The organism is Amycolatopsis alkalitolerans (assembly GCF_006152065.1).
Classification (GTDB): Bacteria; Actinomycetota; Actinomycetes; order Mycobacteriales; family Pseudonocardiaceae; genus Amycolatopsis_E; species Amycolatopsis_E alkalitolerans.
The window spans coordinates 1-57,315 of sequence record NZ_VDFW01000035.1; the positions used below are offsets into that span (position 1 = coordinate 1).

The following is a 57,315-nucleotide window of genomic DNA, read 5'->3' on the forward strand; positions in this document are numbered from 1 at the left end:
GGGCGCGCATGGCGCCCCGGCTCGGCCACGGGCGCGGCCTGGCCCGCGGCGGGGACCGCGGCCGCGGCCGGCTGCGCCGCCGCCTGCTCCGGTTCGGCCTGCTCGACCTGCAGGTTGAACAGGAAGCCGACGGCCTCCTCCTTCAGCGAGTCCAGCATCGCGTTGAACATGTCGAAGCCCTCGCGCTGGTATTCGATCAGCGGATCGCGCTGGGCCATCGCGCGCAGCCCGATGCCCTCCTTGAGGTAGTCCATCTCGTAGAGGTGCTCGCGCCACTTGCGGTCCAGCACCGAGAGCAGCACCTGCCCCTCGAGCTGGCGCATCGCGCCTTCACCGATCCGCTCGTCGATATCGGCCTCGCGCTTGGCGTAGGCGTCCTGCGCGTCCTCGAGCAGCCTTTCGAGCAGGTAGTCCGAGCTGAGGTCCTCGTCGTCCTCGGTCAGCTCCTCCCAGGTGAGCGACACCGGGTACAGCTGCTTGAGCGCGGTCCACAGCTTCTCGTGGTCCCAGTCCTCGGCGTAACCGTCCGCGGTCGCGCCCTCGACGTAGGCCGTCACGACGTCGGACAGCATGTGATGCATCTGCTCGGAGAGGTCCTCGCCCTCCAGCACGCGGCGGCGCTCGGCGTAGATCACCTTGCGCTGCTCGTTCATCACCTCGTCGTACTTGAGGACGTTCTTGCGGATCTCCATGTTCTGCTGCTCGACCTGCGTCTGCGCGCTCTTGATCGCACGCGAGACCATCTTGTGGTCGATCGGCTGGTCATCAGGCAGGCGCATGGTCGTCATGACCCGCTCGACCATCGCCGCGTTGAACCGGCGCATCAGCTCGTCGCCCAGAGACAGGTAGAACCGCGACTCGCCCGCGTCGCCCTGGCGGCCGGAGCGGCCGCGAAGCTGGTTGTCGATCCGGCGGGACTCGTGGCGCTCGGTGCCCAGCACGTACAGGCCACCGGCCTCCTTGACCTCCTCGGCCTCGACCTTCACCTCGGCCTTGACCTCTTCGAGGACCTTCGGCCACGCCGTCTCGTAGGCGTCGGAGTCCTCGACCGGGTCGAGGCCGCGCTCACGCAACCGCTCGTCGGCGATGATGTCCGGGTTACCGCCGAGCACCACGTCGGTGCCGCGGCCCGCCATGTTGGTGGCCACCGTGACCTGGCCCTTGCGGCCCGCGCGCGCCACGATCAGCGCCTCACGTTCGTGGTGCTTCGCGTTCAGCACCTCATGCGGCACCCCGCGCTTGACCAGCAGTTTCGACAGGTACTCCGACTTCTCGACGCTCGTCGTGCCGACCAGGACCGGCTGGCCGGCTTCGTGCCGCTCCTGGATGTCGTCGGCCAGCGCCTCGAACTTCGCCGGCTCGGTCTTGTAGATGAGGTCCGTCTCGTCCGCCCGGATCATCGGCTTGTTCGTCGGGATCGGCACCACACCCAGCTTGTAGGTCTGGTGGAACTCCGCCGCCTCTGTCTCGGCGGTACCGGTCATGCCCGCGAGCTTGTCGTAGAGCCGGAAGTAGTTCTGCAGCGTGATCGTGGCGAGCGTCTGGTTCTCCGCCTTGATCTCGACGCCTTCCTTGGCCTCGATCGCCTGGTGCATGCCCTCGTTGTAGCGGCGGCCGTGCAGGATGCGGCCGGTGAACTCGTCGACGATGACCACTTCGCCGCCCCGGACGATGTAGTCCTTGTCGCGCTTGTAGAGCTCCTTCGCCTTCAGCGCGTTGTTGAGGTAGCCGACGAGCGGCGTGTTCGCGGCCTCGTACAGGTTCTCGATGCCGAGCTGGTCCTCGACGAGGGCGACGCCCTTCTCCGTGACGCCGACCGTGCGCTTGCGCTCGTCGACCTCATAGTGCACGTCCCGCTTCATCAGCGGCGACATGCGCGCGAACTCGACATACCAGCGCGCCGACTGCTCGGCCGGGCCGGAGATGATCAGCGGCGTCCGCGCCTCGTCGATGAGGATCGAGTCGACCTCGTCGACGATCGCGAAGTTGTGCCCGCGCTGGACGCAGTCGTCGAGCGTCCACGCCATGTTGTCGCGCAGGTAGTCGAAGCCGAACTCGTTGTTGGTGCCGTAGGTGATGTCGGCGTTGTAGGCCTCGCGGCGCTGGGCCGGGGGCAGCTCGGAGAGGATCGCGCCCACGGTGAGGCCGAGGAAGCGGTGTACGCGGCCCATCCACTCGGCGTCGCGTTTCGCGAGGTAGTCGTTCGTCGTGACCAGGTGCACGCCCTTGCCGGAGATCGCGTTGAGGTACGCGGGCAGCACGGAGGTCAGCGTCTTGCCCTCACCGGTCTTCATCTCGGCGACCTGCCCGAGGTGCAGCGCGGCGCCGCCCATCAGCTGCACCGGGTACGGGCGCTGGCCGAGCACCCGGAACGCCCCTTCGCGAGCGACGGCGAAGGCCTCCGGGAGCAGCTCGTCGAGCGACTCACCCTCTTCGTGCCGCTTGCGGAACTCGTCGGTCTTCGCTTGCAGCTCGGCGTCGGTGAGGTCCTTCACCTCGTCTTCGAGGGTTTCGATGTGGCCGGCGATGTTGCGCAGCCGCTTGAGCATCTTGCCCTCGCCCGCGCGCAGCAGGCGGTTGAGAACCATCCGGTCGACCTCACTAGCTGTCGTGGAAAATGCGCCCGGGTGTGTCCCGGGCGGACCGTGCGCCTCCTCCATCGTAGGGAAGGACGTCCCCGACGTGCACGCACGCCGCTACAAGAGTCGCGACCGGATGGCAGAACGGCCCGCACGCGTCGCTGCGTGCGGGCCGCTACGAGGTGTGCGGGCGGTCAGCCCAGCCGGATCACGCCGTAGTCGAAGCCCTTCCTCCGGTACACGACGCTCGGGGTCCCGGCGTCGGCGTCGTTGAAGAGGTAGAAGTCGTGGCCGACCAGCTCCATCTGGTAGAGGGCCTGGTCGACGGTCATGGGATCGGCGGAATGGTGCTTCTCGCGCACGACCCGGCCGGGCTGGTGCTCGTCGGCCATTTCGTCCCAGCGCTGCTGCACGGGCAGGTCGAGCTCCTCGGGGTCGAGCGCGATGGCTTCGACCGGCGCGGGAGCTTCGAGTACCGCGGTGCTCGTCGCGGGCTGGCGGCCGCCGGCTGGTGCGGCGGAGGGCATCGCGGAGGTCGCCTCTGCGACGGATTCGGGGCAACGGCGCCCGTAGTGGACCCGGCGGCGGTCGGCCATCCGGCGCAACCGGTTCTCGAGCTTGCTCACCGCGGCATCGAGCGCGCCGTAGAAGTCCCCGGCACAGGCCTCGGCGCGGACCGCGGGGCCCTTGCCCTTACCGGTGATCTCTACGCGCTGGCAGCTCTTGGACTGCCGGCGGTTCGGTTCGTGGAAGAGCTCCACGTCATAGCGGAAGACCTTCTTGTCGTAGCGCTCCAGGCGGGCGAGCTTCTCGCTCACGTGCGCCCGGTAGTGGTCCGGCACCTCCACGTTGCGACCTTTAACCACGATGTCCATACACGACCTCCCTGACTCCTGCTGGAATTCGAGCTCTTCGGACTTCGATCAAGGCGCCGACGCCGCCGATTTCCCGAGCGGGATGTGCGGGATGTGTTAGCCCTCCGTCGGCACCAAGGTCATCGGCTGTTCACCTCCCTGCCGCGGAATCGCTATAGCGGTGCACGTTAGCCCGGTAACGCGCATCACAAAACCCCCCGAGCCGGGGGATGCCGGTCGGTGGGAAACAGTCACGGTGCGCGTCCGTGCACCGGCGTGAGCGGGCGCCTCGCGACCCGAACGGAGCAGTGCGAGGGCGCGCTTTTCACCTTGACACACAAGGAGTTCCGAGCGTTCGAAGCCGATCGTGACCGCGGCCTCCCGCCGGCGCCCCACCCCGGTGGGCTCTTGCGCCGGCGGAGATCCTCCGCTGGACGACCTCATATTCCGACAACGGAGAGGGCCGGACGGGCGTTCCCGGGGATTGCACCTTTGTGGCCGAAAGTAGGCGGACACGGTCCGCGGCCGGCCTGCTCGCAGGCACCCTTTCCGCCGTCGCTGCCGTCGGCTTGGTAACGAACGGCGCAGTACACCTTTGTGGGTGAACCAAAAAGGATCTTCCGGGCCGGGAATTGTCGGTGGGGTCCGGCAGGGTGCGTGGCGTGGGAGTGCTCGAGTTGCTGTTGCCCGCGTCGTGCGCGGGCTGCGGGGCGCCCGGGGCGGCGTGCTGCCCGGACTGCGCGGCGACGTTCGGCAGGCCCGAGCGGGTGACGCGCGGACCGACGGCCGGCGGCGCCCCGGTCTACGCGCTGGCCCGGTACCGCGATGTCGCGCGCCGGCTGGTGCTGTCGTACAAGGAGCGCGGGCGGCGGGATCTCGCCGGGCCGCTGGGCGGGGTGCTCGCGGAGGCGTTGCCGTACCTGCCGGAAGCCGCGCCGGACGCCGCCGGCGTGTGGTGGCTCGTTCCGGCTCCTTCGCGCCGCGTGGCGTCCCGAGTCCGCGGCGGTCCACACCTGCGGCGGCTCGCCCGCTCGTGCGCCGGCGCGCTGTCTCGCACGGGCCGCGCGGCCGCCGTCGCCCCCGCCCTGCGGCTCGCGGCGGGCGCCCGGGACGCGGTTGGCCTGAGCCAGGCGCAGCGGGTGGCCAACCTCGCCGGCCGGCTGCACCTGGATCCGCGGGGCCTGCCCCCGCCGGGCACCCCGGTGGTCGTGCTGGACGACGTCGTCACGACCGGCGCCACGGCGGCGGCCTGCATGCGCGCCCTCACCGACGGCGGCTTCCCTGTGCGGCTGCTACTAGCCCTGACCTCCGCCGGCTAACCCCACCCCGCCCAGATCTACATCTCGCGGGTGGGGTGGGTCAGCCGGGGTAGAAGGGGGCCGCGTGTGCGCGCAGCGAGTGGGGGTGCGGGCGCCAGACCTCGCCGACATCCGAGGCCGTCCACAGCCCGCCATCGTCCGCGACGATGATCGGGCGGCCGGGCGCGGCCGTGATGGCGTACACCGGCGGAGTCAGGTTCGAGCTGTTGAACGTGTCCATCCGCAGCCCGTCGATCGGCACCTTCACCACCGGCTGTGACGGCAGCGTCGTGGCGGCGACCAGCGTGTCCTGGCTCAGCCAGTCCACGTCGACCACGCCGGACAGCGTCCCCTGCTGCAGGATCCTCGGGCTGCGCAGAGTCACCGAGTCCTGCGTGCGGACCACGGACGCCACCATCAGCTGCCCGTTCACCACCATCGCCGCCCTGGTGCCGTCCCGCGAAAGGCGCAGCACGCTGATCTGCCCGACGCTCAGCACCTCCTCGGCGTTGACCGCCTGCCCGGCCCATCCGCCGTCCGGGGTCCGCAGCACGCGCACCACCGACGAACCGTCGACGACGGTCCACACCTCGCCGGCCGTCCCGTCCGCCGTCGCGGTGGGTCGCCACGTCGGTCTCGTCAGCGTGCCGCCGAACAGGTCCACCTGCTGCGCCGCCGCGCCGTACGCGCCGATCCGCAACTGCTCCCGCCCGTTCGCCTTGTCCACGACGGCCAGTTGCCGCCCGTCGATCGACTGCGCGGCGCTCGTCACGTCGTACGCGCCCTGCCCCACCGGTCCCGGGATCGCCGAGCCGTCCGCGAGCGAGCGGATCCTCCCGTTGACCACCATCAGCCCCGGCTGGTCCGCGCTCGGCGAGGCCAGTGACGTATACGACGGGACATCGCTCGGCAACCAGTCCTCGTGCCCGGGGACCAGGGCGTTCCCGTCCGACAGCAACCGCACCCGGCTCGTCGTCACCGCCTGCAGCGACAGCACGATCTGCGCCGCGATCAGCTTCTTGACCTCCGGGGTCTGATCACCGACCCCGGTCAGCGGCACCATCAGCGCCCCGTCCGGGGTCATGGTCACGTTGCCCTCGATACCCGCGTCGTCGGGCAGCAGGCTGTGCACCGCGCCGACCATCTGGTCCGAGGGCCCGGACAGCACCATCGACACCACCCGCGCGGGCAGCCCGAGCTGCGGTTTCCCGGCCACGTACCGCAGGTCGGGCACGATCGTGTTCGAGTCCTGGGCGAAGAAGTAGATCGGCACTCGCACGTAGTTCGCGGTGAACTCGCTGTAGGGCATCACGATGTTCGCCGGCGGGTTCGTGACCCGCCACTGCCCGTCGGCCTGCTTCCGCACCAGCAACCGCAGCTCGTAGGGATTCTTGGACGGGATGAACGAGCTGTCCGCCGCGAGCCGGCCCAGCGCCGTGCCCCGCACCACGACGACCACTTCGGACGGGTTCGCCGGCAGGTCCGAACCCGCCGCGTACACCGTGTTGAACTGGTCGTCGATGACGTTCATCAGCTTGCCCGGCTGCCACGCCTTCGCCGCGGCGTCGTCGAGGTACGTGCGGGCCGCGGCGTTGTTGCTCACCGGCTGCGCGCTCGCCTCGACGAAATCGCGCACCACGGTCAGCGGATCGATGTCGCGGGGCGGCTGCTGCACGTCGGGGTTGGCGATCTGGCCGAGTTCCTGATGCTGCACCGCGACCGGCTGCGATTCGTCGGGCACGGTCGCGCAACCGGCGAGCAGCAGGCCGGCTGCCAGGGCCGCGACGATCCGCGCTCGCCTCATCCGACATCCTCCTTGCGCAGCCGTAGGCCGGTCACGCCGTAGTCGGCGCCGGAACCGATGTTCGCCCGCCCGTTGGGCGGCATGCTGTCCGGGGGCACGAGCGGCAGCGGCGACTCCTCGAACGGCTCGCCCTGCCGGCGCGGCAGCGTGAGCCGGAAGCAGGACCCGTGCCCCGGCGCGCCCCAGGCCTCGAGCACCCCGCCGTGCAACCGGGTGTCCTCGTGGCTGATCGCGAGCCCGAGCCCGGTGCCGCCGGTGCGGCGGTTGCGTGACGGGTCCGCGCGCCAGAACCGGTTGAACACCAGATCCGCCTCGCCCGGCCGCAGCCCCACGCCGAAGTCCCGCACCGTGATGGCCACGGCCTGCTCGTTCGCCGCGAGCGTCAGGCACACCGGTTTGCCCTCGCTGTGGTCGACCGCGTTGGCCAGCAGGTTCCGCAGGATCCGCTCGACCCGGCGGGCGTCGATCTCGGCGACGGTCTCCTCCTCGGGCAGGTCCAGCTCGACGGAACTCCCCGCGTTGCCGGCGAGCACGCGCACCTGCTCGACCGCCCTTCGCGCGGTCGGCCGCACGTCGATCGGCTCGGCCGCCAGCTCCTCGACCCCCGCGTCCAGCCTCGAGATCTCCAGCAGATCCCCGAGCAGCGCTTCGAACCGGTCGAGCTCGTCGACCAGCAGTTCGGTGGACCGGGCGAGCCCGGCCGGGAACTGCTCGCGGGAGGCGTGCAGGACGTCGGCCGCCATGCGCACCGTGGTCAGCGGCGTGCGCAGCTCGTGCGAGACGTCGGAGGTGAACCGCCGCTGCAGCGTGCCGAACTCCTCCAGTTGGCGGATCTGCCGCTGGATGCTGGCCGCCATCTCGTTGTACGACACGGCGAGCCGGGACAGGTCGTCCTCACCGGTCACCGGCAGGCGCTCGTCGAGTTCGCCACCGGCGAACCGGGCGGCGGCCGCGGCGGCCGAGCGGACCGGCCGCACGACCTGCCTGGTGACGATGTTGCTGATGCCCGCGAGCAGCATCAGCAGTACGAGACCGCCCACAAGCAGGGTGTTCTGCACCGTCGAGGCAGTGTTCTGCTCGGCCGTCATCGGGAACAGCAGGTACAGCTGGATCGGGCGGCCGGTGCTGGCCACCGGGGCGCCGACGATCAGGTACGTCGTGCGGGCACCGCCGTCGTCCACGGTGTGGGTCTGGTACGCGACCTGGTTGGCCTCGGCGAACCGCTGCAGCCCGTCCGGCACCTTCCAGATCGGGCCCGCCGAGTCCGGCGAACCGGCCCCGCCCGAGGTGAGCACGGGCTCGAACGCCCCGGCCGCCGACGACGAACCCGACCGCTGGTCGTCCGACGACGTGCTGGTGATCTTCTTCAGCACGTTCTGCAGCCGGTCGGGCAGCGCGTCCTGGTCGCTCAGGCCCACCAGCTGGCTCTCCGCGGTCGCGACGACCTGCAGGGTCTGCGCGATCGCGGCCTGGCGTTTGGTGTCGGTGAGCCGGGTGACGATCTGGTTCTGCAGCACCATGCCCAGCACGAAGACCACCGCGGAAGACAGCGCGAGCGTGGAGGCGGTCACCCGGAACTGCAGGGACCGCCGCCACAGCACGCCGAAGGCCACCAGGCGCCCGCGGCCGTACGCGCCGACGCGCCGGGCGAGCCGCGGCACCCTGAGGGCGAAGGCGAGAATCTTCTGCTTCATGTCCGGTTTACGGGGGACCTGCCTTGTAGCCGACGCCGCGGACCGTCAGCACGACCTCCGGGTGCTCCGGGTCCTTCTCGACCTTCGACCGCAGCCGCTGGACGTGCACGTTGACCAGCCGGGTGTCGGCGGCGTGCCGGTAGCCCCAGACCTGCTCGAGCAGCACCTCGCGGGTGAACACCTGGCGCGGTTTGCGGGCCAGCGCGACCAGCAGGTCGAACTCGAGCGGGGTCAGCGGGATGGCCTTGCCCTCGCGCGTGACCTCGTGGCCGGGCACGTCGATCGCCAGGTCACCGATCGTGAGCGATTCGGCGGGCTCGGCCTCGGTGCGGCGCAGGCGCGCGCGGACGCGCGCGACCAGCTCCTTGGGCTTGAACGGTTTCACGACGTAGTCGTCGGCGCCGGACTCGAGGCCGAGGACTATGTCGACGGTGTCGCTCTTGGCCGTGAGCATGACGATCGGGACGCCGGACTCGGCGCGGATCGCCTTGCACACGTCGATCCCGTTCATCCCGGGCAGCATCAGGTCGAGCAGCACCAGATCCGGTTTGAGCTCCCTGAGCGCGGGCAGCGCACGGGAGCCGTCGGCGACGACGGCGGTGTCGAACCCCTCGCCCCGGAGCACGATGGTGAGCATCTCTGCGAGTGCAGGGTCGTCGTCGACCACCAGGACACGTGCCTTCATGACCACATATTCGCACTCCGGACACCGTTCACGACTCCCGACCCGGCATCCGGCCGCGAGACGGGCTCCAGCTTAGCCCGGATGGACCAGTAACCGGGCCAGCTCGTCGGCGTCGGAACCGGCCGTACCGTCGACCACGTGCCACGGCGAGAGCCATCCCTCGGCGGCGAGCCGGTCGTACACACTCGCGCAGCGGACCTGGAGATCGTCGTCGGACTCGAAGGCGTCCTTCGCGCGATCCACTTCGGACCGTGCGCGCCGCTCGGCCCGTTCCGCGGCGATCTCGGGGCTGACTCGCAGCAGGATCTGCGCGTCCGGCACCGGTAGCCCGAATCGGGTGATCTCCAGCTCCCGCAGCCACCGGACGAACTCGCCGCCCGCGTCCTGGTGGAGGCGGGCGGCGCCGTACGCGGCGTTCGAGGCGATGTACCGGTCGAGGAGGACGACGTCGTGGAGCTTGAGGTCGTCGGTGATCGCCGCGATCGCGCCGCGCCGGTCGAGCGCGTACAGCACGGCCATGCCGTAGACGGAACCGGCGAGGTCACCGTGCTCATGGTGGAGGGCTTCGCGGACCAGGTCGGCGTGCACGCTCCGCCCGTAACGCGGGAAGGCGAGCGTGGTGACACTCTTACCCAGGTTGTGCAGGGCTTTCGTGAGCGCCTCTGTGAGGGTGCGCTTGCCCGCACCGTCGAGGCCTTCGATGACTACCAGTCGTCCCACGCCCGAAGACTATCCGTCAGCGAGTTTCGATTCCGTGCGCCTTGGCCGCCTCGGCCTGCCGCTGGTCCCGGGTGACCAGTACGACCGGCGCACCGCCGACGAGGCTAACCGCGTCGTTCATCGCGACGGCGAGATGGATCGCGTCGAGCGTGCGAACCGGCTGATCGCCGAGGACTACGCGTCGGGCGCGGGGCATGATCCGATGGGGCGCCAACGGGATCAGGTTGAGCATGCCCTCCTCGGTGTCCTCGTCGAACTGGGCGAGAAATTCAGCGGCGTCGGGTATCCGGCCTTGCCGCTTCGCCGCTTTGATCGCGCTGGCGAACTCGACCCGGGTGAGTTCGCTGGTCAATACGATGTGCTCGCCCTCGAACAGGAGTGCACGCAGCTCATGATGATCGACCTCGTCCGCAAGGTAGGCACTGACAACGGCGCTCGTGTCGACGTAAAGGGCAGTCACCAGTCGCCTCGGGTCCAGTCCAGTGCCTCACTGACCGCCGTACCCCAGCCGCGCGACATCTTCTCCAGCTCATCGCGTCCCGGTGCAGGGTTCTCCGGCTCGAAGACGATGACCTTACCCGCGGCGAGCATGCGCTTACGCCACTCCTCGCGGGTCTCTTCCTTGTCGACGGCGGCCTTAAGCGTCTCGACGACGAACTCGTTCATACTGCGCCCCTCGGCTTCGGCTTTCGCCTTGACGCGCGCATGCAGGTCGTCGTCGAGCCGGGCGATCATCTGCCTCATGACGTCGATGATATCATAAGGCATCTAGATGATAGCGCGGCTCGACGCGGCATGCCGTGACAGTCAGTAGCGGTAGTGCTCCGACTTGAACGGGCCCTCGACGTCGACGTCGATGTACTCGGCCTGCTCCTTGGTCAGCTTGGTGAGCTCACCGCCGAGGGCCTTCAGGTGGATCCGCGCGACCTTCTCGTCCAGTTTCTTGGGCAGCCGGTAAACCTCGTTGTCGTATTCCTCGTGTTTGGTGAACAGTTCGACCTGCGCGATGACCTGATTGGAGAAGCTGTTGGACATCACGAACGACGGGTGCCCGGTCGCGTTGCCCAGGTTGAGCAGGCGGCCCTCCGACAGCACGAGAATGCTGTGACCGTCCGGGAACACCCACTCGTCGACCTGCGGTTTGATGTTGATCCGCCGGATGCCCGGGTAGCGCGTCAGGCCCGCGATATCGATCTCGTTGTCGAAGTGGCCGATATTGCCCACGATGGTCTGATGCTTCATCCGCGCCATGTGCTCGGCCAGCACCACATCCTTGTTCCCGGTCGTGGTGATCACGATGTCTGCCTCGGGCAGCGCGCTGTCCAGGGTCTTGACCTGGTAACCGTCCATCGTCGCCTGCAGCGCGCAGATCGGGTCGATCTCGGTGACGACCACCCGCGCGCCCTGGCCGGACAGCGACTCCGCGGCGCCCTTGCCCACGTCGCCGTACCCGCACACCACGGCGACCTTCCCGCCGATCAGCACGTCGGTGCCGCGGTTGATGCCGTCGATGAGCGAATGCCGGATGCCGTAGCGGTTGTCGAACTTCGACTTGGTCACCGAGTCGTTCACGTTCATCGCCGGGAACAGCAACTTCCCCTGCGCCGCCAGCTGGTACAGGCGCAGCACACCGGTCGTGGTCTCCTCGGTCACCCCACGGATGCCCTGCCCGATCCGAGTCCACTTGCCCGCGTCCGCCTTCAGCGACTCGCGCAGGAGGTTCAGGAAGACCTTCCATTCGTCCGGGTCGCCCTCGTCCGCCGGCGGCACCACCGCGGCGGCCTCGTACTCGGTGCCGCGGTGCACCAGCATCGTCGCGTCGCCGCCGTCGTCGAGGATCATGTTCGGGCCCTCGCCGTCCCAGGTCAGCGCACGCTCGGTGCACCACCAGTACTCCTCGAGCGACTCGCCCTTCCACGCGAACACCGGAACCCCCTTGGGCTCCTCCATGCTCCCGTGCGGGCCCACCACCACCGCGGCCGCCGCGTGATCCTGCGTGGAGAAGATGTTGCAGGAGGCCCACCGCACCTCCGCGCCCAGTGCCACCAGGGTCTCGATCAGCACCGCGGTCTGGACCGTCATGTGCAGCGATCCCGAGACGCGCGCGCCGCGCAGCGGGAACACCTCCGAGTACTCCTCGCGAAGCGCCATCAACCCCGGCATCTCATGCTCCGCCAAGCGGATTTCCTTGCGGCCGAACTCGGCCAGCTCCAGATCCGCCACCGCGAACTCCACCCCATTGCGGGTGTCGTGCCACTTGGCAACGCTTTCGGGGGTCATAGGGCATTTCCTCCAAGGATCGGCGACACCTGAACAGTACCGTTGTCGGTTCATCGGCGAACACCCTCGAAGAAGGAGGCATCTAGTGGCGATTCCCGGCCCCGAAACCCGGGTCGTCGAGCTGCGGGTGCCCGGCGTCACCGGTACCACCGGCGAATCGCTGCTGGACGCGGTGAGCACGGTCGAAGTCGCGGGTGACGGGGTGGGCCGGCTGATCCGGCCGTCCGACCGGCTGCGCCGCCCGGCACCGGGCCCGGTGCTGCAGGCGCTGGGCCGTTCGGTCCCGCGGACGCTCGAAGGCTACCTGTGGGGCGCGATGACCTCCGGCGGCGCCGCGAAGGCGACCTGGGCCCTGCTGTTCCCCTTCTCACTTTCGAACGTGGCGCACTGGATGCTCCCGCCGGTTCCGGACGGCAGCCGCACGGCCGCCGCGCTGGGTGCGGTGTGCCGGAGCCTGCTGCGGGTCGCGGGGCTGCTGCTGACGATGCTGCTTATCGGGCAGCTCGCGGTGATCGCGCTCGACCTGTTCGCCACCCAGTGTCTCGCGCCCGGATCGACCTGCCTGCCGGTGGTTCCGGACTGGCTGCGCGCGCGGAGCGTCCTGCGCACGGTCGCCGGGCTGGTCCCGCTGGCGCTGGTGATCTTCGTGCTGTACCGGGTTTCCGGCACGAAGTGGACGGTCGCCGCGGAGGACGTCTCGCCGCGCCGCGGCCGCCTGCCCGGAGACCTCCTGCGAGCCGGCACGTCGGACCTGCGTCCCCTGCACGCCGTGGGCGCACTGGGCACCGTGGCGCTGCTGGCCCTCGGCGGCCCGTTCCGTGCCCCGCACACGATGGCTGAGCTGATCGTCTGGATCTGCGCGCTCGCGCTCGTGGTGGCGACGCTGCTCACCGCCGCGGTCGGGGTGCGCTCGCTGCACCGGTGGGCCCGGCGCAGCGTGCTCGGCTTCGCGGCGCTGGTCCTGGCGGCCGTCATCCCGTTCCGGCCCACGCTGCCCGCCGGCTCGGATGCCACCGTGCAGGCGCTCGGGGCCGCGCTCCTGGTGGTTTCGGTACTGTTCGCCGTGCTGCTCGTGCCGGCAGCGCTGATGGCCCGGCGGCTCTGGCGTGACCAGCCGAAACGGCTGCGGCCGTGGCTCGGTGGCTGGGCCGCCGCCCCGGTGCTCGCGCTCGCGGTCCTGCTGGGCGGCGGCTTCGGCGCCGGGCTCGCGATCGCGTTGCGCAGGCTGGCCGGTGCGTCCGAACTGAAGCTGCCCGCCAGCTACACACCGGTCACCGTGCTGTGGGGCGGCGGGCTGGTGCTCGCCGGGCTGCTGTCGCTGCTCGGGTTCGCGGTCGCGGTGCCGCTGCGCCGCCGTCGCCGCGGTATCCCGGAAGTCGTGCGACTGCTGCAGGACAACCCCGGCGACGAGAAGGCCGCCGCGGCCGCGTGGGCCCGATCGGCGTGGGAACGGCGGCATCTGCACCAACTCGTGTCCGGGGTCGTGTTCGGGATGTCCGCCGGTGCGGCCGCGCTGCTGGTGGCGCACTACGGCTTCCGCCTCCGGCCCGGCTGGTTCGATCCGCTGTCCGCGCTCGGGGTATTCGCGCTCGGCGCGATGGCCGTCGGGCTGCTGCGCGTGGTCTACACCGCCGCCACGAAACCGGGCCGGAACAGGCATCTCGGCGCGCTGGCCGATCTCGTGTGCTTCTGGCCGCGTGTCGCGCACCCGGCCGTGCCGCCGTGTTACGCGCTGAAGGTCGTACCCGAACTCGCCGGCCGCGCGAAGGAACACCTCGCGGAGCCCAGCACCCGCGTCGTGCTGGGCGGTCACAACGTCGGCAGCGTTCTCGCGCTCATCGCGACCGCGCGGCTGATGCACGACCTGCCCGAACGCGACCGCGAACGCGTCGGCCTGCTCACCGCGGGCTCGCCGCTGCAATGGGGTTACCAGCGAGCGTTCCCGGCGGTACTGCCGCAGCAGTCGCTGACCGCGCTCTACGGCGAACTGGGCGGGCGCTGGCGCGGGCTCGCGCGCGGGACGGACATCTTCGGTGACGGGGTCGCGTCCTGGCGGCAGAAGGTGGTTGACGGCAAACTGCTCGGCCTCGGCTTCCTGCCCACCGGCGAGATCGGCGCGCTCGGCCCCGCCATGGCGGGCCCCACCGGGGCGCTCGTCCTCGGCGGTGACCACTGGCTACCCGACCCGATCCGCAACACGCCGGGCACCCGCCGCTGGGCGGCCGGTGTGCTCGGGCACAGCGACTACGAGGTCGATCCGGAGTGGGACCGCGCGGTCGCGATGGCCGCCGGTCTCGAATTTCCCGACGGGCCGTCCACGCGGCCCTTCGGTGAGCAGGTGCCGTTGTTTCCCGACCTACCGCGGTTCAACCTGAACGTCGCGCGGTGAGCGTGAAGATACCGGCGCCGATCACGACCGCGACACCGAGCACCGTCGGGTCCTGGATAGCCCGGCGGGATGAAGCGGCGAATCAGACCGTCTGCCGGTCCAGGTCGGGCTCGAGGTAGATGAGCCGCGCGACCGGCACCTTCGCCCGCACCCGTGCCTCGGCCTCGTCGATCGCGCGCGCGATCCGCGGCAGGTCGAGGTTCGGCGACAGCGCCAGCTTCGCGGCGATGAGCAGCTCGTCGGGGCCGAGGTACTGGGTGCGGATGTGGATCACACGCTCGACGTCCTCGCCGGCGGTCAGCTCGGCGACGATCTGCTCGAGCTGCACGTCCGTGGCGCCCTCGCCGATGAGCAGGCTCTTCATCTCGACGATCAGGATGATCGCGATCACCCCGAGCAGGGTGCCGATCATGATCGTGCCGATACCGTCCCATACGGGTTCGCCGGTCAGCTCCGAGAGACCGACACCGAGGAGCGCGAACACGAGACCGAGCAGCGCCCCGCTGTCTTCGAGGAGTACCACGGGCAGTTCCGGCGTGCGCGCCTGCCGGATGAAACCCCACCAGCTCGCCGTACCCTTGATCTTGCGGGACTCGCCCATCGCGGTGACGAAGCTGTAGCCCTCGAGCCCGATCGCGACGACCAGGATGAGCACGGCGACCAGCGGCGAGGTCAGCGGCTCGGGATGCTCGACCTTGTGGATGCCTTCGTACAGCGCGAACACCGAGCCCAGCGTGAACAGCATCAGCGCGACGACGAACGAGTAGAAGTACCGGTCGCGGCCGTAGCCGAACGGGTGCTCACGGGTCGCCTTGCGCCGCGACGTGCGCTGCCCGAGCAGCAGCAGGCCCTGGTTCGACGTGTCGGCGAGCGAGTGCACCGACTCCGCGAGCATCGACGAGGACCCGGTGAACAGGAACCCGACGAACTTCGCCACGGCTATCCCGGCGTTGGCGCCGAGTGCCGCGAGAATCGCCTTCGTTCCGCCGCCTGCCGACACACTGACCCCCTGCGGTACTTCCCGAATTGTCCGGGCTGAAGCCTACGGGGCAGGCGATCAGCGCAGCAGCGGGAGCCCTCCGACGAGCTTGCCGATCCTGTTGCGCGGCCCGACCAGGCTCACCGCGTAGTAGCTCAGGTCGCCTTCTTCGCCGCCTTCGATCGCGGTCCGGTACTCCGGGTAGCTGTGGCTCGCCTGCGCTTGCTTGGACATGTCCGCGACGAACAGGCTGTCCTTGGTCATCGCCTTCGCGCGGATCTCGCACACCTTCTCCGCGTCCGCGGCGAGGATCGAGCAGCCGCTCCACGGCAGGCCTGGGTGCGGTGAACCGGAGGCGTCCGTGACCTCGGCGCCGACCATCCCGGGCAGTACGGCGGCCACGGCGGCGCCGAGGCAGGCCGTCGCGTTCGCGACCAAGCCGGGGCCGAGCGACTGGTCGGCGACGATGACCCACTTCAGCTTCGCCGTCCGGATGCCCGCGCCCTCTCGAACGTCCGCCTCGAGGATCGCCCGTAGTTCCTGATGTTCTGTGGTCATGTTTGCAGAACCTAGGCAAAGATTGTGGTCGGTTCCAGCGGTGCCGAACTTCATTCGGAATAATAGCGGCCATGGCGGAGCTGGACGAACTAGATCAGGCACTGTTGCGGGAACTGCAGCGCGACGCACGGCGGACCAATCGCGAACTGGCCGCCGCGACGGGCGTCTCGCCGTCCACTTCGCTGGAGCGCGTGCGGTCGCTACGCGAACGCGGCGTCATCCGCGGCTACCGGCTCGACCTGGACTTCGCGAAGATCGGCCGTCCCGTGCAGGCGCTCATCGCACTGCGGGTCCACCCGCCGAAACGGCAGGTCATCGAGGCGTTCCGGGAATGGGTCGCGCTGCTGCCCGAGACGGTCGGCGTGTTCGTCGTCACCGGCGGCGAGGACTTCCTGGTGCACGTGGCGGTGCCGGACAACGACGCGCTGTACGCGTTCGTCATCGACCGCCTGACCCAACGCCCGGAGGTGGCCGACGTGCGGACGAGCGTCGTGTTCGAGCACATCCGGCCGCGCGTGATCGCACCCGCGAAGCGGAACGCTTAACGGCCCGACGTCGCCTTGAACAGCTGGGTGCGACCCTCGCCGGAAGGGCGGACGTGCACCGGCGGGTCCGATGCGGGCAGCCACATCGACTGGCCCCGCCGCAGTTCCAGCTCCGCGCCGCTCTCGGCGCGCACCAGGACGCGGCCCGCCGTGCACAGCAGGATCTGCGGCTTCCCGGTCTCCACTCGCAAGTCCGCCTGCTCGCCCGCCGCCCAGTCGCAGCGCGACAGCTCGAACTCGGGCGCGCCGGTGTGGTAGATCGCGCCGCACGCGCTCGGCTCACCGGACAGCACCGGCATGTCACAGCAGGTGAAGTCGACCACCCGCAGCAGCTCCGGCACGTCCACGTGCTTCGGCGTGAGCCCGCAGCGCAGGATGTTGTCGGAGTTCGCGAGGATCTCCACCGCCGTGCCGTGCAGGTACAGGTGCAGGTTCCCGGCCGGCAGGTAGATCGCCTCGCCCGCGCGCAGCGTCAGCCGGTTCAGCAACAGCGCCGCCAGCACGCCCGCGTCCCGCGGATGCGCCTCCCCCAGCTCAAGGATCGTGCGGCATTCCGTGTCGAACTCGCCGTGGTCCTTCACATGCAGCACACACGCGTCGAGCACCTCGGGCAGCAACTCGTCGAGCGTCGCCTGCGGCAGCGTGATCCACGTGGTGAACAGCGCCCGCATCCCGTCGGAATCCGGCTGCGCCGCGAGCAGTTCCGTGTACTTCGCCAGCCCCGGTGTCTCAACCGCCCGCAGCAGCTTGATCGTCCGTGCCGGCTCGCGGAACCCGGCGAGCGCGTGGAACTCCGTCAGCGCGCACACCAGCTCCGGTTTCGCCGTCGGGTCCGGGTAGTTGCGGTTCGGCGCGTCCCGCGCGATGCCCAGCGCCTCCTCACGCGCGTGCCCCTCCGCCGACTGCTCCGCAGACGGGTGCGCCTGCATCGACAACGGCTCCTCCACCGCGAGGATCTTCAGCAGGAACGGCAACCGGTTGTTCCACCGCCGCGCGCACTCCGGGCCGAGATGCCCCTGCGGATCCGACTCGATCAGCTCCAGCAGGCTGCGCTCCTCGCCATCGCCACCGACGATGCGCGAAGGGTCACCGGGGTGGGCACCCATCCACAGCTCTGCCTCGGGATGAGGCGCCGGCACCTCGCGTCCCAGCAGCTCCGGGATCGTCGTCCTGGAACCCCACGCGTAGGGCCGCACGGCATTGCGGAGCAGCTCCACTGTTGTCTCAACTCCTCGGCACCCGCCCGGTGGCAGGTGGTGTTCGGCCGGTTACGCCGTGGCCGGCGCGTACTGACCGGCTCCCCCCATGCTTCCCGCCGCGAGCCCGAGATAGACCGCGGCAAGCTCGAACCGTAGCGCGAGTACCCCCGCGCGAACAGGCTCATCGCCGCCGATCTCGTCACCGGGGGCGATGATTCCGGCCCCGGGCAGGGTATGCGAGGCCTCGTACCTGGCCGCGTCCGCGGTGGGCCCACCGTGCACGGCCAGCAGCAGGACCCGCGGTTTCGGGCCCATCTCGTCGAAATCGGGGTCAGCGAAGATGTCCCGCTCTCCGGAGCCCGCGACCGCCGCGCGATGCAGCGCGGGGCGGGCGAGCGCCTGGCGGTAGTCCGCCGCGTCGCACACCACTCCCGCGTAGGCACCGAGCGCGTACGCCCCGTGTTCGGCGACCGCGACCGCCAGCGGGTCGAGGCCCCACAGCATCGGCACCCGGTCGGCCAGGCTCAGCGCCAGCCCCTTCGCCGGGTTCGAGAACGTGTCACGGCCGAGATGCCCTCGTTCGGCCTCCGCGTCGAGCTGGTCGGCGAGCGCCTCGACGTCGGCGACCAGCAGGCCGAGCGCGTTCGCGGTGAGCAGCCCGGCGGCCAAGCCGCGCGCGAAGGTCAGCTCGGGCGGCACCGGGACCCGCGGCGCGAGCAGCACGCCCTTGCCCGCGCCCGAGGCCGCGACCGGCCCCTCTTCCGGCGCCGACAGCACCACGGTCGCGCCGTACCGGCTCGCCCGCTCGATGCCCGCAGCGAGCTCACGGTCCGCGGGGTCGTCCGTATGCGCGAACACCACGTCCAGCGTGCCGACCCAGCTCGGCACGGCATCGGTCACCACCACCGGCGACGGGCACGACGGCGCGAGCAGGGCGGCCAGCAGCTTCGTCACCGCGCGCCCGACCCCTGGCCGCACGACGAAGACCAGGGCGCGCGGGCGGCCGAGGTCCAGCCGGTCGGCCAGCTCGGCCTCGACGGCACGTTCGATGGTCGACCGGACCTGGGCGCCCGCCATCGCCGCGGCCCGCAGAAGCCCCGCCGAATCGGCCTCCGCCAGCCGGGCGGGGTCGTCCAGGAGCGTGTCGTCAAGCACCGCTGGCACTGGACTCACTGGGTTCGGTGGCCTCCTCGAGCAGCAGCACCGGGATCCCGTCCCGCACCGGGAACACCCGCCCGCACGAGGTGCAGGTCAGCGCGTCGGCTTCGGGGTCATCCGGGGTGCCAGGCCGCAACGGGGCGTGATCCGGCGACGGGCACGCGAGAATCTCCAGCAGCTGGGCATCAAGCGCGATAGCCATATCTTCTCCTTACCACGCGCTCCGGCTGTCAACCACGGACGATCGCCAGCACTTCGTCGGTCAGCGCGCGCACCGCGTCGTCGTCCGGGGCTTCGACGTTGAGTCGCAGCAGGGGTTCGGTGTTGGACGGGCGCAGGTTGAACCACGAGCCGCCGGGCAGCTGCACGGTCAGCCCGTCCAGCTCGTCGGTGGTCACGCCCGTCCGCGCGGCGAACGCGTCCTTCACCGCCGACTGGCGGGCCACCTGGTCCTCGACCGTCGAGTTGACCTCACCGGAGGCCGCGTACCGCTTGTACTTGGCGGTCAGTTCCGAGAGCGGCCGGTCCTGCTCGCCGAGCGCGGCCAGCACGTGCAGCGCCGCGAGCATCCCGGTGTCCGCACGCCAGAAGTCACGGAAGTAGTAATGCGCCGAGTGCTCGCCGCCGAAGATGGCGCCGGTGCGGGCCATCTCCTCCTTGATGAACGAGTGCCCGACGCGGGTGCGCACGGGTTTCCCGCCGTGCTCGGTCACGATCTCCGGCACGGCGTGCGACGTGATCAGGTTGTGGATGATCGTCGCGCCCGGCTCCTTGGCCAGCTCGCGGGTCGCGACCAGCGCGGTGATCGCGCTCGGCGAAACCGGGTCGCCGTGCTCGTCGACGACGAAGCAGCGGTCCGCGTCGCCGTCGAAGGCCAGGCCCGCGTCGGCGCCGACCTCGCGCACCTTCGCCTGCAGGTCCACGAGGTTCTTCGGGTCCAGCGGGTTGGCCTCGTGGTTGGGGAAGCTGCCGTCGAGTTCGAAGTACATCGGCACGAGGTCGATCGGCAGCCCCTCGAACACCGTCGGCACCGTGTGCCCGCCCATGCCGTTACCGGCGTCGACGACGATCTTCAGCGGGCGGCTGCCCGACAGGTCGACCAGACCGCGCAGGTACGCCGCGTAGTCGGCGAGCACGTCCCGCTCGGTGGTGGTGCCCGGCTGGCCCTCGAACGCGGGCACGCCCTGCTCGACGGTGTCGCGGATCTCCGCGAGGCCCGAATCCTGCCCGACCGGCGCGGCGCCGGGACGGCACATCTTGATCCCGTTGTACCTGGCCGGGTTGTGGCTCGCGGTGAACTGCGCGCCGGCGAGGTTGAGGGAACCGGAGGCGAAGTAGAGCTGGTCGGTGCTCGCGAGGCCGATCGAGACGACGTCGAGGCCCTGCGAGGTCACGCCCTCGGCGAACGCGCGGGCCAGTTCGGGCGAGGACTCGCGCATGTCGTGACCGATGACGACGGCCGGCGACTCGGGCTTGATCAGCAGCGCGAACGCGGCGCCGAAATCGCGCACGAGCCCGGCGTTCAGCTGCTCGCCGACCACTCCACGGATGTCGTAGGCCTTGACGATGGCCGACAGGTCTGACACGCGCTTCTCCCCGGCAGTTCGACGGATTCAGATGCCGGAAAGCGTACCGGGGATGGTTACGAGATCGGATCCGGCAGCACCCGCAGGTGGCCGCGGCGCCCGGAGGTGCCTTCGGGCTCCGGCGGCGGCGCGGGGCGATCGGATCGGCCGGCTTCGCGGACCGCTTCGGCGAGCGCGGTGAGCTCGTCGTCCGAGCGGTCCGGTTCGGCGAAGGAGCCCTCGTGGCGGACGACCTCCCAGCCCTTGGGGACGGTCAGCCGGAGCGCGTGCTGCTCGCACAGGTCGTAGGAATGCGGCTCCGACGCCGTCGCGAGGGGACCGACCACCGCGGTCGAATCGCTGTAGGCGTAGGTCAGCGTGGCGACAGCGGGCTGGAGGCACCCCGTCCGCGAACACTTTCGTACGCTCGACACGAACACGGACGATACTGCGTCCCGGCGGGAAGCGCGCGAAGGCACACCGGGGCGAGCGCTGTAACCTTCCGGTGTGTCCACCGCGCGCAGTTTCCGGCACCAGCGGCACGTCCGCCGCGACCGCCACGGTCGTGGTCTGCGCGGACCGCTGTACCCGGCTTCGCTACCGGCCGCGGCGAGCCGGGCGGAGAAGTTCGACCAGCTCGTGCTGGATCAGCTCGAGCCGATCGAGGCGCGCTGGCGTGACCAGCTGACGAAGCTCGACGTCGCGGTGGACGACGTGCCGGAGGTGCGCGGGCGCGACCAGCTGGCGCAGGCCGAGGGCGTGCTCCACGACGGTTCGGTCCCGCTGTCGCGACTGGTCCCCGCCGGGATGGACCGTACGGGCCTGCCCACGCGGGCCCGCGTCGTGCTGTACCGGCGCCCGCTGGAGGCGCGCGCGAAGGATCCCGGCGAGCTGGCCGAACTGGTGCACGACGTGCTGGTCGAGCAGATCGCGGGCTACCTCGGCGTCGAACCGGACGTCATCGAAGGCGAGTAGCGAAGGCCGCGATCTCGTCGAGCCCCCGACCGTGCAATGCGGGGCGACGTCCGGCAGGGGCGTCAGGCCGTGCCGCCACAGCCGGTCCTGGAAGCGGCCTCGGCCGCCATCCTGGCCGCGAGCGCGGGCGTCACCGCGGGCGGGCCGGGATCGGGATCGCGGTCATCGCGGCGAACAGCGCCGCCGCGACCTGCACCAGCAGCAGCACGTCCCGCAGCGTCGACGGATGTTCGATGCTTACCTCGGAGGAAGCCGCCGGCAGCGAAACGGCCACCTGGTGGCCCCAGGCCGGCACGATGGGCTGCGGCTTGCCGTCGACCGTCGCCTGCCAGCCCGCTTCCAGTTCGGCCGACAGCACCAGCAGCCGCCCGGCGATCCCGTCCGACACCCGCACCCGGACGTCCGGAAGCGCGGCGTCGACGGGCGTGACCCCTTCGGAACTGGATGGCGACGAAGACGTTACGGCCTGTTTCGCGATGCCCGGCGGTACGAGCACCACCTGCCCCGACGGCGCGAGCAACCGCAGTACCGTGCGGCCTTCCTTCGTCGGCTGGACGGCGACCGCGAGGTCGGGGGCCAGCGTGACGATCGGGCCCGGCCCCTCGCCGGGCGGCAGCACGACGAACAGCGCACCGGATGCCGTCGCGCCCTCCAGCGCCGCCCGCGTCGCTCCCGAGGACGGCTGTCGCAACGCGCTCTCCCAGGTGGCGAGGCGGCTGGGCGTGCTCGCGGTCACCGCGATCTGCTCGTCGCCGAACCGCGGGAGCCGCCCGCCGGTCTGCCGGGTGAGCACGTCGCCGAAGCCGATGGCCAGCACCGACCGGCCTGTGCGGGCAAGCTCGTCTGCCTGAACCGAGGCCAGCCGGTCACCACCGCCTGAGCGGACCGGCCCGCCTCGGCCGGCAAGCACCGCCCCTGTCGCGAGGGCGAGGATCACCAGCACCGCGCCCGCCGCGGCGAGCTTCCGCAGCACCGCGACCGGCGGGCCCTTGGCCAACGCGGTGAGCACGATCCACAGCAGCCCGGCGCTGATCACGAGCAGCGGCACCCCGGTGAACCCGGCCGAGTCCGCTCCGCCCTGCAGCGGGCTCACCGGCACCAGCAGCACCACCGCCAGCCCGCACGCGCCGAGCACGAGCACCCCGAGCCCGGGGCTCATGAGTGCCCTCGGCCGGATCGCGACCGCGAAGATGGCCGCCACGACCACCGCGACCCCGATCGGCCACGCACCGGCTCCGGCCGGGTCGAGGCCAACCAGGTCCGCGGCCGGCGGCGCGGGCGCGGGACCGCTCAGCCCGTGCAGGACCAGCGAAGGCTGGTTCACCAGCACGGTCGGCCAGGGCAGCAGCAGCACGAGAGGCAGCACGACCACGACCACGACGGACGCGATCCGCCTCAGCAGGCTCTTGCCCGGTGGGAGAACCACGAACCCGACGACGAGCCCGAGCAACGCGAGTCCTTGTGCCAGTGGGGAAAACGCGCCGAGCACTGCTACGCCAACGGCGCACGCCGACGAGGCGGGCAGCCAGCCCGCACCGGTCCGCGCGAGCAACCCCGCGATCCCGGAGATCACCAGCGGCAGCACGATGTGCACGACGACCACGTCGAGCCGGCCTTGCGCCACCGAAGCGGTGGCCGCGGGGAGCAAGGCGTACCCGGCCGCGGCAGCGACTCGCGACCAGCGGGACGCGGGCAGTTTTCGCGTTGCGGCGTAAGCGGAAAGTCCGGCGAGTGGTGCGTCGCCGATCAGGAGCACGGCCACGAGCGCGTGCGGTCCCCCGATCGGGGTGAAGATCGCGCCGAGGGCGCCGAGAACGGCGAGCGAGGCCGGCGCCGCGCTCGCCGTGCCGCCGCCGATCTGGTGCCAGCCCGACAGGTACGTCGTCCAGAGCTCACCGAGCGAGCCGACGGGCAACAGCCGCCCGCCCGCGAGGTCGAGACCAAGCCGGGACCCGTTGACCACCAGCCCCAATACCGCGAGCACAAGGAAAAGGCTCACCGGAGGCCCTACCCGGCGGACGAGAGACTCGTTGTCCGGCGCCGAATCCCTGACCGAGCCATCAGCCTCTGCCACGTGATGCACCGCACCAAACTACGCACCGCGACCACCACGGGGGTCCGGGGGGCTTGCCCCTGGCGGGAGTTTGGGGGTTCGACCCCCAAAGGACACGAAGAAACGAGCCCCGGCGAGCTGGCTCGGGTGCGGGTGTCCCGCAAGAACACCGTGCGAGCAGATCTCAGCCAGCTCGTTTCGACCTCACACAGCGCGTTTCTTGAGCTTGCGACGCTCCCGTTCGGACAGTCCGCCCCAGATGCCGAAGCGTTCGTCGTGGGCCAGGGCGTACTCGAGGCACTCACCCTTCACTTCGCAGCCCTGACAGATTCGCTTGGCCTCGCGGGTCGAGCCGCCCTTCTCCGGGAAAAAGGCCTCCGGATCGGTCTGCGCGCACAGCGCGCGGTCCTGCCACTCCGGCGGCTCCGCGGGGTCGAAGATGTCGGCGAGCTCGCCCAGCTCCGCGTCCGGGCCCGCTCCCCAATCCACGACCTGCCCCCATTCCCGTCCATCTGCTTCCAACCGCACTTCCGCCTCCTCTGCTTCCACGCACTCCCCAGGCTGGCGGTGTTACTGTCGATCTTCACCAATCCGACCGGCACTCACGGCGATCCGCTTGGCGTAGGCCGGCTTCCGGTTGATCGGTGCCGGCCTACTTTCGGTCGGATTGGCGAAGCCGCCCCCGACGCCCCTTCCCGCGTCGAATGACAGCAATGTGATTACACCCGTGTAATGCGGCCAGGTCAAGCCGAGTACCGAGTTTGGGGGACCCTCATGCCCCGACGCGCAAGGGGACACGCCGACAGCGACCCGCACGGATAAGACAGACTGTGGTCGTGCAGCGATCAGCGGTCCGCCCCAGTCCTCTCTTCTTCGCCATCCTCGCCCTCGCCATCGCGGGCGGCCTGCTGGCGGCGTTCAGCGACGCGACGAGCACCCGCGATCCGATGCTGATCGCCGGTGTCTTCATCCTGATCGTCGGCGGGTGGGCGGTGTCGCTGACGCTGCACGAGTTCGGGCACGCGTTCGTCGCCTACAAAGGTGGCGACCATTCGGTGCTCGGCAAGGGGTACCTGAACCTCGACGTGCGGCATTACACCGATCCGGTGCTCTCGCTCGTGCTGCCGCTGATCCTGCTGGCCATCGGCGGCATCCCGCTGCCCGGCGGCGCTGTCTGGATCAACCGGTGGGCGCTGCGGTCACGGGGCATCTCGACCTGGGTCTCGCTGGCCGGGCCGCTGAGCAACCTGCTGTTCGGGGTGCTGCTCACGGTCGCGGTCGCCTACATCCCGATGCCCGTCGGGCTCGCGATCGGGCTGTCGTACCTGGCGCTGCTGCAGGTGTTCGCGTTCGTGCTGAACATCCTGCCGATCCCGGGCCTGGACGGCTTCGGCGCGATCGAGCCGTACCTGTCGCCGCAGACGCGCGAGTTCGCCGCGAAGGTGCGCCCGTGGGCGCCGCTGGCCCTGTTCGCGCTGCTGTTCGCGGTGCCGAACGTGGCCGCCGTGTTCCAGGACCTGTCCGGGTTCGTCTACGAGGCCATCGGCGGCGACCGCCAGGACGCCTATGCCGGCCAGATCACCTTCATGTTCTGGCGGTACTGAACCACAGGTCCGCGCGCTGCGCCACGCGTCCGAGGCCGGTGCGCTCGGCCCAGTAGTCGCCCACCATGCCCACGACCGGGAGCATGCCGACCGCCCGCTGGTAGAAGCGGCCGCGCGGACGTTTCTCCAGCTCGCCGGACACGGCCAGCAGTGAGCGGCCCATTCGCCACAGCGTGCCGGCAGCACTCTTGAGGGTGATCTTCCGGCCGTGCCGCTCGCCGAACTCACCGGCGAGTTCCGCGGCCTCGGCGTCCTCCGTCGGCTCCTTCCCCGCCGCGAGTTCCGGATCGACGTCCCGTTCGAACAGGACCCAGGCGACCATCCGCACCTGCTCACCGACGTCGTCGATCCCGTGCTCGCCGGCGATCGCGCACAGGAGCAGGCCCTGAGCGCTCGCCCCGAGCGCGTCCTGCACGGGCAGCCTGTCCGCGAGCACCCCGCCGATCCCGGGGATCGCGGTCACCAGCGAGGTCAGCCGCCCGACCCGGTTGACCCACCAGTCGGTGCGCCGCCCCGTGTCCATCGCCGACCAGGCGGGCGTGCCGGGCAGGCGCACCGCGGCCAGGCCTGCCAACCGGCCAGGGCCGCGCATCGCGCCGAGCACGGGCGCGGCCGCGCGCACGAACGGGCGCAGCACCTTGACGATCTGCCGGTCGGAGATGGCTTCGGCCACGTCACGTCCTCCCCGGAAGCGCCAGTGACCCGCCCAGTGCGAGCGCCGCGGGCAGCGCCCCGCCCGCGATCAGCAGCAGCCCCCGCCAGTCCTGGACCAGCACCAGATCACCGCCAGGCCCCGTCAGCCCGAGCACCACGATGGTGAGTACCCACAGCGCGAGCGGGGCCGCCGCCGCCTTCCGATGCACGAGTTTCCCGGCCTGTATGACCAGCAGCGGCGTGGTGACGATCGCGACGAGGACGGTGAACGGGATCGGCACCGTGCCGCCGGCGCGTAGCGGCAGGAAGAACAGTTCGAGCGTGGCCAGCAGGACGGTGTCCACGAGCAGCAGCACGAGCAGACCGTTGCGGCTCATCCCAGCCCTCCGAACAGATCGGTCCCGGCACCTTCGCGGGGGCCACGGACCAGTGTGAAGTACTCGGCTTCGCCGATCGGCTGAGCCACCCCGTTGGACAGTGCGAACTCCGGCGGGTCGACCGTGACCTGCGTCGCGTGGGCACGCAGTGCCGCGATCTTCGCGCCGAGGTACGGCCGGATGTCGATGGTCGTGGTGATCGCGGCCGCGGGCGCCTCCGGCGGCAGCACGGCGCCTCCCCCGGCGGCGATGTGGAACACCCGCGTCGCGGAGTCCGCGACGGCCATCGTGATCTCGTGCGCGCGGATGTGATCGGGATGGCCGTAGCCGCCGAACGAGTTGTACGTCACCAGCACGTCGGGCCGCATCTCGTCGACGATCGTCTTCAGTTGCAGCACCTGCTCGTCCAGCGGGCCTGCGGCGAAGGCACGCGGATGATCGGCGGCGGCGGTGCCCGCCATCCCGGAGTCACGCCAGCCGCCGATTCCCCCGAGAAACCGGTGTTCGGTGACGCCCAGCTCCCGTAGGGCCGCGGACAGTTCGCCGGAGCGGTATCCGCCGAGCTGGTCGCCCGCCCACGAGCCGAGACCGGCCAGTTCGGGCGGGATGATCTCGCCCTCCTCGCCGAGCGTGCAGGTCACCAGCAGCACCTCGGCCCCTTCGGCGGCGTAGCGGGCCATGGTGCCGCCCGTCGTTATCGTTTCGTCGTCCGGATGGGCATGGACCAGCACTAATCGACGGCTCACCGATTCAGAATATTTACCCTGCCCGAACCCTCGTCGATGCATCCTCGGATATCCTCGCGCCAAGTTGCGCTGAACAGCGAGGAACGTTCAACCCCCACGAAGGGCCACTGGTGAGCACAGAAGCGACGACGGCGAGGCTGGCCGCCTCGGGCTCCGTCCTGTCCATCGCCGACCTCAAGATCACCTTCTCCACCGAGGACGGCGTGGTCGAGGCGGTCAAGGGTATCGGTTTCGACGTCAAACCGGGCGAGATCGTCGCGATCGTCGGCGAGTCCGGTTCGGGCAAGTCGGTGACGTCGATGTCGGTGCTCGGGCTGCTGCCCAAGACCAGCAAGATCGAGGGCGACCTTGTCCTTGAGGACCGTGAACTGGCCGGCCTCAAGGACAAGGACATGCGGAGGATCCGCGGTAACGACATCGCGATGATCTTCCAGGAGCCGATGAGCGCGCTGAACCCGGTGTACACGGTCGGCTGGCAGATCCGGGAGGCGTTGCGCGCGCACCAGGACATCTCGCGCGAGGCGGCCGACAGGCGTGCCATCGAACTGCTGGACATGGTGGGCATCCCGAACCCGGCGGAGCGGTTCAGGCAGTACCCGCACCAGCTCTCCGGTGGTCTGCGCCAGCGCGTCGTCATCGCGATGGCGATCGCGTGCGATCCGAAGATCATCATCGCGGACGAGCCCACCACCGCGCTCGACGTGACCGTGCAGGCGGAGATCCTCAGCCTGCTGCGCAAGCTGCGGGACACGCTGAACACCGCGATCGTGCTGATCACCCACGACATGGGTGTCGTCGCCGACCTCGCGGACCGGGTCGTGGTGATGTACCAGGGCGAGATCGTCGAGCAGGCGCCGGTGCACGACCTGTTCGCCTCGCCGAAGGAGGACTACACCCGTCGCCTGCTGGCCGCCGTGCCGGTGCTGGGGCAGCGTCCGGAAGGCCGCCGCCTGCTGGACGACGCGCCGCTGGAAACGGACTCGGAGGAACTGGCGAAGGTCGCGGAGGAGATCCGCATCGCGGACGCCGAACTCGAGTCCCAGATCAAGACCGACGCGCCCGCGCTGGAGATCAAGGATCTCGTACTGGAGTTCCCGGGCAGGCGCGGTCAGGCCAAGAACCGCGCGGTCGACGGGGTTTCGCTGCACATCGACAAGGGCGAGATCCTGGGCCTGGTCGGCGAATCGGGTTCCGGCAAGTCCACTGTGGGCCGGTGCGCGATCCGGTTGCTGAAGCCCACCGAGGGCACGGTTTCGGTCGCGGGCCGGGACATCACCGGTATGTCCACGAAGGACCTTCGGCCGCTGCGCCGGTACTTCTCGATCGTGTTCCAGGATCCGGCGTCCACACTGGACCCGAAGATGACCATCGGCGAGTCGATCGCGGAACCGATGGCGCTGCACAAGGCTTTCGCGGGCAGGGAACTCAACGACCGCGTCACGTCCCTGCTGGACAAGGTGGAGCTCTCGGGCCACTACCGCAACCGGTACCCGCACGAGCTGTCCGGCGGCCAGCGCCAGCGCGTCTCGATCGCCCGCGCGCTGTCCCTGGATCCGCAGTTGCTGATCGCGGACGAGCCGACCTCGGCCTTGGACGTCTCGGTGCAGGCGCGGGTGCTGGACCTGTTCCTCGGGCTGCAGCAGAGCCTCGGGTTCGCCTGCCTGTTCATCAGCCACGACCTCGCGGTGGTGGACCTGCTGGCCGACCGGGTCGCGGTGATGCAGCACGGCAAGCTCGTCGAGGTCGGTGCGCGGGACCAGGTGCTGCACAACCCGCAGCAGGACTACACCAAACGCCTCCTGTCCGCCGCCCCGGTGGCCGACCCGGTCGTGCAGGCGCAGCGCCGGGCCGCCTGGGAGGCCGGCAAACTCGCCCCCATACCCGACTGACCCCCTCCCTCCCCCCCGGGGGCGCCTGGGGGTGGAGGGGAAAACGAGAGCGCCCTTCCCGCGGGGCGGGAAGGGCGCGGTTCGCCGGGCTGGGGTCAGGCTTTCATCCGGCGCTGGCGCGGGTCGAAGGCGTCCCGGAGGCCGTCGCCGATGAAGTTGATCGACAGCGAGATCAGCACCAGCACGACGAACGGGCCGAAGAACAGCCACGGGCGCGTCTGCACCTGTGCGTAGTTCTCCAGGATGACCCGGCCGAGCGACGTGTCCGGCGGCTGGACACCGAGGCCGATGAAGCTCAGCGCGGCCTCGACGAGCACGGCCTGCGCGACCGCCAGCGTCGCGTTCACCGTGATGCTGCCGACCATGTTGGGCACGAGATGCCGGAAGATGATCCGTCCCGTGCCCGCGCCCGCGGCCTTGGCCGCCTCGACGAACTCGCGCTGGGACAGCGCCATCGCCTCGGCCCGGGTGATCCGGGCGATCGGCATCCAGGCGAACAATGCCAGCACGATCGCGACCACGAACCAGCTGCCGTGCCCGAACACCTTCGCCATGATCGCGGCGGCCGCGATCTGCGGGATGATCAGGAACAGGTCCGTCAGCCGGGACAGCGCGGAGTCGGCGAACCCGCGCAGGTACCCGGCGAGCGAGCCGAACACCACCCCGATCGTCGTGGCCACGACCGACACGACGACCGCGATCAGCAGCGAGAACTGGGTGCCGCGCAGGATCTGCGCCACCATGTCCTTGCCGATCTGCGTCGTGCCCAGCGGGAAGTCCGCCGTCGGCGGTGAGAACGACGGGAAGCTGGCGTCCTCGTAGTTGTGCGGCCAGAAGATCGGCATGACCACCGCGATCAGCGTGATCAGCAACAGCACCGCGGCGCTGATCATGGCCAGCTTGTGATGGAGGAACTTCCGCAGCACCAGCCTGCCCTGGCTGACCGGTTCCGGAAGTGCTTCAGGCGGAAGGGTGCCTTCGCGCTGAGCGGCCGAGGCCGCCTCGCCGGCAACCAGTGAGTTCATGTCAGCCAACGCGAATCCTCGGGTCCATGATGCCGTACATGAGGTCAGCGATGAGGTTGGCCACCACCACCATGACGGCGACGACGACCAGCCAGCCCATCAGCATGGCAGGATCCAGATGGTTGACCGAATCCACCAGCAACGTGCCCATCCCGTGCCAGTTGAACACCGTCTCGGTGATGATCGCGCCGGTGAGCACCTGCGCGAAGTTCACCGAGAACAGCGTGGCGACCGGAATCAGCGCGTTGCGGAACGCGTGCCGGAAGACGACGCGCGAGCCGGAGATGCCCTTCGCCCGCGCCGTCCGCACGTAGTCCTGGTTCAGCGTCTCCAGCATCGACGCCCGCTGGAACCGGCTGTACGCGGCGAAGCTGATCGCCATGATGGACAGGGTGGGTAGCAGATAGGCACCCGAGTATTTGGCCAGGAAATCCCCGAACCCGCTCGAGGTGAGGTTTTCCGGGCTCGTAGTTCGCAGCCAGGGATTGCCCAGCCAGTCCGTGAGACCCAGATCGCGCACCCAGCCGTTGACCTGGATCGCGTAGGTCTTCAGGACCACCGCGACACAGAAGATCGGCATCGAGAACAGGAAGAACGCCAGCGTGGTCGCGATGTAGTCGAGGATCGAGTACTGCTTGACCGCGGCGAGCACACCCACCGCGATACCGATGATCAGGGCGAGGACCTCGGCCCCGACCACCAGCTTGACGGTGACGCTGAAGGCACCGATCACCTTCGGGAACACCGGCTGCATGGCGTTGCCCTGCGCGACCGAGACACCCCAGTCGCCCTGCAGGAAGTGCCAGAGCCAGTAGAAGTAGCGTTCGAAGACCGGCTTATCCAGACCAAGCTGCTGCGCGGTCTGCGCGATGGCCGCGGGGTTGATGTTGGGGCGCCCGCGAAGCTCCGCCAGCGGATCCCCGACCGAGGCGATCGCCATGAACACCAGGAAGGTCCCGACCAGCAGGACCGGGATCGAGATCGCCAGCCGGCGAAGGACGTAGATAACGAGATTCAACGAGATAGCTCCTCATCCGGGCCTGGCCGGAAGTATGCAGCCGCGCCCGGTGTCCACCGTACTGGGGGTCGCCCAACGGTCGACAGCTACTTCCGCTGGAAATCCGGGGGCCGGGGGTTCGTGGCCCCCGAGCCCCCGGATTCCGCCAGGGTCATTCGGTCAGTGGGAGAGGGTTACTTCTTCTGCTCCCACTCACCGGCGTTCCACAGCGCACCGTTGTACGACTGCATGTAGACCTTGTCGATGCCCTGGAACGCCCACATCGACGGGGTCGCGAACAGGGGCAGCGAAGCGTAGTCGTTCGCCAGGTCCTGGTCCGCCTGCTGGTACGCCTTGGTCGCCGCGGCGTCGTCGGTCGCGCCGAGCGCTGCCTGGAACGCCTGGTCGACCTTCGGGTCACTCAGCGCCTGGTAGTTCTGGCTACCGCCGCTCTGGAAGATCGGCACGGTCTGCGACTTGAACGGAGCCGAGGACCAGCCGAACAGGGCGATGTCCCAGTTACCCGTGCTCAGGTGACCACCGCTGAAGAACGCCGGGTCGTTGTCGTTCTTGACCTCGATGCCCGCGGCCTTGGCCTGGGACTGGATGATCTCGACCGTCTGGTCACGCCGCGCGTTGTTGTTGTGCGAGATCTTGACCGAGAACCGCTGGCCGTTCTTCTGGTAGATGCCGTCGGCCCCGAGCGTCCAGCCGTCGGCTTCCAGTGTCTTCTTGGCCGCCGCGGCGCCCTGCCCCGCCTTGGAGCTGTAGAGGTCCTGGAAGCCGGCCTCACCGGGCTGGTACAGCAGGCTGTTCAGCGGCGTGACGTCCGACTGGACCTCCTTGAGGAGCTTGTCGGTGATCTCCTTGCGGTCGATCGCCTCGAACAGCGCCTTGCGCGCCGCCTCGTCCTTGAGCACCGGGTTCTTGTAGTTCAGGTCGATGTGCTCGTAGGTCAGCTGAGGCGCGGAACCGTAGACCACACCCTGCGCGGACAGGCCCTTCAAGGTGTCTGCCGCGGTCGCGTCCGGCTGGGTCGACGCCACGACCTGGATCTCGCCGTTCTGCAGCGCCGTCGCCATCGCCTTGGTGTCGGAGAACGCCCGGACGATGATCTTGTTCGGGCCGCCCTTCGCCCCCACCCAGTTCGGGTTCTTCTCCAGGGTGACGGACTTCTGGTTCTCGTCGTAGGCGGTGATCATGTACGGACCGGAGGCCGGGTCGAGCTTCGCGTCGAAGCCCTTCCAGCTGTTGGTCCAGAAGTCGCCGGCCTTCTTCAGAATCGCCGGGTCACTGGTCGGCGTGACCTTGGTGATGTCCGGAATGCCGGTCTGCTGCTCCAGGATGTGCGCCGGCAGCATCACGCCGTTGTCGAACAGGCCCTTGTAGTCGGTGTAGGGCTGCTTGTAGGTCGTGACGAAGGTGAGGTCGTCCTTGCACTCCGCCTTGTCGATCAGGTCGTAACCCGTCGTCGACACGGCGTTGAAGTCCTTGACCTTACCGCTGTCGGCCAGCCACGCGAGGTAGTAGTCCTTGCAGTTCCAAGGCGCGCCGTCGGACCACTTGACCCCGGGGTGGATCTTGTAGGTCACGGTGTAGGGGTTCGTGGAGGTCACGTCCCAGGAGTCCAGCACGTCGGCGTTGCGCAGGACCTTGTTGTTGCCGTCCAGCACGTCCGAACCGGACAGCACCTGGTTGATGATGTAGATGTTGTAGGACGTGTTCGTATCCGGCGTCACGTTGTTGTAGGCCGAGAACGTGTCGTCGATACCCACCGTGACCGGACCGTTCCACGACGGTACATCGGCTAGTTTGAATGTGCCGGCTTGGGCGTTTTCCGCCTTGCCGACCGCCATGCTCTTGATGTCGGTGCTCGAACCGTTCTGGTCCGTGCCCCCGCTGCCGCCACTGCCGCCACTGCAGGCGCTCAGCACGAGCGCGGCAGCCGCGGCCACGGTAACGGCCGAAGCTGCTTTCCATTTTCTCATTTACGTGTGCCCTCCTAGCACTGGGCTAACGCCCACACCGCTCCTGCGCGTTAGGCGGGAGCTTATGTCACGCCGAATGCACGCGTCGGCGCACTGCGGGAGAACGGTAGAAAGATGAGCACAAAGAGTCACCACCCCGGGAACGATTGTGACCAAAGGGTGACTTCCACCTAACATCGCGACATACGTTGGTTACTTGCCGCCACGTGTCCAATTCACCGCGGACCCGAACGGCCCAACCATCGCAGGGCCCGGCGTTACGCCGGAAATGCCCGTTCCGATGGCCAGGGTATTCGCCAGCTGGAACAGCGGGATCACCGTGTGCTGTGCCCACAGTTTCGGTTCGAGATCGGCGAGGGCGTCCTTGAGCGGCTCCTGCCCGGTGAGCGCCTCGTCGATCGTGGGCTGCAGCCCGGCGTCGCAGATCCCGGCGGGGTTGGCTGGCACCACGGGCGCCGTCGACGTGCTCGTGGTCTGCCCGGGGGTGCAGCCGAACGTCGAGGCGAGCACCGTCGCGGGATCCCCGCTGACCGGCATCGGCACCACGGCGACGTCCACCCCGACATCGCCGGAACCGTTCGAGCTGGGCTGTGCTCCCTGGTTGACCGGCATCGCCAGCAGGTTCGAGAACAGGTCGTGCGGCTCGGGGTTGACGGTCGTGACCTGCACCCCCGCCGCGGTGAGCTCACGCGCGAGCTCCTTCGCGATGCTCGCGTACGGCTCCAGCTCGCCGGGCGAGGCGACGACGAGCGACAGCGGCTTGGCGTCCTTACGCCAGGTGCCTGCCTCCTGCGTATAACCGGCCTTCTGCAGCAGCGACGCCGCTTTGGCCTGGTCCGGCGCCGATCCGTCCCCGGGAATCGTCCCGGCATAGCCCGGCACCGCGGGGGCGAGCACCTGCGCGTCCGCGCGCAGCCCCGCCGACGGACCGCCGCCCGTGCCCTCGTCGATGAGCTTGTTGCGGTCGATCAGCGCGGCGACCCCCGCCCGGACGTCGTCGTCGGTCAGCACGCCGTTTACCGGGCGCAGCAGCACGTCGGCCACCCGCGGGCTGGGCACGGTGTGGACCTGGACGCCGGCGCCGATGTCCTGCAGCAGCTTGAGGCCGGTGGCATCGGTACGGGACACCACGAACTGCTCGTTGCCACTGTGCAGCGCGGTGGCGAGCCCGGCCTCGTCGGAGCGGCGAAGGACGATCTGGTCCACGGCCGCCGGCTTGTCCCAATAGCGCTCGTTGCGCTCGAGAATGATCTCGCCGCGGGCGGTGTCGAGCTGCTTGATGGAGAACGGGCCGCCATAGGCCGGAAAACTGCTCCGCAATGCCCCCTGCCAGCCACCTGGAGCGTCTTTCAGCAAATGCTGGGGTAACAGGTCGGAGAACAGCGTGCGCCAGCCAGGATAGGGCTGGGAGAACGTCACCTGAACGCCCTTGCCACCCTCGCTCGGCTGGATGTTCGCGATGAGCCGGTAGCCGGCCGGTTCGACCACGCCGGGCTGGGTGCGCATGGCGTCGGCGAGGTAGACGAAGTCCTCGACCGCGATCGGGGCGCCGTCGGACCAGGACGCGTCCTGGCGGATCTCGTAGGTCACCGTGAACGGCGCCTGGGAGGTCACCGACGCCGAGCGCATGAGCGTGGTGTCGAGTTCGTACTGGCCGTCGTCGCGCTGGCGGAAGACCGACGGCAGCAGCAGCTGCGAGAGCGCGGTGGTCATCGTCGACTGGTCGGCGAGGTTGTGCGGGTTGTAGCCGCCCGAGATGTGGTCGACCCCGACCACGATCTGTGACGGGCCCGGCTTGACCGCGGTGGTGGACTGCGCTGCCGGCGAGGTGACCACGGGCGGCGGCGGGTTCGCCGTGCACGCGCCGAGGACGAGACTGAGCGCCAGCGCTGATGCCACCGCTCCTCTTGTCCGCACACTGCCTCCCCAGGCGCTGAGCACATGATGGTGTCACAAGGCCGGTTACCCCGGCATGAAGCCCGCCCGGCACCGTATCGGGTGGACGCTCGCCACTCGGACCGGGTTCCGGTTTCCGCACACGAAAAAGCCGGCCTCCCGGGCGGGAAGCCGGCTTCGCGGGGCGTTTACCGGGCCAGGCTCTTGGCCCGCGAACGCTCCTTCGCGCGCTGGCTGATGTCCAGCGTCACCTTGCGCACCCGGACCACCTCGGGCGCGACCTCGACACACTCGTCGACGGCGCAGAACTCCAGCGCCTCCTCCAGGCCCAGCTTGCGCGGGCGCGCCAGGCGCTCGAGCTCGTCACCGGTGGAGGAGCGCATGTTGGTGAGCTTCTTCTCCTTGGTGATGTTGATGTCGAGATCCTCTGCGCGCGGGTTCTCCCCGACGACCATCCCCTCGTACACCTCCGCGCCCGGCTCGACGAAGAAGGTGCCGCGGTCGGCCAGCTGGATCATCGCGTACGCGGTGATCGGGCCCGACCGGTCGGCCACCAGCGAACCGCTGTGCCGCGTGCGGATCTCGCCCGCCCACGGGAAGTAGCCCTCGAACACGTGATTCGCGATGCCCGTGCCACGGGTCTCGGTGAGGAAGTCGGTGCGGAACCCGATCAGGCCCCGCGCGGGCAGCACGTACTCGAGCCGGATACGGCCGGTGCCGTTGCCGGCCATGTGCTCCATCCGTCCCTTGCGGGCGGCCATGAGCTGGGTGATCGAACCGAGGTGCTCCTCGGGCGAGTCGATCGTGAGCCGCTCGAACGGCTCGTGCAGCTTGCCGTCGATGGTGCGGGTGACCACCTGCGGCTTGCCGACGGTCAGCTCGAAGCCCTCGCGGCGCATCTGCTCGACGAGGATCGCCAGCGCCAGCTCGCCTCGCCCCTGCACCTCCCAGGTGTCCGGGCGTTCGGTGGGCAGCACCTTGATGCTCACGTTGCCGACCAGTTCCTGGTCGAGCCGGGCCTTCACGAGGCGAGCCGTGAGCTTGTCGCCGCCGCCCCGGCCGGCCAGCGGCGAGGTGTTCACGCCGATGGTCATGGAGATCGCGGGCTCGTCGACGGTGATCCGTGGCAGCGCCGCCGGGTTGTCCATGTCGGCGAGCGTGTCACCGATCGTGATGTCCGGGATGCCCGCGATGGCGACGAGATCACCGGCCGCGGCCTCCTGCGCCGGCACGCGTTCGAGCGCCTCGGTAACCAGCAGTTCGGAAACGCGCACGTTCTGCGTCGATCCGTCCGCGCGTAGCCACGCCACCGTCTGGCCCTTGCGCAGCTTGCCCGAATGGATGCGGATGAGCGCGATCCGGCCGAGGAAGTTGGACGCGTCGAGGTTGGTCACCAGCGCGCGCAGCGGGCCAGTGACGTCCGCGGCCGGCGGCGGCACGTGGCGCAGCAGGGTCTCGAACAGCGGGTCGAGGTTCTCGCTGGCGGGCAGCGCGCCGTCGGCCGGCCGCTCGAGGCCCGCCCGCCCGGCGCGCGCCGACGCGTAGACGACCGGCAGATCGAGCACCGCGTCCAGATCGGCGTCCTCGATGTCACCGGCGAGGTCGAGCAGCAGATCGTGGGTCTCCTCGACGACCTCGGCGATCCGGGCGTCGGGCCGGTCGACCTTGTTCACCACGAGCACCACCGGCAGGCCGGCCTCGAGCGTCTTGCGCAGCACGAAGCGCGTCTGCGGCAGCGGGCCCTCACTGGCGTCCACCAGCAGGAGCACACCGTCCACCATGGACAGGCCGCGCTCCACCTCACCGCCGAAATCCGCGTGGCCGGGGGTGTCGATGACGTTGATGGTCACCGCGCCGTCCGGGGTCTGGCGGTGGATGGCGGTGTTCTTGGCCAGGATGGTGATGCCCTTTTCACGTTCGAGCTCACCGGAGTCCAGCACGCGGTCGACGACCTCGGCCCGTTCGGCGAACGCGCCGGACTGGCGGAGCATGGCATCGACCAGCGTGGTCTTGCCATGGTCGACGTGTGCCACGATGGCGACGTTGCGGAGGTCCGTGCGGACCTTCTCGGCGGTGGCTGCGGGCACGCGAAGGCTCCTGGGTACGAGAGGTCTGAGGGAGACGCCGGAGCCTGCTCTGGCCACGGACAGTCCATACCAGGATACCGCCACCCCCTATGTGATCAGCGCCACGCTGTAAAGTAGCGGTATGCGCAGCTTTGCAGGACTGTGGTGGCCGCCCTCGGGCGGCTGACCGCTGTGCGCTGACACAGATACCAGGGCCGCCCTCGTGGGCGGCCTTTTTCGTGCTCGAAGGTCTCCCCGCGGTCGGCACGAACGACGGGGAACACGACATGAGACTGTCCGGCATCACGCCCTCGGGCCACGCCCAGCTCGGCAACCACCTCGGCGCGATCGCGCGCTGGGCCGCCGACGGTGCACCCGAGGATCTCTACTTCGTCTCGGATCTGCACGCGATGACCACGACGCACAATCCCGCCGGGCTGCGCGGGCGGGCCGGTGAACTGCTCGCCGTACTGATCGCCAGCGGAATCCCGGCGGAACGCGTTTTCGTCCAATCCGATCTCGCGCGCGAACTGGGCGCGCTGACCTGGGTGCTCGAATGCACCTGCAGCTACGGCGAGGCCGCGCGGATGATCCAGTTCAAGGAGAAGGCGGGCGGCCAGCACGGGGTGCGGCTGAGCCTGCTGACCTATCCCGTGCTGATGGCCGCGGACATCCTGCTGCAGGGCGCGGACGAGGTGCCGGTCGGGCAGGACCAGAGCCAGCACGTCGAACTGGCGCGGGCGCTCGCGAGGCGGTTCAACTCGACCTACGGCGAGGTGTTCACGATCCCGGAGCCGGTGCTGCCGGTGACCGGCGCCCGCGTGCGCGACCTGGCGGACCCGACGCGGAAGATGTCCAAATCCACCCGCGACTCCGCGGGGGTGGTGTTCGTGCTCGACGAACCCACGCTGATCCGCCGGAAGATCCGCCGCGCGGTGACGGACGCGCAGCCGGCCCCGGCCTACGACCCGGAGACACGGCCAGGGGTGTCGAACCTGCTGGAGATCCTCGGCGCCTGCACGGGAACGACGCCACAGGAGGTGGCCGCGGAGTACACGTCGTACGGCGCGCTGAAGGAAGCGGTCGCGGCCGCGGTGATCGAGACGCTCCGGCCGGTCCGCGAGCACACGCTCGCGCTGCTTTCGGACCCGGCGGAGCTGGACCGGGTGCGCAAGGCCGGCGCGGTCCGGGCGGCCGAACGCGGTGAGCACCGGGTCAACGCCGCGCTGCGGTTGATCGGAGCCGGCTAGGGTACGCCGACCAGCAGACCGTGCAGCGCGGGGAGCAGCTCCAGATCCGCGGGCAACCACGCCAGCTCGTCGAGCGCCGACGCGTTGATCCACCGGATCCCGGTGTGTTCCAAGGCTTTCGGCTGTGCCGACGGGTCGTCGAGCGACGCCGCGTACACGCGGAGAACGAGGTTCGCCCGCAACGGGACGTCATCGCCTACGCGGTCGCCGACGGTGACTTCGACGCCCAGTTCCTCGACGCATTCGCGCCGCAGCGCCTCGGCTTCGGTCTCACCCGGTTCGACGCGTCCGCCGGGAAGCTCCCACCGCCCGGCCACTTCCGGCGGGTAGGCGCGCTGCTGGGCGAGCAGCGCATCGCCGCGCACGATCGCCGCTCCCACGATGACTCTCACGGAGCGGAGACGTTACCGGCCCGGCGCCAGCTCACCTGGAAGCGGGCACCGCCCTCGGGCGACTCGCCCACGGTGACCCGGCCACCGCGCCGGCGCACCGCCTCCGCGACCATGGCGAGCCCCAGCCCGCTGCCGCCCGAGGACCGCGACCGGTCGTCGGACACCCGGTAGAACCGGTCGAAGACCCGTTCGCGATGCTCGGGCGGCACTCCCGGCCCGTCGTCGTCGACGACCACCCGCACCGTCGAATGCCCCGCCAGCACGGACACCACGATCTGCGACCGCGCGTACCGGCAGGCGTTGCGCAGCAGGTTGTTCAGCACGAGTTCGACCTCGGCGTGGGCCGCGTACGCCCACGCCGAACCGACCACGCCGTTGACCCGCGTCACCGGCGAACCCGGCGGCATACGTTTCGCGGCGGCACGCGCTTCGGTGACGAGCTCGACCGGTTCGGCCGGCTGCATCTCCCCCGCGTCCGACCTGGCGAGCGCGAGCAACTGGTCCAGCAGCGCCGAAAGCCGTTCCGCTTCGGCCAGCACGTCCGCGAGCGTCTCCTGCGCCAGCTCGGGGTCCGGGTTCGCGACGGCGACCTCGGCCTGCACCCGGATGGACGCGACCGGCGAGCGCAGCTCGTGTGCCGCGTCGCCGGTGAACCGCCGCAGCCGCCGGCTCACCTCCTCCTGCCGCGCGAGCAGCGCGTTGAAGTCCACGGCGAGCGCGCGCAACTCGTCGTCGGCCGCGGGGACCGGCAACCGCTCGCCCGGCGGCAGCGCGCGCACGGACCGGCGCATCCGCGCGACCGGCCGCAGCGCGATCCGCACGATCAGCCAGGTGGCCGCCGCGGCCAGCACCGCGCCGATCAGCGCCGCCCCGAGAAGCCAGCGCGAACCCGTGTGCACCGAGGACTCCAGGCCCACCAGACCGGTCCCCGCCACCACGAGCCGCAGCGAACCATCCGTGGTGGTGACCGCGGCACCGCGCCAGTACATCATTCCACTGTGGACGGACTCGCCCGCCTCGAGCGCGCGGATCTGGTCCGTCCCCAGACCGGCCACCGGGGGCCGGCCGTCCAGCGGAGCGCCGGCCGTGTCGAGCACCCGCAGGATCACCCCGTCGGCAGGCGCGGGCAGGCGGCCGTCCGACACGGCGGCGCCCGCCGGGCCGAGAGCCTCACCGAGGTCCTGACTCGCCGAGGACATCCGCAACGGGCCGAGGCCGCGCCCGGCGAGCACCGCGAGCCCCAGGAGCACCGCCAGCGTGACGATCGCCGCGGGCACGGTGATGCGGAGCCACATCGGCCAACGTGAGATCACCCCGGAAGAACCTCGTCCAGCTGCGCGTCCGAGGCGAGATACCCGTGCCCCCGCACGGTCCGCACGAGGGCACCGGCGCCCACCGCGTCGAGCTTCCGCCGCACGTACCCGACGTACACCTCGACCACGTTGCGCGTCGCCGCCTGCTCGTCACCCCAGACCGCCCGCAGCAGCTCGTCCTTCGTCACGACCGTGCCCGCGCGCCCGACGAGCACCTCGAGCAGGCCGAACTCGCGCGGGCTGAGCGCGACCGGTTCGCCGCGCCAGCGCACCTCGCGCGCGGCCCTGTCCACCATCAGCCCGCCGATGCGCAGCGGCCCGCGCGCGGCCTCGCTCTGCGCCCGCCGCAGCACCGCACGGACCTGCGCGACCAGCACGACGAACGAGAACGGTTTGACGAGATAGCCGTCGGCGCCCAGATCGAGCCCGTCGGCCTGGTCGACCTCGCCGTCCTTCGCCGAGATCATCAGCACCGGGGTCTGGATGCCCTCGGCACGCAACTGCTGGAGCACCCGGTAGCCGGACAGGCCGGGCAGCATGATGTCGAGCAGCAACACGTCGAAGGATCCGGTCTGCGCCAGCCGCAGGCCACCCGGCCCGTCGGGGGCGGTCACCACGTCCATGCCCTCCGCGCGCAGGCCGCGGTGCAGCGCCTTGCGCACACCCGGCTCGTCGTCCACCACCAGCACCCGAGGCTTCACGTGCCCAGGATGCACCGTCTTCGCTGGCCGCGCGCCTGTTCTCAGCTGTCTCTCAGCCTCTCAGGGCCATCTCAGGGGGCAGGAGGGAGCGTTCTCGGCGGGGAACGAGCACACTGGGGCTCGCACGACACAGGGAGATGTTCGATGCAACCGAAGACGAAGGCCATCACGGCGGCGGTCACCGGTTCGGCGCTCGGGGTCGCGGGGCTGGCCTGGCTGGCGATGCCCGCGAGCGCGGGTGAGGCGCCGACCCTGCCCGCGATCAGCGCCGACCAGCTGGTGCAGTCGGTGCTGAGCACCAAGACACCGGCACTCGACGGCACGGTGCAGGTCGACAACAACCTCGGCCTGCCGACCACGACGCTGCCCGGCGGCATGAGCCTGAACGTGGACGCGGCGCACGTCTACAACGACGGCAACGGCAACAGCAAGCTGTCGGTCGAGCAGGGGGCCGCCGACACCACCGTGGTGCGCAACGGGAACACGGTGTGGACCTACAACTCCAAGAACAACAGCGCGACCAAGTCGACACATCAGGACGCGCAGGCGCCCTCGGAGGTCCCGAGCGATCCGGCGTCCGCCGCGACGCAACTGCTCGCGAAGGTCCGCCAGAGCAGCACGGTCAGCGTCGACGGGACGGCCCGGGTCGCCGGCCGCCCGGCGTACGAACTGGTGCTGACGCCGAAGCCCACCGAGCACACCGTCCTGCGTGAAGTCCGGGTCGCGATCGACGCCGAGAAGCGAGTACCGTTGCGGCTCGCCGTGATGACGTACGGAACCAACGACCCGGCGCTGCAGATCGCGTTCAGCGACATCGAGTTCACGCCGCAGCCGGCGAGCGAGTTCCAGTTCACCCCGCCGCAGGGCGCGAAGGTCACCGAGGAGCAGCCGCGGGTGCCCGGCAGCCACGCGGCCGGTGACGTCACCGTGGTCGGCGACGGCTGGGACAGCGTGGTCACCGGCACGATCCCGCCGGGCACGCTCGCCCCGCAGCAGGGCAGGCAGGGCCAGACCATGAACCCGCAGGCGCTGCTGCGGCAGTTCGGCAAGCCGGTCAGCGGGCCGTTCGGCACCGGTTACCTGATCACGACGAAGGCGGGCGGCGCGCTGATCACCGACGACGGCCGGTTCGCCGCCGGTGCGGTCACCGAGCAGACGCTCGTCGACGCGCTGGGCACGAAGTGACCACATCGTTCGACACCGACCAGGGGGCGGGCGTCACGGCGCCCGCCCCGGCTCCGGCACTCGCGGCGCGAACCAGGGGGTTGCGCAAGCTGTACCGGAGCACGGTCGCGGTGGACCAGGTCGATCTGGACGTGCCCGAGGGCGCGGTGCTGGGCATGCTCGGGCCCAACGGGTCCGGCAAGACCACCACGATCCGGATGCTGCTCGGCCTGGTCCGCCCGACCGAAGGCGAGGTCGAACTCCTGGGCAGGCCGATGCCCGAAGGCGCGCAGCGCGCGCTGCCGGACGTCGGCGCGCTCGTCGAAGGTCCGGGGTTCCACCCGTTCCTGTCCGGCCGGGAGAACCTGCGCCGCCTCGCCTCCGCGGAACCCCACCTGTCCTCTTCGGACATTCCGACGGCCGTGGAGGCGGCGCTGGAGCGGGTCGGCCTCACCGGTGCGGCGAACCGGCGGTACCGGGCCTACTCGCTCGGGATGAAGCAGCGCCTCGGCCTGGCCGGGGCGCTGCTCGTGCCACGGCGGATGGTCGTACTGGACGAGCCGACGAACGGGCTGGACCCGGCCGGCACGCGCGAGATCCGCAAGATCATCGCGGAGCTGCACGCGGACGGGGTGACCGTGCTCGTGTCCTCGCACCTGCTCGCCGAGGTCGAGGCGACGTGCACGCACGTGGCCGTGCTGCATGACGGGACCGTGGTGGCCCAGGGCGAGCTGGACGAGCTGCTCGAGTCGGGCAGCCCCGGGCTGCTGGTGTCCACTCCGGACGGTGACAAGGCGCTGGAAGCCTTGCAGGCAGGCCGGATCCCGGCGAAGCTCATCCCGGACGGCGTCCGCGCGGACCTCACGACGGCGACCGCTCCGCAAGTCGTCGAGACACTGGTGCGCGGCGGCGTCGCGGTGCACGAGGTGAGGCGTGAGCGTACCGGGCTCGAGGATCTGTTCGCCCGGCTGACCCAGCACGAGGACGGCGGCGAAGGGCTGTCCGAAGTGGACGAGGTGACGGCATGACGGCGGCGACACTGACCGCGGGACCGGCGCGCACGACCGTCCCGCTGGTTCGCCTTTACCTGGCGGAACTGCGCTGGATCTTCCGCCGCCCGCGCACGCTGGTGGTGCTCGGGCTGCTCGCGCTGATCCCGGTGATCGTCGCGATCGCCCTGTCGATCGGGCGGTCCACCGGCGAGGGCCCGGGGAACGGCGGGGTCAGCCTGCTCACCAGCGCCACCGCCAACGCACTGGTCCTGCCGGTCGCCGTCCTCGCGTTCACGCTGAACCTGTTGCTGCCGCTGGTGACCGCGATGTCCGCGGGCGACGCCCTTGCCGGTGAGCTGTCACACGGCACGCTGCGGGGCTGGCTGCTCGCGCCGGTCAGCCGCGGGCGCCTGCTGCTGGTGAAAGCGCTCGGGGTCGGGACGTTCACGCTCGCGTCGGTCGTGCTGATGGCCGTGGTCGCGCTGATCGCCGGGCTCGTCATGAACGGCACCGGCTCGCTGTTCACGCTGTCCGGCACGACGCTTTCGTTCGGCGCCGCGCTGGAGCATATCGCGATCGCCTGCGGGTGGGTCACCCTCCAGCTGTGGGCCATCGGCGCGGTGGCGCTGGCGATCTCGGCGTGCACGGAGCATCCGATGCTGGTCGTGGTCTCGATCCTCGCGGGCACGATCGTCTCGGGCGTGCTCCTGCTGCTGTCCTCCGTGTCCTGGCTGCACCCGTTCCTGCTGCCGAAGTCCTGGGATTCGCTCGTCGACGTGCTGCGCGATCCGAGGCCGGGCGGCGGCCTCACCGAAGGCGCCGTGCGGGCGGTGTGCTACCTCGTCATCGGGCTTTCCCTTGCCTACGCCCGGATCACCACGAAGGACGGTTGATCCCCGGCGTCGAGTCCGAGCCGGATCTCGTCCCCCGGGTTGAGGTCCGCGTCCACCGGCGCGACCGCGTCGACCGTCCACTCGCCGGTGCGCACGCGCAGGCGGACGTGGTCGCGACGGTGCACTTTGGACAGGATCGCGCCCGGCGCGCCCGCGGTGGCGGGATGCAGCGCGTGCGGGCGCAGGCCGAGCCGGACGGGCCCGTCCGGCTCGTCGCGGGTCAGCTCACCGAGCGGGAAGCGGATCACGCCTTCGCTTGCCTCGCCGTCGAAGAACGTGGTCACCCCGAGGAAGGCCGCGGTCTCCACGTCGGCCGGACGTCGCCAGACCTCGCGCACGGCGCCGAGCTGACGGACTTCTCCGGCGCGCAGCACGGCGACCCGGTCGGCGAGGGTGAACGCTTCCTCCTGGTCTCGGTCCCGGACGTGTACCGGACCCAGATCTGGAAGCAGGACTTCGAGAAGAACGGTCCGGCCAACCTGAACATGTTCTGGCTCTCCAGTGACCACACCGGTGGGCCGGCCAGTCCGGCCGCCCAGGTCGCCGACAACGACCTCGCGACCGGCCAGATCGTCGACACCATCACGCACAGCAAGTACTGGAAGGACTCGGCGATCTTCGTCGTCGAGGACGACTCCCAGGCCGGTCTGGACCACATCGACGGGCACCGCGCCCCGATCCAGATCATCAGTCCCTGGGCCCAGCACGGTGTGGTGGACAGCCGCTACTACACGCAGATCACCATGATCCGCACCATCGAGCAGATCCTTGGGATCCACCCGATGAACCAGAAGGACAGCGCGGCCACCCCGATGCAGACGGCGTTCACGCAGAAGCCGGACTTCACGCCGTTCAACGCGGTGCCGAACCGGACCTCGCTGACCGCCGGGCTGGCGACCCCGCCGCCCTGCGGTGAGGACACCGTCGCGCCGCAGTACGCCGCGGCTCAACCGTCGACCACCGTGCCGGCGAACGAGCAGCAGGTGGCGGCGCAGTGGCAGGACTGGCAGTCGCACCAGCGGCTGACGGGCCCGAACGCGGTGCCGGACTACGCCAACCCCGAGCAGATGAACCACCTCACGTGGTACCAGACGCACGGGTGGACGCAGCCATACCCGGGTGAGGACAAGATCTACGCCCCGGACCAGGTGCCGGGTGCCTACATCCCGTCCTCGGAGTCCGACGGCTGATTTTTCTACCGTGAAGACGCTCGGCCGGGCTGCCCCGGCCGAGCGTCTTCTTGTATCGGGGTTCAGCGCACCGGCCGGTAACGGCAGACCTGCACGCCGGTCGCGGCCGTCTTCGCTGACAGCAGTTCGAACCCGCGCGCACGACCGTCGGCGGGGAACAAGGTCTTGCCGCCGCCGAGCGTGATCGGCTCGATCATGAGGACAAGCTCGTCGATCAGTTCCGCGGCCAGCAACGACCGGACGACCGACAGGCTGCCGTAGACGTAGATGTCGCCGCCCGGTTTCGCGCGCAGCGCCGCCACCTTGTCGGCAAGCTCGGCGCCGCGGATGATCGTCGTCGGTTTCCAGGTCAGGTCTTCGTCGGTCAGTGTGTCGGACACGACGTACTTCTGAGCTTGGTTGATCCAATCCGCGAACGGGTCACCGCCCCGCTCGGGCCACGCCGCTGACGACACCTGGTAGGTCCGGCGCCCCTGGAGCAGGGCTTCGCATCGCTCGGCGAATTCGCCAATGACGGGGCCCATGACCTCGGGGTCGAAGTACCGCATCGACCAGCCACCGTGGCGGAACCCGCCGCTGGTGTCCTCGTCCGCGCCACCCGGCGCCTGGACCACACCGTCGAGACTCATGAACTCACTGACCACGACTCGCATCGGTACCGCTCCATCCCATCGAGGCTGCCATCGGTGAGTAGACCCCGGACCCCGGCGAAACTCATCGGCCGCCCGGCGACTCCCCACCGCCGAGATCTACGTTCGAGACGCCGAGTTCGACGTTCGCATTTCCGGTGGACACCCCGCGCGCCACCCACGCGCTGTCTGCGAATTCATCCGGTGCAGTAAGGAAGCACTCGTACCGGCTTCCACTGATTCAGCAAACAGCGCAATTCACCGGCACGCGAGCGAATCCGCCGTTCCAACGGCATGGTTTCTATCGGCAACGCAGAGCACTCCCTCCACGATTCCGATCTTGCCGGTGCGGCCAACCAGGCCGAAAGTGCGCGGGCCCGAGGGTGCGACGAAAGTCCCCGGGTGGCTGGGCGAAGGACTCCTGCCTGGGCACCGGCCGGGCTCTTAACGTTCGGTGTGCAGGCAAGATCGCGAGATCGAGGAGCCGACACGATGTTTGATACGAAGGTCGAACCGTCCCCGTCCGTTCCTGTTTCGCCGATGGAGTCGCGCTGGCCCGATCGCTCCTGCTGCTGCTCCGCGCCACCTGTGGTCAAGGTGTTCGTGCCGGTCTCCCCGCAACGCCGGGTGGATCTGTACCTGTGCGGCCACCACTACCGCGAATCCTTCGCGGAGCTGGCGCTGTTGGGGGCGCGGTGCTCGTTCCGGGACGAGTCGCTGGCCCTGTGGTGATCTCCCGGCACGGCACGATCGAGTTCGCCGAGCCAGGCGGTGGCGGTCGCGTCGCTGGGGGCGCGCCAGTCCCCGCGCGGGGAAAGTGAGCCGCCGGAACCGACCTTCGGCGCGTTGGGCGTGGCGGACCGTTTGAACTGGCTGGTCTGCACGAACCGGCGGAGGAACACGCCGAGCCAGTGCTTGATCGTGGCCAGGTCGTACTTCTCGCCCCACGCGTGATGAGCGAGGTAGGCGATGCGGCTGGGCGGGTAACCGAACCGCAGCAGGTAGTAGAGATGGAAATCCTGCAACTCGAACGGCCCGACGACCGACTCGGAGCTTTGCGCCGGCTGCGCGCCCGTCGCGGCCGCCGGTACCAGTTCCGGTGAGATCGTGGTGTCCAGAATGGACCGGAGCACGTCCGCGGCGCCGGGGCCGAACTGGCCGCTGTCGGCGGCCCACGCGATGAGGTGCCGGATCAGCGTCTTGGGCACCGACGCGTTGACGTTGTAGTGCGCCATCTGATCCCCGACCCCATAGGTGGACCAGCCCAGCGCCATCTCGCTGAGGTCGCCGGTACCGACCACGAGGCCGCCGTGGTGGTTGGCGAGCCGGAACAGGTGCGAGGTGCGTTCGCCCGCCTGCACGTTCTCGTAGGTGATGTCGTAGACCGGCGCGCCATCGGCGGCGGGATGGCCGAGATCCCGCAGCATCTGCATCGCCGAAGGGCGGAGGTCGATCTCGTGCGCGCTCACCCCGAGAACCCGCATGAGCCTGCGGGCATCGGCCAGAGTGCGGGTGCTCGTGGCGAATCCGGGCATCGTGTAGCCGAGGACGTTGCTCCGGGCCAGGCCCAGCCGGTCCATGCTCTTCACCGCGACGATGAGCGCCTGGGCGGAGTCGAGACCGCCGGAAACGCCGATCACGACCTTGCCGATGCCGGTGGCCGCGAGCCGGGTGGCCAGTCCCTGCACCTGGATGTTGTGCACCTCGGCGCACCGCTCGTCCCGGCGCGCCGGATCGGCCGGCACGTACGGGAATCGTTCGATGTTCCGGCGCAGTTTCACGGAACGGTCCGGCAAGGCGAGGTCGAACGCGATCCGCCGGACACGCTTCAGCCGATCGCGGTGGTCGTGCGCGCTGTCGGCGAAGCTGGTCGTCCGGAGGCGGTCGGCGGCCACGCGGGCGAGATCGACGTCGGCCGTCACCACCTGCCCGGTACGGGCGAACCGGCTGCCCTCGGCCAGCAGCCGCCCGTTCTCGCAGATCAAGGCCTGCCCGTCCCACGCGAGGTCCGTTGTGGACTCACCCGATCCGGCCGCCGCGTAGAGGTAGCTCGCGAGGTACTGGGCGGAATGCCCGAGGCAGAGCCGGCGCCGGTAGCCGGCCTTGCCGATGACGATGTCGCTCGCGGACGAGTTCACCAGCACCGTGGCGCCCGCCAGCGCCGCGTAGGCGCTCGGCGGGATCGGCACCCACCCGTCCTCGCAGATCTCCACATGGCAGACAAATCCGTCCACAGTGGAGGGTACGAACAGCAGATCGCTGCCGAACGGCACGGTACTGCCCGCGATCTCGACGGTATCGGTGGTCGCGTCACGAGCGGCGGCGAAATACCGCTTCTCGTAGAATTCGCGATAATTGGGCAGATAACTCTTCGGCACGACGCCGAGCACCTCGCCCCCGTGCACGACGACGGCGCAATTGAACAGCCGGCCCTCGACCCGCAGCGGCGCACCGACCACGAGCAGGCCGCGAATTTCGGCGCTTTCGCTGATGACACGGGTCAACGCGGTGTTCACGCCATCCAGGAGGGCCTGCTGGTGGAACAGATCATCGGCGGTATACGAGGAGAGACCGAGTTCGGGAAAGACCGTGAGCACCGCACCGTCCGCACACGCCCGGTGCGCCAACTCGAGCGTTCGTTCCGCGTTGAGCGCCGGATCGGCCACCCCGACCTCGGGCACGGCGACAGCGACCCGGACGAACCCGTGCCGGTACAGCGAATCGAAGGGAATCACACCGTCAGGTCCTGTGCCGGGTGCTCCGCGAGGTAGGCGACCCGCTTGGCGAGTGAGACCGCGTGATCGCCGAAGCGTTCGTAGAAACGGGCGAGCAGCGCGAGGTCCATCGCGGTGCGGAGGTTGGCAGGCGGAACCTCGGCGAGCACGTCCTGGCGCACCACCGCTTCGAGCCGGTCCATCTCGTCGTCGTCACGGTCGAGCCGCCGGAGCGCGGTCGCGTCGCGCGCGGCCATCGCCTTGCGGGCGTCGGCCGCCATCCGGCCGGCCACCTCGCCCATCGCGGCGAGGGTGGGCCGCACACCGTCCGGCACCACGGGGCCGGTCTCATGCTGCTGGACGATCTCGGCCACATGCCGCGCCAGCGCGCCCATCCGTTCCAGATCCGCGCTCATCCGCAGCCCGGCCACCACGGTGCGCAGTTCGGAGGCCACCGGCTGCTGCAGCGCGAGCAGGTTCACCGCGTCGGTGTCCAGGAGCCGGTGCAGTCGCATGATGGCGGATTCGCCCCCGGTCACGGTGCGTGCCAGTTCGCGATCGCCGTTCAGCAGCGCCTGCGTCGCCTGCCCGATCGCGGTCTCCGCCAGTCGCGCGAGCTCGCCCAGCCTCTGTTGGAACTGCGCCAGCTTCTCGTGATACTCCGTGCGCATGTCCTGCTCCCTCTGCCTGTGATGCGCAGACTTTCCCTTGGGCCGGGAGCTGCCACGTAGGGTCGAAGGTCACCGGAGTGGGGCCTGGATGCCCCTCACGCGGGCCGGTGTTTCGCGGGGATCCTGGTCCGGAGAGAGGTGCGTATGCCGATCGACCTGGTCGCTGAGGTGGAGCGCAAGTACGAGCTGCCGCCGGGCCGGGAGCTGCCCGCACTTTCCGGGCTTCCCGGTGTGACAACGGAAACGTCGCCGGAGACGTTCACGCTGGACGCGACGTACTACGACACGGCCGATCTTCGCCTGCTGCGGGGCGGCCTCACCCTGCGCCGCCGAACCGGGGGTGACGACGCGGGCTGGCATCTGAAGATCCCGGCGGGCACGGATGCCCGTACCGAAGTCCGGCTGCCCCTTGCCGAAACCCTTGCCGTACCGCATGACCTGGCTTCGCTGGTGCGCTCGTACGCGCGGGCGATGCCGTTGGAGCCGCAGGCCACGATCCACACGGAACGCACCCGCCGCCGACTGCTCGACGAGCACGGTGTCATGCGTGCGGAGGTCGTGCTGGACCGCGTACGCGCCACCGGGCCGGGCGGGCGGACGCATGAATGGGCCGAGGTCGAGGTCGAGCAGGCCGCCGACGGTCGGCCCCTGGCCGACGCCATCGAATCCCGGCTCCGGGCAGCGGGGATCACACGGTCGAGCAGCCCGGCGAAACTCGTACGAGTCCTGGGAACCGTGACGGATCGGCGGCCTGCGCCGAACCGCCGGTCGACCGCGGGCGAGGTCGTCGGCGCGTATCTGCGTGCGCAAAGTGCGGCGCTCGCGGCGGGCGATCTCGCGGTCCGCCGCGGTGAAGCGGACTCCGTGCACCAGATGCGCGTCGCCGCCCGCCGCGCTCGCAGCACGCTGCAGGTCTACGCGAAGCTTTTCGACCCCACGACGCGCCCCCTCGCGGACGAACTCGGTTGGCTCGGCGTGCAACTCAGTGCCGCGCGGGACGCCGAAGTACAACGGGACCGCCTGTTGTCCGGGCTGGCCGAACTCGCAGACGAGCGCCTCATCGCGCACGTGCGGCGACATTTCGACGAACGTGCCGAACGGGCACGCGGGCTGGCGATCGCGGCACTGGACTCCGAGCGCTATCTCGAGTTGCTGGGCGCGCTCGAGGCGGTGGAACCGAACGCGAAGGCCGAACGCCGCGCGGCAAAGGCCATCCCGAAAACACTCGCCGCCGCCGTGGCGGAAGTGGACGAGCGCCTGCGGGCCAGTCACGCGGCGCACGGCCGCGAACGGGACGAGCGGGTGCACCGGGTGCGCAAGGCCGCCAAGCGGCTGCGGTACGCGATCGAGGTCGCGCGCCCGATCTCGCCGTTGGCCGCGCGCGACGCACTGGCGGAGTTCACCGGATTGCAGGATCTGCTGGGCGAGCACCAGGATGCCGTCGTCGCGCAAGCCGAGTTGCGGACGCTGGCCGAGGACGCGCCGGACAGCTTCGCCCTGGGTGTGCTCTACCAGCGCGAACGTGACATCGCGGACGCCCGGATCGCTCGCCTGGACGGCCGGTGGCGGAAGGCGCGGCGTGCTGTTCGCACTGCGTTTTGGTGACCTTCCGTCGTTCTTGGTCGCTATTCCCGGCACCCGGTCACTACGGTAAGAGGAGAAAGATCACCTACCGGACCGGAGAGCTGCGCGACAACGAGACAGGAGACCGGAGTGCCCTTCGACTCGACCGGCAAGATCTCCTTCGACGATATCTACACCGAACCCGATCCGCGCGCGTATTTCGGCACGCTGGGCCGGGTCGACTACCAGATTCCGCAACTGGCGAAGCCCTACTTCACGAAGCTGATCAAGGAATACCGCGCCGAACGTGGCGTAGCGGAACCGACCGTGCTCGATATCGGCTGCTCCTACGGCGTAAACGCGGCCCTGCAACGATGCGACGCGACGATGGATGAGCTCTACGACTACTACACGAGCCCGGACGCGCGCACGCTCGACCACGAAGCGCTGGTCTCGGCCGACCGGCACTGGGTTCGCGCGCACGAGGGCAGCGACGACATCCGCTTCATCGGCCTCGACAACTCGGAACCCGCGCTGACGTACGCGCGTTCGGCCGGCTTCATCGACGATGCGATCCACGCGGACCTCGAACGCGAGGACCCCGCCCCGGAGCAGCAGAACATGCTGGCCGGGGTCGATCTCGTCATCTCGACCGGCTGCGTCGGCTACGTCACGGAACGGACCATCGCCCGCATCGCACGCGGGGCGCGGCCGTGGATGGCGCATTTCGTGCTGCGCATGTTCTCCTACGACCCGGTCGCGACGAGACTGGCCGAACTGGGCTACGAGACGGCCGGGATCGAGGGCGTGTTCCGGCAGCGCCGGTTCACCTCCGCCCAGGAGCAGAGCCAAATCCTGGACACGCTCTCCAGTGCCGGTGTGGACTCGGACGGTCTGGAGACCGAAGGCTGGCTCTACGCCCAGCTGTACATCTCAAGGCCCGCCGGTGCGGCCAGGCAGCTCGCGTGCGCGATGAACACCGTCTCACCACAGTGAGCCGGAACGCCGGGCCAGGCCGGTCACGCACGTAGTGTGCTGGTGACGGCCCGGACGGTGGTGAGCGCCGGTACGGCGAGCAGCGCGCCGATGATGCCGGCCTGCTGCACGCCAATGGCGATCGCGATGATCACCGCGAGCGGATGCAGTTTCACGGCATTGCTGGTGATCAGCGGTTCGAGCACGTTGCCTTCGAGCTGCTGCACGCCGATCACGATCAGGGTCACGATGAGGGCGGTGAACGGCCCGTTGGCGACGAGCGCGACGAGCGCGGCGAGCAGCCCGGAGACGAACGCACCGATCATCGGTACGAAGCCGCCAAGGAACACCAGGGTCGCAAGCGGAATCACGAGCGGCACCCGGGTGCCCCACAGGCCGAGACCGATCCCGACGGCATCGACCGCTGACACCGTGATGAGCGCGTACATGAACGCCGTGAGATCGTGGAAAGCGCGCTTCCCCGCCGCGTCCACCCGCATGCGCGCCCGCGCGGGGAACGGGCTGACGAGGAAACGCCAGATGCGCGCGCCGTCGTAGCAGACGAACACCAGGACGAAGATCGCCAGCGCGACGCCGGTCAGCACCGAGCCGGCGGTGGAGAAGGCGCCCCACGCACCGGAGATCAGATCCTGCTGGTTTCGCGTCACCCACTGCCGTGCCTCGGCGATGAGCTGGTCGAGGTGCTCGGGACGCAGTCCCAGCGGGCCGGTCGCGAGCCAGCCGCGCAGCTGGCCGTAGCTCTCGGCCAGTTGCGTGCGCAGGCTCGGGACGGCGGCGGCGACGGTCGTGATCACGAACCAGACCAGGCTTCCCACCGCGGCCAGACCGCCGAGCAGGACGATCGCCGTCGCCAGCGAGCGGGGCAGCCGGTGCCGCGTGAGCCAGGTGACCATCGGCTCGAGCAGAGCCGCCAGCAGCAGGGCGACCGCGACCGGGATGACCACGGCGGTGAGCTGGGCGAGAATGCGGGTGAGGACCCACAGGGCGGCCGCGACGACCAGGAGCTGACCGCATACGACCGCCGTCCGATACAGCAGCGTCTGGCCGCCGGCCGGGGTCTCACTCATCGCATCGACATCCTGTTCGCAGCAGACTCCGGCACAGTCTCGACGGGCGCCCCGGCCGGAAGAAAGAGCCCTCGGTCCCGCCCGGTTGGTTGCCAAGGTCCATCCTGTACGGCCGCCACGTCCCTGGATGTTCGCCCGGAGCCCTGCGACTGTCGGAATCGCGCTACCGGGAAGGAGACCCCGATGTATGACGGGCCGAAAAGGCGCGGGCCGCTGCCCGTCCGTACGGCATGCTTCGCGGTTGCGCGCTCCGTCGTCGCGACTCTGGTGATGCTGCTGCGCGGGGAGGTGCACCTGCCGCGCGGCGAGGTCGGCACGGTGCTCTCGTTCGCCGACGGCACCGAAGGGCGAGTGTACCGGGACACGGTGTCGGACCGGATCCCCTGCGAACCGTGCTTCCTGGCCGTTTCGTTCCGGCTCCGCGGGGTGCGCGGAGTGCGCGGGCACGCGCTGTTCAGGTGGGAGAGCCTGCTCAACACACCGCTCTTCGTGGGTTTTCCGGGATTCGTGTCGAAGCTGTGGCTCCGTCATGACACCAACGGGGTCTATCGCGGCCTGTACGAGTGGGACGGCGCGGAGGCCGCCGAGAGGTATGCGCGGTCGCTGTGGCGCGTGCTGGACCTGGTCAGCGTGCGCGGCTCGATCGACTACCGGGTAGTCCCGGGGCTGCGACGCATCGATGTCCTCGCCGATCCGGACGTACTGGCGGAGCGGGCGCGACCGGAGGAACCGGCGTGGTGGCAGGTGGTCGGGGCACCGTGAGCGCGCGAGCGGATGTGCTGGTCGTCGGCGCGGGCCCCACCGGGCTGACAACGGCGCTACAGGCCCACGACAACGGGGCGACGGTGCGGATCGTCGAGCGGCGGCCGGACCCGTTCCGCCCGTCGCGGGCGATGGTCATGCACTCCCGCACGCTGGAGAGCCTCCGCCCACTGGGCGTGACGGCCGGCCTGCTCGACCGGGCGGACCGGGCGCCGCGAGCTGAGCTGCATCTGGGCACGAGGCGGGTCTCCGCCCAACTCGCCGGCGCCGCGTTGCGGGACACCGCGTTTCCGCACCTCACCATGCTGCGGCAGATGGACGTCGAGGAAGTGCTGACCGGGGCGCTGAAGACCCGCGGCGTCGAGGTGGAGCGTGGCGTCGAGTTCGCCGGCCTGCGCCAGGACGCCACGGCCGCACACGTCGTGCTGCGCCGCGACGGCCGGTTCGAGGAGGCGGCATGCCGGTTCGTCGCCGCGTGCGACGGTCCCGACAGCACCGGCCGCCGCATCGCCGGCATCGGCTGGCAGGGCGCGCCCTATCGCGAGCAGGTCGTCCTCGCCGACGCCGAACTCGACGGCGATCTGACACCTGACGTGATGCATGTCGTCGCGGCGCGGCCGGGGCTCGTCTTCCTGTTCGCCCTCGGTGAGGGCGCGACGTGGCGGATCCTCGCCACCCGCCCGTGGCAGCGTGGCGGCGCACCGTTCGGGCAGCCCGGACAGGCGGTTCCGGCCGCCGAGGTACAGCGAATCCTCGATGCCGCGGGGCTGGCCGTCGGCGTCCGCAGGCTGGCATGGTCCGCCCAGGTACGCCTCCAGCACCGGCTGGCGCACGCGTTCCGGCGCGGGCGGCTGTTCCTGGCCGGCGACGCCGCGCACACGCATTCCCCGGCGGCGGCCCAAGGTATGAACACCGGCATCCTGGACGCGGTGAACCTGGGCTGGAAACTGGCCTTCGCCCGCGGTCTTCGTCCACATGCGACTCTGCTCGACTCGTACGAGCTGGAGCGGCGTCCCGTCGCCCGCCACGTACTCGCGCTCACCCACCTGGTGTTCTTCGCCGAGGCGTCGACCAGCCCGCTGCCCACCCTCCTGCGCGGGACGCTGGTCCCGTTGCTGGCACCGACGTTCCCGCTGCTGCTCAAGGATCCGCACCTGATGGCGCAGGTCGTCCGGCTCCTCTCGCAGCGGTGGGTGCGGTACCGGCACAGCCGCCTGTCGGTGCAGGGCAGCCCGGGCGGCCCCGGGCCCCGGCCCGGTGACCGCCTGCCCGACGAGGATCTGGTGTGCGACGGCAGAACGGTGCGGCTGCACGCACTCACCGCCCGCCCCGGGATACACCTGCTGCTGGAACGCGACGGTCCGGAACTCGACGACACGCTGCTCGGCGGGCACGTCACGGTGCACCGGGTCAGCAGCTGGACCGGCCGTGGGCTGCTCGCCGCGCGGCCGGACGGGCACGTCGGATTCCGCTGCGGCGCGGGTGACATCCGCGGGCTCAGGGCGTGGCTGGACCTCGTCCACTGACCGAGCCGAGGGCGCTACCGCAGCTGATCTCGGCGGCGATCTGGGCGTGGGTGGCGAACCAGACACCCTCGTGCGACGCGATATGCTCGAGCAGTTCGGCGAGGATCTCGTAGCAGTCGTCGTCGGCCATCAGCGACGAGTCGTACCTCAGGCCCAATTCGCGGATGATCCGCAGCGTGGCGGCGGAGAAATCCCAGGACGGGGTACGGATGCCGACCGGGCGTGCTCCGGCGAGACGCTCCAGCGTGTCCGCGCCCCGGAACGCCAGATCGCGTTCGGCCTCCGGTGGCAGCTGGGTGTTGCGTTCGTGGATCCAGCCGTGCAGCGCGACCTCGTGTCCGGCATCCACATAGGACTTCACTTCGCCGTCGTGCAGCAGCGCCGACACGGCAGGCACGAAGAACGTCGACGGCGCCTGGAAACGTTCGAGCAGTTTCAGGATCCGTGGCACACCGACACGCGCGCCCTACTCACCCTGCGACAGCTTGCCCGGCAGCACCTCGCCGTCGCGCAGGGCCGGCGTTTCATGGTCGGAGTCGAACGACAACGCCACGGCGACCTTCGCGCCACCGGGCCAGGACTCCGGTCGCAGCGGACGCCCGGCGCGCACTCGCTCGACGTGGCCACGCCACGTCGGCTCGTCCCACTGCCACGGCTGCTGCTCGGTCACGCTTCCTCCAGGACATTGCTTCGTCCCACCGTACCGATCTTCGCCTCTGGCGCAGTCCAGATCACGGTCGGCGGGCGCCCGCCTGTCACATCCCCGATTTGCGATCTTGCCCCGGGCAGCGGCTACCGTATTGGCCATGAGCCTCGCCAACCGCCGTCAGCCGGCGCGTTGGCTGCTGCTCGCGATACTGGCCCTGGGCCTGGTCACGATGCACCACGCGCCGGCGGAGCACGGCCTCCCCGGCCATGGTTCGGCGACCGTCGTCGCGATGGTGCCCGGAACGTCTCCGGCACTGTCGGCGGCCCCGATGCCGGACGACCACGGTATGGGCGCGATGCTGCATGAATGCCTCGCCGTGCTCGGGCAGCTTGCCTTTGGCGCACTGCTGGTGCTGCTGGTGATGGCGGGGTTCGGCCCGCTCTCGACTCGGTGCCGCCGCCGCTGCCCTCGGGCACTCGCCCGCTCCCCCGACCGCCCGGCCAGCCCCGGTGGCCGATCCCTGCTCGCTTCGGTGTGCGTGTTGCGGCTGTGACGTGACGCGCGGCGTCCTCGTACGCCGTTCGCGTTCGTCACGACCAAATACGACATCGAAGGAAATCATTGTGAACAAGACAATTCTGGGTATCGCCATGTCTGTCGCGGCTGCCGGCCTGGTGCTGGCCGGATGTAGCAGCGGTGACGACTCCTCGCACAGTGGGATGGCCATGAGCAGCGCGGCCGCCACGCCCGCGCCGGCGCAGGCTGGCACGCACAACGCCGCTGACGTCACCTTCGCGCAGGACATGATCCCGCACCACCAGCAGGCCGTCGAGATGGCCGGGCTGGCCGCGTCGCGAACCACGAACACCCAGGTCAAGGACCTGGCGACGCGGATCCGGAACGCGCAGGATCCGGAGATCCAGCAGATGACGGGCTGGCTCGGCCAGTGGGGCGCGACCTCGTCGAGCGCCATGCCGTCGATGCCGGACGCCAACCACGGTTCGATGCCGGGCATGATGGCCGACGCCGATATGCAGCGGCTTCAGGAGGCCGGCGGTGCCGAGTTCGACAAGATGTTCCTGCAGATGATGGTGGAGCACCATCAGGGCGCGGTCGAGATGGCCAGGACCGAGCTGGCCCAGGGCGCCAGCGCCGACGCCAAGGCTCTGGCGCAGCGGATCATCGACAGCCAGACGGCCGAGATCACCGAGATGCAGCAGCTGCTGACCAAGCTGTGACGCCGGCGGGGTGGGGAGCGGCGCCGCTCCCCACCCGGATGCACGGCTCGTCGCCTCAGGCGAGACTCCGCATCAGGTCCAGCAGACGTTCGGCCGAGGTGAGCCAGCTGAAGGTCGTGACCTGATCGCGGGCGGCCGCGACCAGGTCGGCCCGCAGCCCTGGATCCTCCACTTTGGACACGGCACGGGCGAACTCGTCCGGTGCGCCGGGTTCGAAGAACAGTGCGTGCCCGCCGGTGACCTCGCGGAAGACGGCCAGGTCGCTGCAGACCACCGGCGTGCCCGCGTTCATCGCCTCGATGAGCGGCAACCCGAACCCCTCGTCCCGGGAGGCGGTGACCAGGGCGGCCGCTCCGGCGAGCAGGTTCTGGTAGCCGTCTTCGCTGATTCCCCGCCAGAACACGACATCCGCACCGGACGGGATCAGCGCCTTCAGCTCGGCCTCGCGTTCCGGCGCGATGCGGCTCACCAGGTGCAGCCGGTACCCGGGGAGAAACGCCATACCGGCGATCAGCGCTTCCACGTTCTTGTACGGCATGAACGAGCCCATGTAGACCAGATCGCGGGAGCCGCCTTCCGGATCCTGAACGCCGGCGGGGGGCACCGATGGCGCATTGTGGACAACCGTCACCGGGCGCCGGGTGAGGCGATGCTCGGCGATGAGGTTCTTCGTCGTCTCGCTCACGGTCACGACGGCGTCGGCCCGGTTGAGCAGAACTCGCTGCGGCCAGTACGCCTTGTGGTACAGGCGCCATACGGTCCGCACCGGCAGCGGCAGGAAGGTCGGCGGCTGCGGATGGCGGTAGTAGATCAGATCGTGCAGGGTGAGGATGAGCCGGTAGTTCCGCCGGAATCCGCCGATCACCTGCAACGGGCTGAACACCACGTCCGGCCGCAGCGGGCGCAACGTGCGTGACAGCAGGAGCTCACGAGGCGAGAACGGGCTGTTGACCTTCACATACGGCACACCAGCCGGGAGCAGCCGGAGCTGTCGCTCGTCGTGGATCAGCATGATCACCGGATGGAGC

General features: G+C 69.9%; 53 protein-coding genes and 1 pseudogene (1 of these 54 only partly in view). 17 read left to right on the plus strand and 37 right to left on the minus strand.

The window, feature by feature from the left end:
• Both secA and hpf read right to left on the minus strand, forming a co-directional pair.
• Positions 1–2,588 (minus strand): preprotein translocase subunit SecA (secA, locus tag FG385_RS28450; protein ID WP_139099885.1); only part of this gene is annotated, 2,588 nt, incomplete at its 3' end.
• 185 nt (positions 2,589–2,773) lie between these two features.
• Positions 2,774–3,454 carry a ribosome hibernation-promoting factor, HPF/YfiA family gene (gene hpf / locus FG385_RS28455; protein ID WP_139099886.1) on the minus strand — a complete coding sequence of 227 codons (681 nt, stop codon included), beginning with the start codon at positions 3,452–3,454 and terminating at the stop codon, positions 2,774–2,776.
• 647 nt (positions 3,455–4,101) lie between these two features.
• Between hpf and FG385_RS28460 the strand changes: the two genes are divergently transcribed.
• The gene (locus tag FG385_RS28460) at positions 4,102–4,752 is read left to right on the plus strand and encodes a ComF family protein (RefSeq protein WP_235022853.1); all 651 of its coding nucleotides are present in this window, start codon (positions 4,102–4,104) and stop codon (positions 4,750–4,752) included.
• 40 nt (positions 4,753–4,792) lie between these two features.
• On the opposite strand, the gene FG385_RS28465 is transcribed toward FG385_RS28460, so the two are convergent.
• From FG385_RS28465 to ahcY, 7 genes are all read right to left on the minus strand, one after another.
• Positions 4,793–6,535 (minus strand): LpqB family beta-propeller domain-containing protein, encoded by a 1,743-nt coding sequence (locus tag FG385_RS28465; RefSeq protein WP_139099888.1) that lies wholly within the window; start codon positions 6,533–6,535, stop codon positions 4,793–4,795.
• Positions 6,532–8,229, minus strand: a complete 1,698-nt coding sequence (gene mtrB, locus FG385_RS28470) for an MtrAB system histidine kinase MtrB (RefSeq protein ID WP_139099889.1) — start codon at positions 8,227–8,229, stop codon at positions 6,532–6,534. The genes FG385_RS28465 and mtrB overlap by 4 nt, the downstream gene beginning before the upstream one ends.
• A 7-nt stretch (positions 8,230–8,236) precedes the next feature.
• Positions 8,237–8,914: an MtrAB system response regulator MtrA gene (gene mtrA / locus FG385_RS28475; RefSeq protein WP_139099890.1), complete on the minus strand. Its 678-nt coding sequence runs from the start codon at positions 8,912–8,914 to the stop codon at positions 8,237–8,239.
• A 72-nt stretch (positions 8,915–8,986) separates the two neighbouring features.
• Positions 8,987–9,634 carry a dTMP kinase gene (locus tag FG385_RS28480; protein ID WP_139099891.1) on the minus strand — a complete coding sequence of 216 codons (648 nt, stop codon included), beginning with the start codon at positions 9,632–9,634 and terminating at the stop codon, positions 8,987–8,989.
• A gap of 16 nt (positions 9,635–9,650) precedes the next feature.
• Positions 9,651–10,094: a type II toxin-antitoxin system VapC family toxin gene (locus FG385_RS28485; protein ID WP_235022844.1), complete on the minus strand. Its 444-nt coding sequence runs from the start codon at positions 10,092–10,094 to the stop codon at positions 9,651–9,653.
• Complete coding sequence (locus FG385_RS28490) at positions 10,091–10,378, minus strand: FitA-like ribbon-helix-helix domain-containing protein (protein ID WP_139099893.1); 288 nt, start codon at positions 10,376–10,378, stop codon at positions 10,091–10,093. The genes FG385_RS28485 and FG385_RS28490 overlap by 4 nt, the downstream gene beginning before the upstream one ends.
• A 63-nt stretch (positions 10,379–10,441) precedes the next feature.
• A complete protein-coding gene (gene ahcY, locus FG385_RS28495; protein WP_139099894.1) occupies positions 10,442–11,914 on the minus strand; it encodes an adenosylhomocysteinase in 1,473 nt (490 codons plus the stop codon).
• A gap of 91 nt (positions 11,915–12,005) precedes the next feature.
• On the opposite strand from ahcY, the gene FG385_RS28500 reads away from it, so the two are divergent.
• Positions 12,006–14,303, plus strand: coding sequence for a hypothetical protein (locus tag FG385_RS28500; RefSeq protein WP_139099936.1), 2,298 nt, complete (start codon positions 12,006–12,008; stop codon positions 14,301–14,303).
• An 82-nt stretch (positions 14,304–14,385) separates the two neighbouring features.
• On the opposite strand, the gene FG385_RS28505 is transcribed toward FG385_RS28500, so the two are convergent.
• Positions 14,386–15,303: a cation diffusion facilitator family transporter gene (locus tag FG385_RS28505; RefSeq protein ID WP_139099895.1), complete on the minus strand. Its 918-nt coding sequence runs from the start codon at positions 15,301–15,303 to the stop codon at positions 14,386–14,388.
• 57 nt (positions 15,304–15,360) lie between these two features.
• Entirely contained in the window at positions 15,361–15,840 is a 480-nt protein-coding gene (locus FG385_RS28510; RefSeq protein WP_139099896.1) for a DUF2000 domain-containing protein, read from the minus strand.
• A 71-nt stretch (positions 15,841–15,911) separates the two neighbouring features.
• Between FG385_RS28510 and FG385_RS28515 the strand changes: the two genes are divergently transcribed.
• Positions 15,912–16,385: an Lrp/AsnC family transcriptional regulator gene (locus tag FG385_RS28515; RefSeq protein WP_139099897.1), complete on the plus strand. Its 474-nt coding sequence runs from the start codon at positions 15,912–15,914 to the stop codon at positions 16,383–16,385.
• Here FG385_RS28515 and manA read toward each other — a convergent pair.
• Genes manA through FG385_RS28540 form a run of 5 tightly spaced genes read right to left on the minus strand, consistent with a single transcriptional unit; the run spans position 16,382 to position 20,741 of the window.
• Positions 16,382–17,602 carry a mannose-6-phosphate isomerase, class I gene (gene manA / locus FG385_RS28520; RefSeq protein ID WP_139099898.1) on the minus strand — a complete coding sequence of 407 codons (1,221 nt, stop codon included), beginning with the start codon at positions 17,600–17,602 and terminating at the stop codon, positions 16,382–16,384. The two genes, FG385_RS28515 and manA, sit on opposite strands and share 4 nt — an antisense overlap.
• Before the next feature lie 51 nt (positions 17,603–17,653).
• Positions 17,654–18,748 carry a hypothetical protein gene (locus tag FG385_RS28525; RefSeq protein WP_139099899.1) on the minus strand — a complete coding sequence of 365 codons (1,095 nt, stop codon included), beginning with the start codon at positions 18,746–18,748 and terminating at the stop codon, positions 17,654–17,656.
• Entirely contained in the window at positions 18,732–18,944 is a 213-nt protein-coding gene (locus FG385_RS28530; protein WP_139099900.1) for a Trm112 family protein, read from the minus strand. Before FG385_RS28530 ends, FG385_RS28525 begins: the two co-directional genes overlap by 17 nt.
• A gap of 28 nt (positions 18,945–18,972) precedes the next feature.
• Positions 18,973–20,328, minus strand: a complete 1,356-nt coding sequence (locus FG385_RS28535; protein WP_139099901.1) for a phosphomannomutase/phosphoglucomutase — start codon at positions 20,326–20,328, stop codon at positions 18,973–18,975.
• A gap of 56 nt (positions 20,329–20,384) precedes the next feature.
• Positions 20,385–20,741, minus strand: a complete 357-nt coding sequence (locus FG385_RS28540; RefSeq protein WP_139099902.1) for a DUF3499 domain-containing protein — start codon at positions 20,739–20,741, stop codon at positions 20,385–20,387.
• 73 nt (positions 20,742–20,814) lie between these two features.
• Here FG385_RS28540 and FG385_RS28545 point away from each other — a divergent pair, with 73 nt between their 5' ends.
• Entirely contained in the window at positions 20,815–21,282 is a 468-nt protein-coding gene (locus FG385_RS28545; protein WP_139099903.1) for a metallopeptidase family protein, read from the plus strand.
• Positions 21,283–21,412: 130 nt separating this feature from the next.
• Here FG385_RS28545 and FG385_RS28550 read toward each other — a convergent pair whose 3' ends face one another.
• Positions 21,413–23,281 carry a YfhO family protein gene (locus FG385_RS28550; RefSeq protein ID WP_235022845.1) on the minus strand — a complete coding sequence of 623 codons (1,869 nt, stop codon included), beginning with the start codon at positions 23,279–23,281 and terminating at the stop codon, positions 21,413–21,415.
• A 258-nt stretch (positions 23,282–23,539) separates the two neighbouring features.
• Positions 23,540–23,794 carry a WhiB family transcriptional regulator gene (locus FG385_RS28555; protein WP_229857696.1) on the minus strand — a complete coding sequence of 85 codons (255 nt, stop codon included), beginning with the start codon at positions 23,792–23,794 and terminating at the stop codon, positions 23,540–23,542.
• Between the two features lie 377 nt (positions 23,795–24,171).
• On the opposite strand from FG385_RS28555, the gene FG385_RS28560 reads away from it, so the two are divergent.
• Positions 24,172–24,939, plus strand: a complete 768-nt coding sequence (locus FG385_RS28560) for a site-2 protease family protein (protein WP_139099905.1) — start codon at positions 24,172–24,174, stop codon at positions 24,937–24,939.
• Here FG385_RS28560 and FG385_RS28565 read toward each other — a convergent pair.
• The 3 genes from FG385_RS28565 to mshB are packed head-to-tail and all read right to left on the minus strand — an operon-like array spanning position 24,920 to position 26,716.
• Positions 24,920–25,612: a hypothetical protein gene (locus FG385_RS28565; protein WP_139099906.1), complete on the minus strand. Its 693-nt coding sequence runs from the start codon at positions 25,610–25,612 to the stop codon at positions 24,920–24,922. The genes FG385_RS28560 and FG385_RS28565 overlap by 20 nt on opposite strands.
• 1 nt (position 25,613) lies before the next feature.
• Positions 25,614–25,970 carry a hypothetical protein gene (locus FG385_RS28570; RefSeq protein ID WP_139099907.1) on the minus strand — a complete coding sequence of 119 codons (357 nt, stop codon included), beginning with the start codon at positions 25,968–25,970 and terminating at the stop codon, positions 25,614–25,616.
• Positions 25,967–26,716: an N-acetyl-1-D-myo-inositol-2-amino-2-deoxy-alpha-D-glucopyranoside deacetylase gene (mshB, locus tag FG385_RS28575; protein ID WP_268815951.1), complete on the minus strand. Its 750-nt coding sequence runs from the start codon at positions 26,714–26,716 to the stop codon at positions 25,967–25,969. Before mshB ends, FG385_RS28570 begins: the two co-directional genes overlap by 4 nt.
• 110 nt (positions 26,717–26,826) lie before the next feature.
• Here mshB and FG385_RS28580 point away from each other — a divergent pair, with 110 nt between their 5' ends.
• The gene (locus FG385_RS28580) at positions 26,827–28,605 is read left to right on the plus strand and encodes an ABC transporter ATP-binding protein (RefSeq protein ID WP_139099909.1); all 1,779 of its coding nucleotides are present in this window, start codon (positions 26,827–26,829) and stop codon (positions 28,603–28,605) included.
• A 95-nt stretch (positions 28,606–28,700) separates the two neighbouring features.
• On the opposite strand, the gene FG385_RS28585 is transcribed toward FG385_RS28580, so the two are convergent.
• The 5 genes from FG385_RS28585 to typA all read right to left on the minus strand — a co-directional run bounded on the left by FG385_RS28585 (position 28,701) and on the right by typA (position 36,598).
• Positions 28,701–29,630 carry an ABC transporter permease gene (locus FG385_RS28585; RefSeq protein ID WP_139099910.1) on the minus strand — a complete coding sequence of 310 codons (930 nt, stop codon included), beginning with the start codon at positions 29,628–29,630 and terminating at the stop codon, positions 28,701–28,703.
• 1 nt (position 29,631) lies between these two features.
• Positions 29,632–30,648 (minus strand): ABC transporter permease, encoded by a 1,017-nt coding sequence (locus FG385_RS28590; protein ID WP_139099911.1) that lies wholly within the window; start codon positions 30,646–30,648, stop codon positions 29,632–29,634.
• Positions 30,649–30,821: 173 nt separating this feature from the next.
• Entirely contained in the window at positions 30,822–32,615 is a 1,794-nt protein-coding gene (locus tag FG385_RS28595) for an ABC transporter family substrate-binding protein (protein WP_139099912.1), read from the minus strand.
• Positions 32,616–32,807: 192 nt separating this feature from the next.
• Complete coding sequence (locus tag FG385_RS28600) at positions 32,808–34,532, minus strand: ABC transporter family substrate-binding protein (RefSeq protein ID WP_139099913.1); 1,725 nt, start codon at positions 34,530–34,532, stop codon at positions 32,808–32,810.
• A 167-nt stretch (positions 34,533–34,699) separates the two neighbouring features.
• Positions 34,700–36,598, minus strand: coding sequence for a translational GTPase TypA (gene typA, locus FG385_RS28605; RefSeq protein ID WP_139099914.1), 1,899 nt, complete (start codon positions 36,596–36,598; stop codon positions 34,700–34,702).
• A 266-nt stretch (positions 36,599–36,864) separates the two neighbouring features.
• Between typA and trpS the strand changes: the two genes are divergently transcribed.
• Positions 36,865–37,827 (plus strand): tryptophan--tRNA ligase, encoded by a 963-nt coding sequence (gene trpS, locus FG385_RS28610; protein ID WP_139099915.1) that lies wholly within the window; start codon positions 36,865–36,867, stop codon positions 37,825–37,827.
• Here the strand turns inward: trpS and FG385_RS28615 are convergent.
• Genes FG385_RS28615 through FG385_RS28625 form a run of 3 tightly spaced genes read right to left on the minus strand, consistent with a single transcriptional unit; the run spans position 37,824 to position 40,233 of the window.
• A complete protein-coding gene (locus tag FG385_RS28615) occupies positions 37,824–38,219 on the minus strand; it encodes a (deoxy)nucleoside triphosphate pyrophosphohydrolase (protein ID WP_139099916.1) in 396 nt (131 codons plus the stop codon). The two genes, trpS and FG385_RS28615, sit on opposite strands and share 4 nt — an antisense overlap.
• Positions 38,216–39,514, minus strand: a complete 1,299-nt coding sequence (locus FG385_RS28620) for an ATP-binding protein (RefSeq protein WP_139099917.1) — start codon at positions 39,512–39,514, stop codon at positions 38,216–38,218. Before FG385_RS28620 ends, FG385_RS28615 begins: the two co-directional genes overlap by 4 nt.
• A gap of 14 nt (positions 39,515–39,528) precedes the next feature.
• Positions 39,529–40,233: a response regulator transcription factor gene (locus FG385_RS28625; protein WP_200834701.1), complete on the minus strand. Its 705-nt coding sequence runs from the start codon at positions 40,231–40,233 to the stop codon at positions 39,529–39,531.
• A gap of 144 nt (positions 40,234–40,377) precedes the next feature.
• On the opposite strand from FG385_RS28625, the gene FG385_RS28630 reads away from it, so the two are divergent.
• From FG385_RS28630 to FG385_RS28640, 3 genes are read left to right on the plus strand one after another with little or no spacing between them, the layout of a single operon-like run.
• Positions 40,378–41,418, plus strand: a complete 1,041-nt coding sequence (locus tag FG385_RS28630; protein WP_139099918.1) for a LolA family protein — start codon at positions 40,378–40,380, stop codon at positions 41,416–41,418.
• Positions 41,415–42,425, plus strand: a complete 1,011-nt coding sequence (locus tag FG385_RS28635; RefSeq protein WP_139099919.1) for an ABC transporter ATP-binding protein — start codon at positions 41,415–41,417, stop codon at positions 42,423–42,425. Before FG385_RS28630 ends, FG385_RS28635 begins: the two co-directional genes overlap by 4 nt.
• Positions 42,422–43,282 carry an ABC transporter permease gene (locus FG385_RS28640; RefSeq protein ID WP_139099920.1) on the plus strand — a complete coding sequence of 287 codons (861 nt, stop codon included), beginning with the start codon at positions 42,422–42,424 and terminating at the stop codon, positions 43,280–43,282. The genes FG385_RS28635 and FG385_RS28640 overlap by 4 nt, the downstream gene beginning before the upstream one ends.
• Here FG385_RS28640 and FG385_RS34500 read toward each other — a convergent pair.
• Positions 43,252–43,695, minus strand: a pseudogene (locus tag FG385_RS34500) (ABC transporter ATP-binding protein); the annotation flags it as partial. The gene FG385_RS28640 and the pseudogene FG385_RS34500 sit on opposite strands and share 31 nt — an antisense overlap.
• Positions 43,696–43,707: 12 nt before the next feature.
• Between FG385_RS34500 and FG385_RS28645 the strand changes: the two are divergent.
• A complete protein-coding gene (locus tag FG385_RS28645) occupies positions 43,708–44,472 on the plus strand; it encodes an alkaline phosphatase family protein (RefSeq protein WP_235022847.1) in 765 nt (254 codons plus the stop codon).
• Positions 44,473–44,534: 62 nt separating this feature from the next.
• Here FG385_RS28645 and FG385_RS28650 read toward each other — a convergent pair whose 3' ends face one another.
• The 3 genes from FG385_RS28650 to phoU all read right to left on the minus strand — a co-directional run bounded on the left by FG385_RS28650 (position 44,535) and on the right by phoU (position 48,486).
• A complete protein-coding gene (locus FG385_RS28650) occupies positions 44,535–45,125 on the minus strand; it encodes a dihydrofolate reductase family protein (RefSeq protein ID WP_139099921.1) in 591 nt (196 codons plus the stop codon).
• Between the two features lie 629 nt (positions 45,126–45,754).
• The gene (locus FG385_RS28655; protein WP_139099922.1) at positions 45,755–47,836 is read right to left on the minus strand and encodes an NAD(+) synthase; all 2,082 of its coding nucleotides are present in this window, start codon (positions 47,834–47,836) and stop codon (positions 45,755–45,757) included.
• The gene (gene phoU, locus FG385_RS28660; RefSeq protein ID WP_139099923.1) at positions 47,833–48,486 is read right to left on the minus strand and encodes a phosphate signaling complex protein PhoU; all 654 of its coding nucleotides are present in this window, start codon (positions 48,484–48,486) and stop codon (positions 47,833–47,835) included. Before phoU ends, FG385_RS28655 begins: the two co-directional genes overlap by 4 nt.
• A 144-nt stretch (positions 48,487–48,630) precedes the next feature.
• Between phoU and FG385_RS28665 the strand changes: the two genes are divergently transcribed.
• Together FG385_RS28665 and FG385_RS28670 are read left to right on the plus strand one after the other, a co-directional pair.
• Complete coding sequence (locus tag FG385_RS28665) at positions 48,631–50,091, plus strand: CYTH and CHAD domain-containing protein (protein WP_139099924.1); 1,461 nt, start codon at positions 48,631–48,633, stop codon at positions 50,089–50,091.
• 108 nt (positions 50,092–50,199) lie between these two features.
• Complete coding sequence (locus tag FG385_RS28670; RefSeq protein ID WP_139099925.1) at positions 50,200–51,045, plus strand: class I SAM-dependent methyltransferase; 846 nt, start codon at positions 50,200–50,202, stop codon at positions 51,043–51,045.
• A 23-nt stretch (positions 51,046–51,068) separates the two neighbouring features.
• On the opposite strand, the gene FG385_RS28675 is transcribed toward FG385_RS28670, so the two are convergent.
• Positions 51,069–52,112: an AI-2E family transporter gene (locus tag FG385_RS28675; RefSeq protein WP_139099926.1), complete on the minus strand. Its 1,044-nt coding sequence runs from the start codon at positions 52,110–52,112 to the stop codon at positions 51,069–51,071.
• A 183-nt stretch (positions 52,113–52,295) separates the two neighbouring features.
• On the opposite strand from FG385_RS28675, the gene FG385_RS28680 reads away from it, so the two are divergent.
• Positions 52,296–52,874: a hypothetical protein gene (locus tag FG385_RS28680; RefSeq protein WP_200834702.1), complete on the plus strand. Its 579-nt coding sequence runs from the start codon at positions 52,296–52,298 to the stop codon at positions 52,872–52,874.
• Positions 52,871–54,400, plus strand: coding sequence for an FAD-dependent monooxygenase (locus FG385_RS28685; protein WP_235022848.1), 1,530 nt, complete (start codon positions 52,871–52,873; stop codon positions 54,398–54,400). The genes FG385_RS28680 and FG385_RS28685 overlap by 4 nt, the downstream gene beginning before the upstream one ends.
• On the opposite strand, the gene FG385_RS28690 is transcribed toward FG385_RS28685, so the two are convergent.
• Together FG385_RS28690 and FG385_RS35075 are read right to left on the minus strand one after the other, a co-directional pair.
• On the minus strand, positions 54,372–54,851 hold the full coding sequence (locus tag FG385_RS28690; RefSeq protein ID WP_235022849.1) for a polysaccharide deacetylase family protein: 480 nt from the start codon (positions 54,849–54,851) through the stop codon (positions 54,372–54,374). The two genes, FG385_RS28685 and FG385_RS28690, sit on opposite strands and share 29 nt — an antisense overlap.
• Positions 54,852–54,866: 15 nt before the next feature.
• On the minus strand, positions 54,867–55,070 hold the full coding sequence (locus FG385_RS35075; RefSeq protein ID WP_235022850.1) for a hypothetical protein: 204 nt from the start codon (positions 55,068–55,070) through the stop codon (positions 54,867–54,869).
• Between the two features lie 136 nt (positions 55,071–55,206).
• Here FG385_RS35075 and FG385_RS28695 point away from each other — a divergent pair, with 136 nt between their 5' ends.
• The gene (locus tag FG385_RS28695; protein WP_235022851.1) at positions 55,207–55,602 is read left to right on the plus strand and encodes a hypothetical protein; all 396 of its coding nucleotides are present in this window, start codon (positions 55,207–55,209) and stop codon (positions 55,600–55,602) included.
• A 70-nt stretch (positions 55,603–55,672) separates the two neighbouring features.
• Positions 55,673–56,287, plus strand: a complete 615-nt coding sequence (locus FG385_RS28700; RefSeq protein WP_235022852.1) for a DUF305 domain-containing protein — start codon at positions 55,673–55,675, stop codon at positions 56,285–56,287.
• Positions 56,288–56,342: 55 nt separating this feature from the next.
• On the opposite strand, the gene FG385_RS28705 is transcribed toward FG385_RS28700, so the two are convergent.
• Positions 56,343–57,315 carry the 3' portion of a glycosyltransferase family 4 protein gene (locus FG385_RS28705; protein WP_139099928.1) on the minus strand. It continues 92 nt past the right edge of the window, so only the last 973 of its 1,065 coding nucleotides appear in the window; its start codon lies off the right edge, out of view; its stop codon occupies positions 56,343–56,345.

Excerpts from the sequence above, each read along its gene's own strand:
- hpf (WP_139099886.1), bottom strand. The coding sequence starts at position 3,454 with ATGGACATCGTGGTTAAAGGTCGCAACGTGGAGGTGCCGGACCACTAC.
- FG385_RS28465 (WP_139099888.1), bottom strand. The coding sequence starts at position 6,535 with ATGAGGCGAGCGCGGATCGTCGCGGCCCTGGCAGCCGGCCTGCTGCTC.
- mtrB (WP_139099889.1), bottom strand. The coding sequence starts at position 8,229 with ATGAAGCAGAAGATTCTCGCCTTCGCCCTCAGGGTGCCGCGGCTCGCC.
- mtrA (WP_139099890.1), bottom strand. The coding sequence starts at position 8,914 with ATGAAGGCACGTGTCCTGGTGGTCGACGACGACCCTGCACTCGCAGAG.
- FG385_RS28490 (WP_139099893.1), bottom strand. The coding sequence starts at position 10,378 with ATGAGGCAGATGATCGCCCGGCTCGACGACGACCTGCATGCGCGCGTC.
- ahcY (WP_139099894.1), bottom strand. The coding sequence starts at position 11,914 with ATGACCCCCGAAAGCGTTGCCAAGTGGCACGACACCCGCAATGGGGTG.
- FG385_RS28510 (WP_139099896.1), bottom strand. The coding sequence starts at position 15,840 with ATGACCACAGAACATCAGGAACTACGGGCGATCCTCGAGGCGGACGTT.
- FG385_RS28515 (WP_139099897.1), top strand. The coding sequence starts at position 15,912 with ATGGCGGAGCTGGACGAACTAGATCAGGCACTGTTGCGGGAACTGCAG.
- FG385_RS28530 (WP_139099900.1), bottom strand. The coding sequence starts at position 18,944 with ATGGCTATCGCGCTTGATGCCCAGCTGCTGGAGATTCTCGCGTGCCCG.
- FG385_RS28570 (WP_139099907.1), bottom strand. The coding sequence starts at position 25,970 with ATGAGCCGCAACGGTCTGCTCGTGCTGCTGCTCGTGGACACCGTCCTG.
- FG385_RS28585 (WP_139099910.1), bottom strand. The coding sequence starts at position 29,630 with ATGAACTCACTGGTTGCCGGCGAGGCGGCCTCGGCCGCTCAGCGCGAA.
- FG385_RS28595 (WP_139099912.1), bottom strand. The coding sequence starts at position 32,615 with ATGAGAAAATGGAAAGCAGCTTCGGCCGTTACCGTGGCCGCGGCTGCC.
- trpS (WP_139099915.1), top strand. The coding sequence starts at position 36,865 with ATGAGACTGTCCGGCATCACGCCCTCGGGCCACGCCCAGCTCGGCAAC.
- FG385_RS28620 (WP_139099917.1), bottom strand. The coding sequence starts at position 39,514 with ATGTGGCTCCGCATCACCGTGCCCGCGGCGATCGTCACGCTGGCGGTG.
- FG385_RS28630 (WP_139099918.1), top strand. The coding sequence starts at position 40,378 with ATGCAACCGAAGACGAAGGCCATCACGGCGGCGGTCACCGGTTCGGCG.
- FG385_RS28640 (WP_139099920.1), top strand. The coding sequence starts at position 42,422 with ATGACGGCGGCGACACTGACCGCGGGACCGGCGCGCACGACCGTCCCG.
- FG385_RS28650 (WP_139099921.1), bottom strand. The coding sequence starts at position 45,125 with ATGCGAGTCGTGGTCAGTGAGTTCATGAGTCTCGACGGTGTGGTCCAG.
- phoU (WP_139099923.1), bottom strand. The coding sequence starts at position 48,486 with ATGCGCACGGAGTATCACGAGAAGCTGGCGCAGTTCCAACAGAGGCTG.
- FG385_RS28665 (WP_139099924.1), top strand. The coding sequence starts at position 48,631 with ATGCCGATCGACCTGGTCGCTGAGGTGGAGCGCAAGTACGAGCTGCCG.
- FG385_RS28675 (WP_139099926.1), bottom strand. The coding sequence starts at position 52,112 with ATGAGTGAGACCCCGGCCGGCGGCCAGACGCTGCTGTATCGGACGGCG.
- FG385_RS28680 (WP_200834702.1), top strand. The coding sequence starts at position 52,296 with ATGTATGACGGGCCGAAAAGGCGCGGGCCGCTGCCCGTCCGTACGGCA.
- FG385_RS28695 (WP_235022851.1), top strand. The coding sequence starts at position 55,207 with ATGAGCCTCGCCAACCGCCGTCAGCCGGCGCGTTGGCTGCTGCTCGCG.